39 protein-coding genes (1 of these 39 running past the window's edge) are annotated in these 57,671 nt (G+C 62.1%); 14 read left to right on the top strand and 25 right to left on the bottom strand.

The annotated features are described in order from the left end of the window. Both C8D82_RS16770 and C8D82_RS20805 read right to left on the bottom strand, forming a co-directional pair. On the bottom strand, nucleotides 1–1,510 hold the 5' portion of the coding sequence (locus C8D82_RS16770; protein ID WP_165833151.1) for an SEL1-like repeat protein. It extends 839 nt beyond the left edge of the window; only the first 1,510 of its 2,349 coding nucleotides appear in the window; the start codon lies at nucleotides 1,508–1,510; its stop codon lies beyond the left edge, outside the window. A 41-nt stretch (nucleotides 1,511–1,551) separates the two neighbouring features. Beyond that, entirely contained in the window at nucleotides 1,552–1,773 is a 222-nt protein-coding gene (locus tag C8D82_RS20805; RefSeq protein ID WP_133245249.1) for a hypothetical protein, read from the bottom strand. A 363-nt stretch (nucleotides 1,774–2,136) separates the two neighbouring features. On the opposite strand from C8D82_RS20805, the gene C8D82_RS16765 reads away from it, so the two are divergent. Then, a complete protein-coding gene (locus C8D82_RS16765) occupies nucleotides 2,137–2,934 on the top strand; it encodes an AraC family transcriptional regulator (protein ID WP_165833150.1) in 798 nt (265 codons plus the stop codon). A gap of 9 nt (nucleotides 2,935–2,943) precedes the next feature. Here the strand turns inward: C8D82_RS16765 and C8D82_RS16760 are convergent, their stop codons facing one another. The 7 genes from C8D82_RS16760 to C8D82_RS16735 form a co-directional block, all read right to left on the bottom strand. Further along, nucleotides 2,944–3,996, bottom strand: coding sequence for a uroporphyrinogen decarboxylase/cobalamine-independent methonine synthase family protein (locus tag C8D82_RS16760; protein WP_116885443.1), 1,053 nt, complete (start codon nucleotides 3,994–3,996; stop codon nucleotides 2,944–2,946). Between the two features lie 55 nt (nucleotides 3,997–4,051). Then, entirely contained in the window at nucleotides 4,052–4,195 is a 144-nt protein-coding gene (locus tag C8D82_RS21375) for a hypothetical protein (RefSeq protein WP_165833149.1), read from the bottom strand. Between the two features lie 422 nt (nucleotides 4,196–4,617). Beyond that, nucleotides 4,618–5,334 (bottom strand): DUF1638 domain-containing protein, encoded by a 717-nt coding sequence (locus C8D82_RS16755; RefSeq protein ID WP_116885442.1) that lies wholly within the window; start codon nucleotides 5,332–5,334, stop codon nucleotides 4,618–4,620. Beyond that, the gene (locus C8D82_RS16750) at nucleotides 5,331–6,752 is read right to left on the bottom strand and encodes an ASKHA domain-containing protein (protein ID WP_116885441.1); all 1,422 of its coding nucleotides are present in this window, start codon (nucleotides 6,750–6,752) and stop codon (nucleotides 5,331–5,333) included. The genes C8D82_RS16755 and C8D82_RS16750 overlap by 4 nt, the downstream gene beginning before the upstream one ends. Beyond that, the gene (locus C8D82_RS16745; protein ID WP_116885440.1) at nucleotides 6,752–7,834 is read right to left on the bottom strand and encodes a uroporphyrinogen decarboxylase family protein; all 1,083 of its coding nucleotides are present in this window, start codon (nucleotides 7,832–7,834) and stop codon (nucleotides 6,752–6,754) included. Before C8D82_RS16745 ends, C8D82_RS16750 begins: the two co-directional genes overlap by 1 nt. Before the next feature lie 10 nt (nucleotides 7,835–7,844). Then, nucleotides 7,845–8,468: a corrinoid protein gene (locus tag C8D82_RS16740; protein WP_116885439.1), complete on the bottom strand. Its 624-nt coding sequence runs from the start codon at nucleotides 8,466–8,468 to the stop codon at nucleotides 7,845–7,847. 16 nt (nucleotides 8,469–8,484) lie between these two features. Continuing rightward, nucleotides 8,485–9,498 carry a uroporphyrinogen decarboxylase family protein gene (locus C8D82_RS16735; protein ID WP_116885438.1) on the bottom strand — a complete coding sequence of 338 codons (1,014 nt, stop codon included), beginning with the start codon at nucleotides 9,496–9,498 and terminating at the stop codon, nucleotides 8,485–8,487. Nucleotides 9,499–9,601: 103 nt separating this feature from the next. Here C8D82_RS16735 and C8D82_RS16730 point away from each other — a divergent pair, with 103 nt between their 5' ends. Beyond that, a complete protein-coding gene (locus tag C8D82_RS16730; RefSeq protein WP_165833148.1) occupies nucleotides 9,602–10,531 on the top strand; it encodes a helix-turn-helix domain-containing protein in 930 nt (309 codons plus the stop codon). An 82-nt stretch (nucleotides 10,532–10,613) separates the two neighbouring features. Continuing rightward, complete coding sequence (locus C8D82_RS16725; protein ID WP_116885436.1) at nucleotides 10,614–12,044, top strand: sialate O-acetylesterase; 1,431 nt, start codon at nucleotides 10,614–10,616, stop codon at nucleotides 12,042–12,044. A gap of 278 nt (nucleotides 12,045–12,322) precedes the next feature. Here the strand turns inward: C8D82_RS16725 and C8D82_RS16720 are convergent, their stop codons facing one another. From C8D82_RS16720 to C8D82_RS16700, 6 genes are all read right to left on the bottom strand, one after another. Next, nucleotides 12,323–15,007, bottom strand: a complete 2,685-nt coding sequence (locus tag C8D82_RS16720) for a sugar-binding protein (RefSeq protein ID WP_165833147.1) — start codon at nucleotides 15,005–15,007, stop codon at nucleotides 12,323–12,325. A 1-nt stretch (nucleotide 15,008) separates the two neighbouring features. Beyond that, complete coding sequence (locus C8D82_RS21370; RefSeq protein WP_165833146.1) at nucleotides 15,009–16,649, bottom strand: glycoside hydrolase 5 family protein; 1,641 nt, start codon at nucleotides 16,647–16,649, stop codon at nucleotides 15,009–15,011. 41 nt (nucleotides 16,650–16,690) lie between these two features. Further along, nucleotides 16,691–17,422, bottom strand: coding sequence for a hypothetical protein (locus C8D82_RS16715; RefSeq protein WP_116885434.1), 732 nt, complete (start codon nucleotides 17,420–17,422; stop codon nucleotides 16,691–16,693). A gap of 15 nt (nucleotides 17,423–17,437) precedes the next feature. Then, nucleotides 17,438–18,229 (bottom strand): prepilin-type N-terminal cleavage/methylation domain-containing protein, encoded by a 792-nt coding sequence (locus C8D82_RS16710; RefSeq protein WP_116885433.1) that lies wholly within the window; start codon nucleotides 18,227–18,229, stop codon nucleotides 17,438–17,440. Between the two features lie 47 nt (nucleotides 18,230–18,276). After that, nucleotides 18,277–19,335, bottom strand: a complete 1,059-nt coding sequence (locus C8D82_RS16705) for a GntR family transcriptional regulator (RefSeq protein ID WP_116885432.1) — start codon at nucleotides 19,333–19,335, stop codon at nucleotides 18,277–18,279. A 294-nt stretch (nucleotides 19,336–19,629) separates the two neighbouring features. Further along, complete coding sequence (locus C8D82_RS16700; RefSeq protein WP_116885431.1) at nucleotides 19,630–21,051, bottom strand: amino acid permease; 1,422 nt, start codon at nucleotides 21,049–21,051, stop codon at nucleotides 19,630–19,632. Between the two features lie 291 nt (nucleotides 21,052–21,342). On the opposite strand from C8D82_RS16700, the gene C8D82_RS16695 reads away from it, so the two are divergent. From C8D82_RS16695 to C8D82_RS16680, 4 genes are all read left to right on the top strand, one after another. After that, nucleotides 21,343–22,413, top strand: a complete 1,071-nt coding sequence (locus C8D82_RS16695) for a LacI family DNA-binding transcriptional regulator (RefSeq protein WP_116885430.1) — start codon at nucleotides 21,343–21,345, stop codon at nucleotides 22,411–22,413. Between the two features lie 67 nt (nucleotides 22,414–22,480). Beyond that, on the top strand, nucleotides 22,481–23,215 hold the full coding sequence (locus C8D82_RS21690; protein WP_206212495.1) for a prepilin-type N-terminal cleavage/methylation domain-containing protein: 735 nt from the start codon (nucleotides 22,481–22,483) through the stop codon (nucleotides 23,213–23,215). Between the two features lie 43 nt (nucleotides 23,216–23,258). Then, nucleotides 23,259–27,014: a carbohydrate binding domain-containing protein gene (locus tag C8D82_RS16685; protein ID WP_116885429.1), complete on the top strand. Its 3,756-nt coding sequence runs from the start codon at nucleotides 23,259–23,261 to the stop codon at nucleotides 27,012–27,014. Nucleotides 27,015–27,457: 443 nt separating this feature from the next. Beyond that, nucleotides 27,458–28,102 carry a GDSL-type esterase/lipase family protein gene (locus C8D82_RS16680; RefSeq protein ID WP_165833145.1) on the top strand — a complete coding sequence of 215 codons (645 nt, stop codon included), beginning with the start codon at nucleotides 27,458–27,460 and terminating at the stop codon, nucleotides 28,100–28,102. A 6-nt stretch (nucleotides 28,103–28,108) separates the two neighbouring features. Here the strand turns inward: C8D82_RS16680 and C8D82_RS16675 are convergent, their stop codons facing one another. From C8D82_RS16675 to C8D82_RS21365, 4 genes are all read right to left on the bottom strand, one after another. Further along, nucleotides 28,109–30,334 carry a hypothetical protein gene (locus tag C8D82_RS16675; protein WP_116885427.1) on the bottom strand — a complete coding sequence of 742 codons (2,226 nt, stop codon included), beginning with the start codon at nucleotides 30,332–30,334 and terminating at the stop codon, nucleotides 28,109–28,111. A gap of 13 nt (nucleotides 30,335–30,347) precedes the next feature. After that, nucleotides 30,348–31,037, bottom strand: a complete 690-nt coding sequence (locus C8D82_RS22380) for a type II secretion system protein (RefSeq protein ID WP_207776167.1) — start codon at nucleotides 31,035–31,037, stop codon at nucleotides 30,348–30,350. 564 nt (nucleotides 31,038–31,601) lie between these two features. Further along, nucleotides 31,602–35,171, bottom strand: coding sequence for a hypothetical protein (locus C8D82_RS16665; RefSeq protein ID WP_133245247.1), 3,570 nt, complete (start codon nucleotides 35,169–35,171; stop codon nucleotides 31,602–31,604). After that, nucleotides 35,168–38,908, bottom strand: a complete 3,741-nt coding sequence (locus C8D82_RS21365; RefSeq protein ID WP_165833144.1) for a hypothetical protein — start codon at nucleotides 38,906–38,908, stop codon at nucleotides 35,168–35,170. The genes C8D82_RS16665 and C8D82_RS21365 overlap by 4 nt, the downstream gene beginning before the upstream one ends. Nucleotides 38,909–39,168: 260 nt before the next feature. Here C8D82_RS21365 and C8D82_RS16655 point away from each other — a divergent pair, with 260 nt between their 5' ends. Then, entirely contained in the window at nucleotides 39,169–40,356 is a 1,188-nt protein-coding gene (locus C8D82_RS16655) for a GntR family transcriptional regulator (RefSeq protein WP_116885424.1), read from the top strand. A 3-nt stretch (nucleotides 40,357–40,359) separates the two neighbouring features. Continuing rightward, entirely contained in the window at nucleotides 40,360–41,133 is a 774-nt protein-coding gene (locus tag C8D82_RS16650) for a helix-turn-helix domain-containing protein (RefSeq protein WP_116885423.1), read from the top strand. A 68-nt stretch (nucleotides 41,134–41,201) separates the two neighbouring features. On the opposite strand, the gene C8D82_RS16645 is transcribed toward C8D82_RS16650, so the two are convergent. Further along, nucleotides 41,202–41,864 (bottom strand): YczE/YyaS/YitT family protein, encoded by a 663-nt coding sequence (locus C8D82_RS16645; protein ID WP_116885422.1) that lies wholly within the window; start codon nucleotides 41,862–41,864, stop codon nucleotides 41,202–41,204. Between the two features lie 127 nt (nucleotides 41,865–41,991). Between C8D82_RS16645 and C8D82_RS16640 the strand changes: the two genes are divergently transcribed. The 5 genes from C8D82_RS16640 to C8D82_RS16620 all read left to right on the top strand — a co-directional run bounded on the left by C8D82_RS16640 (nucleotide 41,992) and on the right by C8D82_RS16620 (nucleotide 50,195). Continuing rightward, the gene (locus tag C8D82_RS16640; protein WP_165833143.1) at nucleotides 41,992–42,897 is read left to right on the top strand and encodes a helix-turn-helix domain-containing protein; all 906 of its coding nucleotides are present in this window, start codon (nucleotides 41,992–41,994) and stop codon (nucleotides 42,895–42,897) included. Nucleotides 42,898–43,107: 210 nt separating this feature from the next. Further along, nucleotides 43,108–46,350: a hypothetical protein gene (locus C8D82_RS16635; protein WP_133245246.1), complete on the top strand. Its 3,243-nt coding sequence runs from the start codon at nucleotides 43,108–43,110 to the stop codon at nucleotides 46,348–46,350. Next, nucleotides 46,347–47,153, top strand: coding sequence for a prepilin-type N-terminal cleavage/methylation domain-containing protein (locus C8D82_RS16630; protein ID WP_116885419.1), 807 nt, complete (start codon nucleotides 46,347–46,349; stop codon nucleotides 47,151–47,153). The genes C8D82_RS16635 and C8D82_RS16630 overlap by 4 nt, the downstream gene beginning before the upstream one ends. A gap of 12 nt (nucleotides 47,154–47,165) precedes the next feature. After that, nucleotides 47,166–49,043 (top strand): glycosyl hydrolase family 95 catalytic domain-containing protein, encoded by a 1,878-nt coding sequence (locus tag C8D82_RS16625; protein ID WP_116885418.1) that lies wholly within the window; start codon nucleotides 47,166–47,168, stop codon nucleotides 49,041–49,043. 93 nt (nucleotides 49,044–49,136) lie between these two features. Then, the gene (locus tag C8D82_RS16620) at nucleotides 49,137–50,195 is read left to right on the top strand and encodes a uroporphyrinogen decarboxylase family protein (protein WP_116885417.1); all 1,059 of its coding nucleotides are present in this window, start codon (nucleotides 49,137–49,139) and stop codon (nucleotides 50,193–50,195) included. A 30-nt stretch (nucleotides 50,196–50,225) separates the two neighbouring features. Here the strand turns inward: C8D82_RS16620 and C8D82_RS16615 are convergent, their stop codons facing one another. The 5 genes from C8D82_RS16615 to hisC all read right to left on the bottom strand — a co-directional run bounded on the left by C8D82_RS16615 (nucleotide 50,226) and on the right by hisC (nucleotide 57,253). Further along, nucleotides 50,226–52,844, bottom strand: coding sequence for a carbohydrate-binding protein (locus C8D82_RS16615; RefSeq protein ID WP_116885416.1), 2,619 nt, complete (start codon nucleotides 52,842–52,844; stop codon nucleotides 50,226–50,228). Between the two features lie 8 nt (nucleotides 52,845–52,852). Continuing rightward, a complete protein-coding gene (locus tag C8D82_RS16610) occupies nucleotides 52,853–53,830 on the bottom strand; it encodes a type II secretion system protein (RefSeq protein WP_116885415.1) in 978 nt (325 codons plus the stop codon). 102 nt (nucleotides 53,831–53,932) lie between these two features. Further along, complete coding sequence (locus C8D82_RS16605; RefSeq protein WP_116885414.1) at nucleotides 53,933–54,970, bottom strand: LacI family DNA-binding transcriptional regulator; 1,038 nt, start codon at nucleotides 54,968–54,970, stop codon at nucleotides 53,933–53,935. A 418-nt stretch (nucleotides 54,971–55,388) separates the two neighbouring features. Beyond that, nucleotides 55,389–56,189 carry a substrate-binding domain-containing protein gene (locus C8D82_RS16600; protein ID WP_133245245.1) on the bottom strand — a complete coding sequence of 267 codons (801 nt, stop codon included), beginning with the start codon at nucleotides 56,187–56,189 and terminating at the stop codon, nucleotides 55,389–55,391. Between the two features lie 5 nt (nucleotides 56,190–56,194). Further along, nucleotides 56,195–57,253 (bottom strand): histidinol-phosphate transaminase, encoded by a 1,059-nt coding sequence (hisC, locus tag C8D82_RS16595; protein ID WP_116885412.1) that lies wholly within the window; start codon nucleotides 57,251–57,253, stop codon nucleotides 56,195–56,197. Nucleotides 57,254–57,671: the final 418 nt, after the last annotated feature.

Raw genomic sequence — 57,671 nt, 5'->3', positions numbered from 1 at the left:
TCAGCCAGCCCAGGGCATCCTGATAATTCTGCGGCACCAGCAACCCTTCGGAATAGATCTTCCCCAACAGGAACTGGGCGTTGGAATCATTTTCCTGCGCGGCTTTTTTCAGCCACGAGATTCCCTGATCCGCATCGGCTTTTACTCCGACGCCATTCAGATAATAATCACCGAGCTGCGCCATCGCCGCCAGATTCCCCTGCTTGGCGGCGTTCATCATCCACGAAAACGCCGCTTCCGGATTCTTTTCCGTGCCGATTCCCTCCTGACAGAAGATGCCGTAGAGGTACTGGCCGAAGCTGTTGCCGCTCTCCGCCGACTTGAGCGCATATTCGGCCGCCATCGCCGGATTGGCGGCAACTCCGGCCCCCTTGCTCAGGCAGACCGCCATGAAATACAGGGCTTCGGAATTACCCGCATCCGCAGCCTTGCGGAACAGCTCAACAGCTCGTTTCTCATCCTTCTGCACACCGTTGCCGCCAGTCAGATAAAGACGGCCGAGGCGCACCTGAGCCAATGGGAATCCGGCATCCGCAGAGCGGCGCAGATGAGTGATGGCTTTTCCCCTGGAACCGGCGGCGTTCAGCTCTTCCACCCCCAGCCAGTACTCCGCCTCCGCGTTCCCCTGAGATGCCGCCTTGGTGAAGTATTCGATCGCCTTGGCGCGATCCGCGCTGCCTGCCGGCGACTGCGAATAATAACGGCCGAGCGCCATCAGTGCCTCCGGGTTCTCCTTCGCGGCGGCCTTGCCGAACCATTCCAGCGCCAGCTGCCGATTCTGCGCCACGCCGACCCCGTCGAGGTAACAGGTTCCCAGCTTGATCATGCCAAGCACATTGCCTTTGTCTGCGGCGCGGCGGTAATAGTTGACCGCGTCCTCATTGCTCTGCATCACCCCATGCCCGCGCTGCAGGCAGTCGCCCATCGCGACGTCGCCGTAGGAGTTTCCCGCATCGGCGCTGCGCCGGAACCAGCGGGCCGCTTCATCGAAATTACGGCTCACGCCCAGACCTTCCGAGTAAACCTTGCCGATATAGTACTGTGCGTCGGAGCTGCCGTTCGCCGCGGCGCGGCGCAGGAAAATCAGGCCCCCTTCCGGGTCTTTGGAAACTCCGGCGCCGTCGCAGTACATCCGGCCGAGGTAATATTGGGCTTCGGCCAGATTGTTGTCCGCCGCAAACGTGAGATATTTCAGGGCTTCGGCATCGTTCTGCTTGACGCCGAGTCCCTTCTGGTAACAGATGCCGAGCCACATCTGGGCCGCGGGAAGCTTCTGCTCTGCAGCTTTGGCGAACCAGCGGGCAGCCTCCTGCGGATTGCGCGCCGTGCCGGTTCCGTTCAGAAAGCAGCTGCCGAGATAATACTGAGCCTCGGCGTTTCCCTGTTCGGCCGCTTTCCGGAAATTCTCGAAAGCGGACGCGTAATCAACCTTGCCGTTTTCTCCGTTATAGTAACGCAACGCATTTTTCACCTGCTCGGCCGCGGTCTCTCCGCCGCTCAAGCTGTTCACCAAAATTCCCGAAGCCACTATCTGCAACAATAACTTCGCATTCACATTGCGCATCGCGTCACCCTTTTATTGTTATCTAGAAAACTGCCAGAAATCCACAGACACTTCATCGCGCATTCCCGCGAAAATCCGCTCAAAACCTCACCGCCGCCGACACGGGAAACCGCCTGTACACCATCATTTCCACCCGGAATCCGGGAAAAAACGCCGGCATTCAAACAATTTGCCTTCAGCCCGGAGAGCACATGCAAAACCTGCGCCATCCACCATTCAGTTGGGGCTTTTTTCGAGCTTTTTGACCTCAAAAACAAGCAAAATAAACGTATTTTTCTACATTACTATATTTCGATAATTACGTTATTCAAGTAAAAAAATGCTTTTTATTGGAAAAAACCAACAAGAAAAAACGGAACTTCATGATTTCCATGGCAAAATCCCCTCTTTTCCTCCCGAAACGGTCGCTTTCCTGCGCGGAATTCCGCCTTTCCCCTCCGGCTCCCGCGCCTTATATTATAAGGAATAGAAGAAGCCGCCCCAAAAGCGCAAACCGGCGGCGATTTTTGCACATTTGCTTGCCTCCGGCGCAATCCGGGTGTAGCTTAAAAGCGGAACAGGAAAGTGCGGCCATGAAAACTTTTCCATTGGATACCATTCTGCATGAATACAACTTCGTCCCGCTCGGCGGCCCGGCATACTGGGACTGGAACCAGCACCGGGTACGCGGCGAATACTGGCGGCTCTACTGGAATGACGCCCCCGGCGCCTTCATCCGCCCGGAAGGAGGCGCGGAGACGGAATTGCTCCCGGACCGGCTGATCCTGCTTCCCCCCGGCCTGGTTTACGCCTCGCGGTGCACCGCAGAAGTGCATCATTTTTTCCTGCACTTCACCATGCCGGAACCGTACCGCGAAGCGGAACAGCGCCCCTTTCCGGCCACTGACCCGGAAACCGTCGCCGCCGCCGCCCGGCTGGCCCACTCGTTTCCCGGAACGGACAACCTGCGCCGGTACGCAACCCGGCTGAACCTGCTGATCTGGTCGGCCCTGCTGGAGGTGCCGGATCAGGCGCTCCCGCCGCTGCGGCAGTACGACCCGCGCATCGTGCGGGCCATGGAACGGCTCCGGACCGATCCGGATGCCGACAATTCCCGCCTTGCCCGCGACGCCGGGCTGAGCCGCAACAGTTTCCTGCGCCTCTTCCGCACCGAAGTCGGTGCGCCGCCGCAACAGTTCGCCCGGCGGGAACGGCTGCTGCAGGCCGCCCGGCAGCTTCATTTCAGTGAAAGCTCCATCGAAGAAATTGCACAGCAGGCCGGTTTCTGCGACCGGTATCACTTCTCCCGCGCCTTCCGCAAGGAGTTCAACTGCGGGCCGGCGACCTACCGGAAACTGGCGATCCGCCGCCACGACGGCTCCCGACGTTGATTTCTGAATTCAATAGCAGTGTACCCGGCCGTGAAGCTCACGGCCGGCGGCGAGCGCAGGCTCCACGCCCCGCTCCACCGACAGCGCCAGCAGCGGAATCCCCCGGTCGACGGTGTGTTGAAAGACCTTTTCCATATCGTTGTATTCCGGCTGGGAGAGCTGGATTCCGGTCAGTTGCGGCACCTCGGCCAGCAGATCGATGTAGTGGTCGCCGCGACCGCAGAAATGGACCACGCCGCCGCCGAACTCCTCCAGCAGCTGCCGGTCGAACGGCAGCGCGAACTCCCGGTACATCTCCGGAGAGAGGTTCATCGCGGAATCGTCCCGCAGCACAATCTTTCCCCGGTGTCCCCATCCCCAGTGGGCGGGGAAGCGGTCGTTCAGCGGCGGCGCCAGCTCATTCCAGCGGCGCATGAACCGCCGGTAGGTTTCCGTCAGCAGCGCCAGGAACGATTTGACCAATTCCGGGTTGTCGTAGAACTCCATGAAAATACCGCTGCCCCAGATCATTTCGGCGAGGTCCAGCGGCCCCTGCAGGTCGGGATGGTAGAGCCGGATGTATTCGCTCAGTTTCGGGTAGGGCTTCAGCTTCTCCCGGTAATAAGCCGCCGTTTCGAACACCCGCGGCCCCCAGCCGCGATTGAAATCCGGCACGCCCGCCTCCACCAGAGCCCGGATGCCGTCGGCGCCGCCCGGCAATGCGTGCGAAGCGGGAAGCGTATCGTGTTCGTCATCCATGTAGAAAATCCCGACGCCGAACAGCGACGGCAGGATCGTAGTGCCGTAGTTGCAACGGATGTTCAGAATCTGCCCGTTCCCCTCCGCAACGTTGGCGGAAACCGCCGCAAGCTCGCGCAGCAGCATCAACTCCAAATCCTTCAGGGCCGGATTGATTCGGATTTTCGGCCATTCGATCCGGGCCGGAGCCGGTTGCCGCCGCCGCGGACGAAAATAAGGCCCCGGACAGCATCCGTCCAGAAAGAGACGCCATTCCGCTTCGAGCTCCTCCTCCACTGCCGCATCGAGACGATTCTCCAGGTCTTCCAGATATTGCTCCAGCATAAATTCTCCTCCCCTTTTTACATCAACTCGCAAACCGAAAAATCCGAACAGCGCATCACCGAACGTGCCGTCTGCCGGAATCCCGAAGAGCCGTTCCCCGCGGCTCCGACAGCCTGAAATCCACTTCAACCAGCATCTGTTCCGCCTGCGGGGCCAATCCCGCCATCAGCGTTCCCAAAAATGAAAACAGCTTTGCCATCCGTAAATTCAACTCCATGACCTGCAACGGTCAATCAATTATTTTCGCCCGGTCACAGCCGTGCCGCATTCGCGCCCCCATGATTACTCCCCGGTCGGCAACGCCACCTTGCCAGCGAGGGACGGGAAGAAGCCATGCCGCATTCGCGGCAGGCGGGTCTGCCCGCCCTGACGGGCAGCAGACCTTGTGCGCTGCTGAGCGCTTTAGCGCACAGATGTCTTCGACGACAAGGGCGCTTCGCTCCTTGACCCAGACCGGGTAGCACCCGGAGGCAGGTACTGCCGCTAGAGCCAATAAACTGATAGATAATACCCCCTGGTTTTGTAATTTTTACGCAGTAAAAATTACAAAACCGTACCCGGCGCCGGCACCTTGCCGGTCGGGGGGACCGGGGGGCGAAGCGCCCCCGGCCGCCGGAGGCATCACGCGAGGCGGATGATTTCATTCCAGTCGCCGACCTGACGGACCGAGCGGCCCGGCGGCACGATCAGGAATTCGCTTTCGTCCCAGTTGCCCGCCAGCAGCCCGCGAATCAGGCGCAGGCTTCCCGTTTCCACCTGAAACGCGCGGCCCTCTTCGTCGGCTCTGGCCCGGCAGCGCGCCATCGCTTCCTCACAGGGAATTTCCGGAATCGCGATGAAGGTGATCGGTTGAAGCCGCCCGTCGAGCTTCGGGTGCATCGCGTCCCAGATATAGCGGGCGTCGTCCTCGCCGTACTGTTCGACCAGCGCGGCATAGCCGTCGCCGAACAGCATCTCACCGTCGGAAAAATAGTAGTCGCCATGCTCCACGAAGCCGACCGAACCGAACGGCGAACTGGGCATGTCGGCGAACAGCTCTTCGAACCGCTTCCGGCTGCCCAGCAGGATTCCGCAGCAGTCATGGCTGCGCGGCAGGACCAGCGGCACTTTTCCGGCGGCCAGCCCGTCGGTGGCGGTCCCGCAGAGGCCGTAGCCGAGCAGCACCGCGTCGAAGCCGTCGATCGCATCGATCCGCTCCTGAAGTTTGCGGCGCAGTTCACGGGGCCGGGCGTGTTCGCCGAGTTCCAGGAACTCGATTTCGAGCGAATACGGCGAACGGGCGGCCGCATATTCGATTTCACGCTTGAACACGTTGCAGGAGATGACCTTGTACTTCATGGCAGCAGCAATCCGTCGATGTAGTTGTCCTCAAATTCGTCCAGAAGATTCAGCGGAATATCTTTCGGCAGGTCGATCAGCCGCTCCAGCTCCGCCGCCAGTCCGGGCTGAACCGCCAGCCGCGCGGCGCCGCCGAGGCTGGTGTTGCCGACCGCCTCCAGTTCGCAATCGGGGAGCATCCCGCACGCGACCGCGTTGCCGAAGTCAAGATACCGGGCGAAACCGCCGGCGAGGAAGAGCTTCTTCACCGGAGTTCTGCAGTAAGCGGCCAGCGTCGCGATCCCGGCCCGGACGGCGGCCTTGGCCTTCAGCAGCTGCTCGATCTCCCACTCGTAAATCGTAACGCCGGGCGCGGCTTCAAAACAATCGGCGGGCGGCTGGATGCGCCCGAATTCATTCAGGTGCCCCAACCGGCGTTCGACCGCCAGAAAATCGATCATCGCCGAACCGCACAACCCGGCCGGAGCCGCGCCGCCGATCACCGAACAGGAGTTCCGCCCGAAATAGTGGTCGATCGCGCCGGGAACCGCCCGGCTGCCGCAGTGGATTCCGGCCCCCTCGAACGCGGGACCGGCGGCAGCGGCGGTACAGAACATCCCCTGCTCCGTCTGCAGGATGATTTCGCAGTTGGTCCCGATATCCACCAGCAGTTCGCCGGGACGCAGCGGCGTCTCCAGCAGCCCCGCCGTCAGGTCGCCGCCGACATATCCGGCGATCGCCGGAACCGTCAGCACCGGGATATCCCCGGCCCGCAATCCCAGCTCCGCCGCGCCGCGCACCGGAAAAATCCGACAGGGAGGCGTGAACGGCATCACGCCGATCGGCGACGGATCGATCCCGTGGAACAGGCAGCTCATCACGGTGTTTCCGGCCAGCGCGATCCGGGCCGCCCCATCCGGTTCCAGCCGGTCAAGCAGCTCGTTCACGGATTCCACCGCCGCCATGCGCAACTCCTCAAGCGCACCAGAAGAAGTTCCGACATGGTTGATCCGGGTAATCACATTGTCGCCGAACCGGCTCTGCCGGTTGAAACAGGTCGCTTCCCGCACGATTTCGCCGTTGCAGAGCTTCACGGCGGCCACGGTGGTGGTGCCGAGGTCAACCGCGATCACGCTCTCCCGGCTCTCCGGCAGCGGGCGGCTGCGCCATGCGGCGGCCACCTTGCCCTGCCGGACCGCCAGCGAACGCTCCGGGATTTCCACTTCCCCCTCCGGCCCGGTCAGGCGGGTCCGGCAGGCGTTGACTTCGGCGGGGACGGACACGGGTTTGCCGTCCGTCTCCCACTCTCCCGAACGGAGGCGCACCCGGCAGCGGCCGCAGGTGCCGTTGCCGCCGCAGCGCAGATCCAGCGGATAACCCGCCGCGGCGAGCTGCTCCGCCAGATTCTTCCTGCCGTCCGCCTTGAGGGTCAGCTGCATCAATACCTCCCCAGTTCCAGCCCGGTTTCGAGGAAATACCGGTAGCTTTCGTACTCGGCGGATTCCGGGATCGAGTGGTCTGAGTGCAGGATGAAGCCGTTGCGCCCTTTCACGACCGGAATCCTGGTCTCCAGCTCGCGCCGGATGCCGGGCAGGTCGTTGTTCGCAACCGGACGCACGTCCAGCCCGCCCATCAGCGCGATCTTCTCCCCGAAATCCCGGTAGATGCGCAGCAGGTCCATCCCGGCCTTCACCTCCATCGCCTGCAGACAGTCGATCCCCGCTTCGACCATGTAGGGAAGCAGCGGCTCGACGAAGCCGCACGAATGCATCACCACCGGCAATCCGAGCGAATGCGCGAAATCGATGGTCTTTCTGTGCGCGGGCATGATCAGTTCCCGATACATCTCCGGGGACATGAAAGGCCGTCCTTTGAATCCCATGTCCTCGTAGAACCAGATTCCGTCCGGCTTGCCCTCGGCGGCGAACAGCGTCTCCCACAGATGGATGATCAGGTCGGAATAGACCTCCGCCATTTCGGAAACCCACTCCGGGTCGAGCGCCATGCCCATCAGCAGATTTTCATGGCCGCAGATCGGGTGCATCGACTCAAATACATTCACCCCGCTCCACAGGAAAAAACGGCCCGCGTCGGCACAGGCGCGCCGCACGGCGCGGTAGCCTTCAAAGTCGATCCGGTTTGCGGTCGGAGTCAGGAACGGCTTCGCCTTCTCCTCCCAGTCGTTCCGGTCCACAACCGAAAAGTTGATATGTTCCGGGGTGGAGGCGTGCGACCGGTAGCGGCGCAACGTCGCCCCGTTGCCGTCGACGAAAGTCTGAGTCTCCTCATCCTCGGCGACCAGCCGGTCCGCCATCTCCGGGTCGATCCGGAGGTTGAACGCCCAGCATTTGTCGAGGTCCAGCTTGAAATGCTCCACCGCATCCGTGCCGGGCGGCAGCTTGCCCTGCTCCTCCCAGTGGCGGATCGTGTAGCTCCAGAACTCCTCGCTGACCGCGATGCGGTCGACCGGCAGGTGTTTCAGCTGCCGACCGACCCGTTCTCTCCCGCACAGGGGTTCCATCAGAAAAGCCTCACGCCGTTTTCAGCAGCGAATCGATCAGCTTCACCGCACCGTTGGCGTCTTCGCTGTAGCCGTCCGCGCCGATCTCATCCGCATAGGCCTGCGTGACCGGCGCGCCGCCGATCACCACCTTGACCCCCTTGTCCTTGAAGTAGGCGACCACCTCCTTCATATACGGCATCGTGGTGGTCAGCAGCGAACTGCACCCGATGATGGTCGCCCCCTGCTTCACGCCTTCCTCGTATTTGGTGATGTCGCAGTTCACGCCGAGGTCGATCACATCGTATCCGGCCCCCTTGAGCATGATCGCGACCAGATTCTTGCCGATGTCGTGCAGGTCGCCCTTCACGGTGCCGATCGCGACCTTGCCCATCGACTTGCGGCCGGAAGCGGCGATCAGCGGCTCCAGCAGCGCCAGCCCGGCCTGCATCGCGCGCGCGGCGATCAGCAGTTCCGGCACATAAGCCTCGTTGCGGGAGAACTTGTCGCCGATCTCCCGCATCGCCGGAATCATTCCCCGGTCCAGAATCAGGTTGATGTCCTCGCCCCCGTCGATCGCGGCCTGCACGATCGCGGCGACGTCGTTGCGTTTGCCCTTGATCACGGCGGCGCGCAAGGCTTCGAAGTCAGTCATAGTCCGATACTCCCTGTTATTTTACGGTTTGGTTGTAATCGTCCAACGCGCGGAAAAACGCGCGGATATTCTCCAGACTCACGCCCGGCGGCACGTCGCAGCCGGAGGAAAGCACATAGTTCGGCCACGCCGCGGTTTCGCGCAGCAATCCGGCGGTTTTCGCGTAAACCTCCTCCGGCGTGCCGTTCTTCAGCACGCCGACCGGGTCGATGTTGCCCATCAGCAGCACCTCCGGCGGTATCTGCGGCAGCAGTTCCGGCAGCGAAACCGCATTGCCGAGGTGGAGCGCGGCGGCCCCGGTCGAAACCAGCGCCGAGATCTGCCGGTTTGCGGCGTTGCCGCAGTTGTGCAGCACCACCATGAAATCATCGTCCTGTACCGCCGCGATGATCTTTTTCAGATAGTCGGCGGCGAACTCCCGACACATATCGGGCGAAAGCAGCCCGGCGGCGGGTTCGGCGATCACCAGCCCGTTCACGCCGGTCGAACGGATCGCCTTCGCGTATCCGGTCAGAAACGCGGTGGTCTTGCCGAGCAGCCGCGCCGCCGCCTCCGGCTCCATCGCGGCGAGGATCATGATCTCGGTCATGTCGGCCAGCCGCCCGGCCAGCGAAAACGGCCCGATCATGCCGCCCAGCACGGGACGGTCGAAGTTGGCCGCGCACAGCTCGGCGCAGCGCAGCACTTCGGCGGTCCGTTTCGCTCCGACTTCGGGGACGGCCAGCGCGTCGATCGCCTCCGGCGTCGAAGCGATGCTGCCGGAGACGGTCGGATTCTCGTGTTCCGAATACCGCACCGGCGAACCGAACGCCTCCGCCTCCACCGACAAATCCATGAACGTGACCAGCGCATCCGCATGCACCGCCCCGGCCAACGCCTGAATGCAGCGGAACTGCAGCGCGCCGTCGCGGAACACCTCGACCGGCTTCGCGCCGATCAGGTCGATCCCCGGACTGGTCATGATCGGGATCGCACGGCGGCGCGGAGACTTCAGAATCTCCCGGACAAAACGCTTCATATCGTGGTGCATCGGCAAATCTCCTACTCGTTTGTAGTACTTTTCTTATATTTTACCCGATTTTTTCCGGAATATCTTCTTTTCTTTTGCAATGTTTTGCTCTATATTAATCTACATGGGAACAATCACACTGGAATTGGACAATTTCATCAATCCCGCGGTCGGCGCGGAGGTGTCGTTTCACGCAATCAGCTGGAACGCAGGGCGTAAGCAGTCCTTCATCCCCAGCGGCGGCAATCTGCACTACCATTCGCTGCCCTCCGGCGGGACCGTTGAACACTCCCACGAGTTCGGGGAGCTGATCTTCCTGCTCTCCGGCTCGATCATCCACCGCGTCAACGGGGAAAAACAGCTGCTGGAGCCGAACAGCGTGGTCTTCGTGCGCCCCGACGACCGCCACGGTTTCCTGCCCGCACCCGGAGCGCCCGACTGCGAACTGCTGTTGCTCTCCTTTCACCTGGAACTCTTCGTGACGATCAGCCGCTACCTTGAGGACGACGCCTTCCTGCACCGCTATACCGAAAGCGTGCTCCCCGCCGTATTCCGGGTGCCGGAAAGCCGGATGAACGAGCTTTCCCTGGAGCTGCTGAGCCTGAATGCGCAGGGAATCACTCCGGCGATCCGCAAAATCCGTTTCAAGGTACTGCTGGCGGAGCTTTTCACCCGGTTCTTCCTGCCGCAGGAGGCCGCGCCGGGCTCCTCCGACGCGCCGGAGTGGCTGGAAAGTTTGTGCGAAAAGATGAAAACCCCGGAGAATTTCATTCCCGGCCTCAAACGGATGCAGCAGCTCTCCGGCTACACCCCGGAATATTTGTGCAAAGTGTTCCGCAAGCACCTCGACCGCTCCCCGACCGAATTCATCAACGAACTGCGGATCAACCACGCCGCCCGGCTGCTGGCCGACTCCGGCGAATCGATCGCCGAACTGGCCTACCGGCTGAACTTCCAGAGCCTGAGCCGCTTTTACCACCTGTTCCGGAAACAATACAGCTGCACCCCGGCGGAATACCGCAAACGCGCCCTCGCCGCCCGCCGTCTGCTCTGATTTTACCGCAAAGCATTTGCATATTGGCGTACCCGGAGTTATTCTAAAAAGGATTCAACAACCCTGAAAGGAGCATTTACGGATGAAATACAATTGGCTCTCCCTTCTGGCAGCCGGAACGATGCTGCCGCTGGCGGCGGTGGAACTGCCGTCGATCTTCACCGACAACATGGTTCTGCAGCGTGACCGCGCGGTGCCGGTCTGGGGAACCGGACGCGCCGGAGAAGCGGTTTCGGTGCAGTTCGCCGGGCAGACCGTTTCCACCACCGCCGGCAAGGACGGCAGGTGGCAGGTGAAGCTCGCACCGCTCGCGGCCTCCTCCGACGGAGCGACGCTGACCGTCAAGGGCGACAACACCCTGACCCGCAGCAACGTGCTGGTCGGCGACGTCTGGCTCTGCGCGGGGCAGTCCAATATGCAGTACGGGTTGCAGAGCATCACCGGCAGCCGCAAGCTGATCGAGGCGTTTCCGAATCCCGACATCCGGCTCTTCCAGGTGCCGAACGTGTGGAGCCGGACACCGCAGGCCGACGTGAAAGCCCAGTGGAACCTCTGTTCGCCGCAGACGCTTCCGCGCTTCTCCGCTGTCGGCTATCTGGTCGGACGGGACCTCCAGAGCAAGCTGAACGTTCCGATCGGCCTGATCAATATCTCGTGGGGCGGCTGCCGGATCGAATCGATGACCGCGCCGGAATCCTTCGCCGCCGTCTCCGTGACCCAGGGGGTCGCCGATGAGGTTGCAAAGCAGATCGCCGACCTGAAAAGCAAAAAGGACGCCGATTTGCGCAAGGACAAGCAGCGGCTGCCCAACGTGCTGTTCAACGCGATGGTTCATCCGCTGACCCCCTTTGCGGTGCGCGGCATGCTCTGGTATCAGGGCGAGGACAACCACTCCGAAGGGATGCGCTACGCCGAAAAGCTCCGCGCTCTCGCCCATACCTGGCGCACCTACTTCGCCAATCCGGATATGCCGATCTTCATCGTGCAGCTGCCGCCGTGGCAGTACGGGCGGGAAAAGTCGACCCTGATCCCGAACTTCTGGGCCGCCCAGCAGCACTTCGCCGAACACGATTCCAACGCCGGCTTCATCACCACCACCGACTGCGGCGATCCCAAGGATATCCATCCGCGCGACAAGATGCCGCTCGCCCGCCGTCTCGCAAATCTGGTGCTCTACAAGGCCTACGGCATCGGCAGTGACGCCGCGCTGGCGCCGACCTTCCGCAGCGCCAGAGCGGAGGGTTCGACCTTCGTCGTCGAATTCAACCAGCCCAACGACCTGCGCACCCGCGACAATGAACCGGTTTCGCACCTGATGCTGGCCGGAGAGGACGGGCTTTTCCATCCCGCCACCGGCGTGGTCCGCGACAACAAACTCTTCGTGACCTCTCCCGAAGTGAGCGCCCCCGTGCGGCTCCGCTTCGGCTGGGACAAGCTGGCCAATCCCAATCTGGTCAACCGCGCCGGCGTCCCGGTCGCTCCTTTCGACACCGGCTTCGGCACCGATAAATAAACCTCCCCGCCGCAAGCAGCGGGGGATCCGGGATTTCGCCTTTGGCGACCAGGGCATTTCGTCCCTGGTCCCCGACCGGCAAGGTGCCGGTGCCGTCTACGAAATTGTTTTTCGCGATGCGAAAAACAATTTCGGGACTTGTAAAAGTCGCCCCAAGAGGCGAGGCATTGAACCCAATTGGAATAAATCGTCCCCCCCGGAGCACCGGCCGGTAAACTCGGGCCTGCTTTCCATGACAGGGAGAGCAGGCCCGCGTTTTGATATAGATGCCGGGAAAGTTATTTCCCGAGTTTGAGATTGCCCAGGGCAGCCGGGCTGTTCCAGTAATTCGGGGACTTGTAATAAGTCATGCCGACATGTTGGCGGAAGTTGCCGTCGCAGTCGTCGGCCATCACATTGAGTCCGAGAACGGTCCCTTCCGCCGGTTTCGCGTTGAAAAGGGAGAACGGGATCGCCGCCTCCAGCACGTAACCGTTCTTCCAGACCCGGCTTTTCATCTCCACCTGCGACTCCATGCCGGAACGGACCAGCCCGCCGAGCGAGGCGATGTTGAGCATCGGCCCCTCGGTCCGGGCGACGCCGGTCGGAGTCATGATCAGCAGCAGGTCGTCGCCGGTGATCGTTTTGGCCCGTTTGGCCGGATCAGCCACGGAACTCAGGAAAAGGCGCATATTGTCGCTGTCGCGCCAGTCGCGGCTCAGAAAATCCCCGAAAAAGAGTTCGTCGTCACGCACCAGCACCGCGGCGTACAGCTTCTTTTCATCCCAGCGGAACGCGATCCAGCCGCTCCAATCCTCCGCCGACGGGATGCCCGAGTCGCGCAGGATCCACTGGAACTTCTGGTCGATCGGGAAGAACTCCTCCGGCTTCCACTCCGCAAGGTCGCCGTCGATTTTCGCCGAACCGCGGCGCGCGGTCAGTTCGGGATTGCCGGTGCCCGCTTTTGACTCATCCATCGGATTCCACATCGGGCAGCTGCCGGATGCCGTCTGCTGAATCGCCCGGTAAGGGAACTCCCCCTCCGCCGCCACCCGCACGGTATAGGGCAGAGTCCGCTGCAGGCCATCGATATTGGCGGCAAAGGTGAACTCATATTCGACGCCCGGAACCGCGTCGGTCGGAGCGGTCAGGAGAATCTTTCCGTTGTGCTGCTTTCCCGGTTCGACCGCGATATTGCCCGGCAGCCCGATCTTCCAGCCGGGCAGCCGCCGCAGTACCGCCGGAGCGGCTTCAACCGGCGCGGCCGAGCCGTTCCAGACGCTCCACGGGATTTGCACCGTGCCGCCGGGCCTGACCGTGAAACGGCTCATCGGGCGGTTGAAATTGCGTTCGTCCAGCGTTCCGGCGATCACCTTGCGGGCCGTGAACTCCGGCAGCTTCAGGCCGGTGACATAGAGCACGCCGTCGCCGAGAACCGGCACCCGGTCCGGCGGCAGGGCGACCGGCCTGCCGAGGTCGTCGGTCGCCTCCGCATTCGCGGGAAGCCGGAAATCCGCCCGGACTCCTCCGGCCAGCGCCCATGCCGCCATCACGGTTGTTCCGTCGGCACGCCTGAAGTAGTGGCGCTGGATCAGTTCGTGCGGAGCGGTCCCGCCCAGCGGCCGGGCGCCTTTGAGCTGCCGGGCGCACTCGGCCAGCGCATGATAGGAGTCCCGGAGGGTCAGGTCCGGATTGACCAGATAGAAGGTCTCCGGGTCCTTGAGTCCGTAAAAGTCGTACCAGTAGATCCGCTCGATGCCGTGGCTCAGCGCCAGAACGAACAGCCGCGCCAGCAGTTGCCGCTGGTGCAGCATCGTAAAGCCGGAGACGCCGGTCAGATTGCCGGTCAGCTCGTTGCGTTTGCCCGCTTCGTCGGTATGGAAGCCGACTTCGGTCGCCCAGATCTGCTGGTTGCCGCCATGTTTGCGGATCACTCCGCGGGCGGCGAGCAGCTTGGCGACCGACGCCTCCGGCGTGCCGCCGTAAGGATGCAGGCAGATCGCGTCGAGCCGGTCGCCCGCCCCCGCTCCCAGAAACCGGTCGAGATAGGCGATATCGCCCTCGGCGATGCCGAATGAACCGCGCCGCGCCCCCGGGTCGCCCGCCTCCGTGCCGATCGCCATCGCGTTATTGAGCTGCGCCATATCCGCCGCCGCCCCGAACGCCCCCCAGCCGGAGTTGGTTTCGTTGCCGTAGTGGAAGGAAGCGCGCCCCTTGAGTTCGCGCGCCAGCAGTTCCATCCATTCGCGGGCGGTGACCAGCTTTTCGGCGCTCCGGTGGAATCCCGGTGGGAAATAGCCGACCAGCACCATCGATTCAAAGCCGAACGCCTCCTGTCCGAGGATCGCCTCCTTGAGCCGCAGCAGGGTCTCTCTGGCCTCCTCGCGGGTCTTGAAATTGCGGAAAGAGCTGTCGGTGCGCACCGTCGAAACACCGGCTTTCTTCAGCAGCGGATAGAGTTTCCAGCGCTGGTCGGCGTCGTACCGCCCGAAGTGGACGTTCATGCCGAACACATCCGCTTTCTCCGGCCCCACCGGCGCGGCTTCCCCGAAAATCCCGGAAATCCGAGTCGTCCTGCCCGCCGCATCCGCGATTTCCGCCGTGAACAATGCGACCTGATTGTTCAGCCTCTGACGGGTGCCCTCAAAAGGATCGGCCTTGCTCCGGCCTCCGGCGGGGACTGCGAGCTTGCTCTCCTGCCGCGCGAAAACCCGGCCGTTGATGTCGGTCAGGGTCGCGTCGATGGTGTATTCGGCGGCGCTTTTGCCGCGGGAGTTGTCGGCGATCAGGTTCGGCAGGATCGTGAAGTCGCCCGCATCCCGTTCGAGGATGAACTGCGTATCGCCGAGAACCGGCTTGACGCCCCAGCCGTTGACGATCATGCTGTCGCAGACCATGCCGGAATTTTCCGGCATCGGCGCGGCGGCGGCGGATAATGCGGCGGCGGCGAAAAGCGCGCCGAGCAGTTGACGGTGTGAAACCATTTTATTTCCCTTTGTTGACGATATACTGTACTTTGAAATCCACCGGCAGTTTGATCCGGTTGCCGTCGAGTTTTCCAGGCAGCACGCCCCGCCGCCCCTGCCAGTCGAAGGCGATCGCCTGCTCATACGGGAACGGCAATTGGAATTCCACTTCATAACGCCGGTTGTCCCCGGCCCACAGGGCGACGACGGCGTCGCCGCCCCGCCCGTACTGATAGATTTTCAGCTTGCCGTCGGCAAGGGCCTTCCGGTCGGCGTTCCACGGCCCGGTGATCACCGCTCCCTTATGGAGATCGCCGGCAAAAGCGCGGTTGCGCAGCGCCCAGGCGCAGAAAGCCGCCGCCTGATAGGAGGGTTTCGGCGAATAATCGGTGCGGATCAGGCCGAAATTGTGTTCCTTGTTCTTCGGGTCGATGCCGTCATCCTGAAAATCGTACCAGAACACCTTCGTCCCGCTGCCGGTCGAGCGGAACAGCAGCATGGTGCGGGCGAAATAGACCGCCTGTTTCATCTCGGTGACCGGATCGGGCCGGGCGGCGGGATGCTCCAGCGGCCAGCCGATTTCCGTGACCCAGCAGGAGATCTGCGAACCGTCCGCCTTGCGGTTGTTCGCGGTGACGCCCGTCAGATAACGGGTGACGCCGCGGACCTCGACCCGCGGGATCGGGCTTTTGTACCCCGCATACCCGAAGTCCGGATCGCTGGGCGACATATAGGGGTGGATGCTGAACCCGTCCATGAACTCGCGCCCTCCTGCCTTCAGGATCGGCACGATCATGCCGCCGCCCGGACCGCCGCCCGCGCCGCCGCCGCCGCAGGAGATCACGGTGATGCCGGGATTGGCCGCCCTGGCTTTGGGATAGACCTCTTTGAGCAATGGCAGATAGTCGTTCACCGGGTGCATCGCATTGGGTTCGTTCCAGATCTCCCACTCGGTCACGCGGTTGCCGAAGTGCTTCACCGCGAACGCCACCGCGTCGGCGAAGGCCGCGCGCTGCTCCCCGGTGGTCGGAAACGATCTGGCAAACTTGTAGGCGGGCGTGTTGTATCCGGTCACCAGCAGCGGCCGGATGCCGTAGTTCGGAGCGATGTCGACCATTTTCTCGATCCGTTCCGATATGGTGTAGACCTTCGGCTTGCGTTCCAGCCCGCTCCACGGCAGATCGTCGCGCAGCCGGGTGAAACCGGCGAGCTTCATATATTCAAAGGTCCTGCGGTAATCCCCCTTGCCCTGCGCGAAGTGGGTGCAGGCGCCGAAATCATCCGGCCTCGGATAGTCCGGCGCCGGCGTGACCGCGTAGTTGGTGTACGTGCGGGCCACCTCCCGGCCGTCGCGCCGCGCGATCAGGCAAAGATCGTAGATGCCGACGCTCGGCAGCCTGAACCTGAGTTCGGTTTCGGCCTTTGCCGGCACTTTCAGCACTTTGGCGACCGGATTGCGTTCGCCGTAGACGCAAGCCAGCAGGTCGAGCGTCAGACCGTCCGGATTCGCCGCCTCGACTTTGACGCGGATCGTCTTTTCGCCGGAACGGGCGGAAATCAGCGGCCGGTCCACGCCGCCCGGCGTGATTCTGACCGCTTCCGCGGATACGGTCAGCGCAGCGGCACAGCCGAGTGCCGCAAACAGGGATTTCCAGAGCATATTCATTCTCCTTTTCAGGTTGCTTCCGAAACAATATCGAATTACAGGGCGCCGGCGACGTTTTCCAGCGTGATCAGCCGGTAGCGGAGCGCGAAAGCCTCTTCAGGATTCCGCGGGGCGAGCCGGTCGGAGTCGATCTGTTCCGTCCGCAGCGTAATGGCCCCTGCCACCCTGCCGGAACGGATCGCCTCCGCCAGCTGGCGGCGCGGCACTTCGCCGAGTCCGATCAGCAGCAGCGCAGGCTTTTTGCCGGGACCGCCTTGACGGATCATCTTCATGCGCATCGCATCCGACGGCAGACCCACCAGCGACACGAACACATCGGCCTCCGGGAACTTCTGCTGCAGCCGGTCGAAGTCGTCGCTTTTCATGGTTTCGTACAGCGGCAGCTCCGGATTCGAGGTCTCCAGCGGAGCGAGTTCCACGTTGTCATGCCCGACGGCGCGGCAGAACGCCTCCCGGAAGCCGGGCAGCCGCAGGTCGTCCCGATAGCCGGGATCGGCGATCAGTACGATATCGGTTCCCGCCAGTTTTTCCCGGATGAATCTCCCGGCGGCATCCGCCTGGGACGCATAATAGAACGTTTCACTGTCCTGCAGCGCCGAGATTTCGCTGTTCAACGCCAGCCGGAGATAACCGGCTGCGCCGACGGCCAGCAGCAGAGACAGCGCCGCCGCGCCGAGTTTGCGCTTCAACGGCCCGAATCCCTTGCGGGAAAGCAGCCAGAGGCCGAGGACCGCGGCCAGCATGGCCAGCCCGAACAAAATTCTCATTATGAAACTCCCGGCTTATTTGAAATCGTGCTTGATAAACGCCTGGTCGTAGTAGAACAGTTTGCCGCTTGTCAGTTCGCCGCCGCTCATACCCCGCACGGAACCATCGAAACGGGCGGTGTTGGCGCGGCCGTTGTGGCGCGTGAAAATATTGTAATCGCTGTCGCCCTGGGCGAAGATCGCCCCCGCGTTGTTGTCCTTTTTCCCTCTGGCGCCGGAGGTGTCCGCCAGCAGCACGAGATTCGACGGGCCGGGCAGCCGCGCCAGCAGTACGAAAACATTGTCGCCAGCATAGGTCGGCGCTCCGCTCTCCCGCACCGTCCACTTGCCGTTGGCATAGCGTATAATTCCCGGCATCGGATTGTCCGCGGCGTCTCTGGTGTCGGCGGCGCGCCCCATCGAACCGTGAATCCCGTACCCGGTATGCTTGTCGGCCACCAGGCTTTCGATGGTATAGGGAGAACCCTTGCCGAAATGCGCCGAAGGACAGGTCATCTGCTGCTGCTTGATGTACTTGCCGCCGAGGTTGGCGATCACTCCGCCGTACCACTGGGGCCATTTGTCCTGCGAGGAACTCCACTGGATAAAGGCGTATCCGCGATGATCTCCGGCATACAGCTGGATGCCGAGCGTACATTGTTTGAGGTTGTTCAGGCACTGGCTCGTTTTAGCGGCGGCCCGCGCCTTGTTCAGCGACGGCATCAGCATCGCCGCCAGAATCGCGATGATGGCAATAACGACTAGAAGCTCGATAAGGGTGAATTTTATCCATTTCCTTTTCATCTGATCCCCCGTTTTGTTCAGCATGGCGTCTTCCTCCGATCTATTGATAAGGGTTGAGAGTTAAAAGCAAATTACACAACCTGAAAAACCGGCAGCGTGCGCACCGAGCGGCGTTCGACCATCACCGGCAGCACATTCACCTGCGTCTTGAAATTCCGGCGGTGGTTCAGCAGGTTTCCGGCCATCGCCATCACCTCCTCCGCGATGCGGTCGCGCGGGGTGTTCACCGTAGTCAGCCGCTCGTTGCCCGGCATCGCCACATTGCCGTACCCGAGTATGCTCAACGTGTCCGGAACCGCGATCCCCGACGCCTCGAACTCCCGGATCGCCAGCAATGCGCCGTTGTCCGAAATCGCGAACATCGCGCTGAAATCGTATTCCCCCGCCGCATACCGCTTCGCAAATTCCCGGATCGGGAGTTCCGGCCGGTCTCCCGGCTGCATTCCGCAGTCCAGCAGCGTCACTTCGCAGCCGCAGGTCGCCGCCACGAAGTCAAAGCTGTTCGCCACCGCTTCGGAAGTCAGCACATGCGGTTCGCAGTACAGCAGGCCGATTTTGCTGTGTCCGTGCTGTGCCAGATAGCGCGCGGCCAGCGCGCCGCCGGAACCGTTGTCGCCGCACACATACCGGATTCCCTCGATCTGCACCGCATAGCTGCACAGGATCACCGGAACCGCCGACTGCGTCAGCGCCGTGACCTGCCGCGAAGTGAGCTGATCGTTGGTCAGAGAATCCAGAATGATCAGGTCGGCGGTATAGTCGTTCAGCCGTTCGCAGATATCGCTGTGATAGTCGAACCGGACCGTTTCAAGTTCGAATCCGTGCCGGACGGCGGCCTGTTCGAGCTCATACCGCACATGCGTGATGTTCCAGCTCTCCCAGTTCTGCTGCAACAGCAGGAGGTGGGGTTTCGCCTTGCTCTCCTTGCGCACGAATGAGCCGCGCCCGACAAACGCCTCGATCAGCCCTTTTTCCTTCAGCCGCTTTACTGCCGCCGTCACCGTCGCCTGACTCAGGTCGTACTCCGCGATCAGCTCCCGGACCGTCGGAAACGCCTCCCCGTCACGCATCAACGCGATCCGGCGGCGCAATTCCCGGTAAAGCCAGTCAGTTTTATTTCCGTTTTCCATAATTGTTTCAGTTCCGAATTTATGTGTCTATCATAAACACATTACATTCAAATAAAAAAGAACGCTTTCCCAAATATCAACGCACAAATCCGACAAAAGCCGAAGATCAGGTAAAATATTGTGTCTATTGTCGACACATTTTAATTATACCACAAACCGATTTCAAAAGCAAGAGGGAATTTCAGAAATTTTCATTTTTATTCCCGTTCCACAGTACAACCATCTATGGTTTTCGGGAATTTCGCCTCCAGCGACCGAAGGCGAAACCTCCGAAGCTGAATGGGAGAAAGGACTTTACTCGCCGGATTCCGCCGCTGGTCTGCCGACCTGACGGCGGCAGAGAATAATTGCCAACCCGATGAACAGCAATGTGCCCAGCGACAGGAACGCCATATAGCCGACCGAATGCCGGATTCCCTGCGACCGGATGCTCTCCGGCGGCACGAAACCGGCCAGCAATGCCAACAGTGCTGTTGCGAATCCCAGTCCCGCAGCCACACACATACCCGCCTTTCCGCCGGGAATCCGGTAGGGACGCGGCACGTCGGGTTTCGAGAAGCGCAGCCGGATCGCGGCGGCGAACATGAACAGATACATCATCATGTAAAGCTGTGCCGACAGCGCCATCATCACCCAGAACGCCCCGCCGATCGTCGGCATGAAAAAGATCACCAGCGAAATAAGCGACGGCACGATCGCCTGCACTACCAGAATCCGCACCGGAATCCCGTAACGGTTGCGCTGCTGCCAGTAAGCGGGCAGAAACCCCTCCTTCGCCACTTCCAGCAGTCCCTTCGACGGGCCGAGCGTCCAGGTCAGCACCGTGGTCAGCGCGCCGCAGATCAGCAGGATGCACATCACCGGAGTCAGCCAGCGCAGCCCCAGCGCGGTCAGCATTTTGTCGAATGCCTCCGGAGCCCCGGAAGCCATGCTCAGCTGGTCGGGCGGTACGATCATGGAAATGGACAGCGAGCCGAAGATACTCAGCAGAATGATCAGGATCGAGGAGAGGAGAATTGCGCGCGGAAAGTTTTTCTGCGGATTCTCCACATCCGTCACATGAACCGCCGGCATATCGATTCCGGCGATTGCGACCATCATACCCGCCAGCAGCATCCACTGCTTCAGGCTGTCGAGTTCAGGCACCATTGCGCGAAGCGAAAACGGGATTGCCGGGGCGTTTCCCATCCCCAGGTAGACCGCCGCGAATACCACGATCGCGGCGGCGGGAATCACCGTTCCGATCAGGGCGCCCACACTGCTCAGCAGCGCATAGAGCCGGATGCCCCGGAAGTTCAGCACCGTGCAGAACCACATCGTGCCGACCACCACGCAATAGACGAACCAGCGGTTTTTCGCCAGCTCCGGTTCCCAGACATACGCCAGCGCGGTCGCCACGAAGGTCAGCACGGTTGCGAACCACGGCAGGCTGTTCAGCCACTGCATGAACACGGTCACGAATCCCCACCGCGGGCCGAATGCCTCACGTACCCACAGATAGACGCCGCCGTCCTTCGGCCATGCCGAAGCCAGTTCCGCCGACACCAGCGCGGTCGGCATGAAGAAACACAGCGCGGAGGCGGTGATGTAAAAAACGATACGGTAGCCGTATTCGGCCTGTTCCGGGAAATTCACGATCGACAGTACGGCGGCGATATTCAGCATCGACAGCGTGAAAATCCCCATCGCCGCTTTTTTTCCAGATCCGGCGGGCATAATAATCCTCCTGTTGTGACAATGACTCTCCTCTGGTTGGAATAGTGTAACGCAAAATCGGGAAAATTCAAACACCGGAATTCGAAGGCCTTCTTTCAACTACTTGAAATATTCTGTCCTCGATTTTCTGCTGAAAAAGTTCTGAAAATGCATAAAATCATATTTTTGTGCTTACCGTTAACCATACAACGCATAAAAATATTTTTCAATAAAATAATTTCAAGTACTTGACAAACGCATTCTTTTTTGGTATAATTAAAAGCGACAGGATATCACAGGAGAAACCGAAAAATGATTTCGATGAAAGAAATAGGCCGGATCTGCGGAGTGGCGGAATCCACCGTCTCCAAGGCGCTTCGCGGCCATGCCGGAATCAAACTCGCCACCCGCGAACGGATTCAGGAAGTCGCGCGTCAGTACGGCTACCAGCCCAACGCGATGGTCGAGTGCATGCAGACCGGCAAAAGCCGCAGCATCGGGATCGCCTGCAACAATTTCCAGTGCCAGTTCTCCGGCGCGATCATGGACGGCATCCATCAGGCGCTGCACGAGTACGGCTACGATTCCTACGTGATCAGTTGGGACCGGCTGGTGAAGGACGGCGTCGACCTGCTGAGCCGTTTCAGCCGGCGCCGGGTCGACGGGCTGCTGCTGCTGCCGATGGGCGAACCGCCGACGCCGTCGCATATCGCCCAGCTGCACAGCTTCCACAATCCGGTGGTGCTGATCGACCAGGTGTGGGGAAGCTGCGATTTCGATTACGTCGGCACCGACAATCGCGCGGCGATGGCAGCGCTGGTCGGGGAGCTTTTTGAGCGCGGTTACCGGAAGATCGGGGCCGTGCTGTTTTCGCGGGTCAGTTCCGGCGAAGAGCGGCGGGCCGGGTTTCTCGATGCGATGTTCAGCCGGAGTTTGCCGGTGGACGGCCGTTTTCTGTGCGAAGTCACCAACTCCCGTTATGGCAACTACGAGCAGATCCGCAATCTGCTGAAAATGCCTGACCGGCCCGAAGCTCTGGTCTGTTTTAACGATTATCTTGCGAATGACGCGTTGAATGTGGCTTACGACCTCGGCATCCGGGTGCCGGAGGAGCTGGCGATCACCGGTTTCGGCAATCTGCCGCTCTGCGAAAAGCTCCGGCCGCAGCTCACCACCGCCGACCAGCAGGCCGAAACCATCGGGCGGACCGCTGCCCGGCTGCTGCTCGAACGGATCACCGGCGGCGAAACCGGCCCCCGCCGGGAGATCCGGCTTCCCGCACAGCCGGTTCTGCGCGGCTCCACCGGCAGCCGGACCGTTTCTTTGCTGCATAAGCCGGAGACGGCGGGCGAACGTAAAAACATACTTAGGGCAAGCTGTTGAACGGTTCCAATATAAATCATCACCACACAACGGAATATTGAATTTCAACCAGGGAAGGATCGGAAAAATGGAAAGCAAGCGCAGCAATTCACATGTCAGTCACTTACCCGGAACAGCCTATTTCACCCTGATTGAGCTGTTGATCGTGATTGCGATCATCGCCATTCTGGCGGCGATGCTGCTTCCGGCTCTCAACAAGGCGCGCGAAAAGAGCAAGATGACCAAATGCCTCAGCAACCTCAAGCAGATCTCCGCCGCCTGCATCATGTATGCCAACGATTACAAAGGGATTCTGATCAAACCCCAGCCGCGCGCCAACTACTACTGGTCCAACGCGCTGGCGGACGGCGCCTACCTGCCGGCAAGCAATGTCTTCGTCTGCCCGAACCAGACCTACAATCCCAAATTCGTGAACAACTCCAGCACCCGTTACAACACCTACGGGCTGAACCGGGATATGGAACGCGGCACTTCAAAAGGCTCCCTTGAAGATGCCGGCGGTTTCTACAATAATTTATTCAAGATCCGCCGTTATGCTCCCTCGCAGACCTGGATGGTCGGCGACAGTGTGCGCCTCAAGGACATCATCGTCAATTATACGCCTGTCAGGGGATGCGCGATCCTCAGTTGGAACAACGGAGCGGAGGGCGTACCTTCGCTGTGCCACTCCGGCAACCGCGGCGGCTTCGGTTTTGTCGACGGCAGCGCCCGCGCGCTCGGAGGCAATCAGATGCACGATGTCTACCCGGCGTTTCAGGAGTGGGTTCTGCCCGGCAATGTCCGGGTTGTAAGTCTCAATTGAACATCATCACTTTAATCAGACTGTATAAAAATCGGGAAGAAATATGACCTACAGAAATCTCATCATCGCCCTGCTCGGCATGGGCGCATACGCGGTGGGAGCCGCCGAAACCGGCTTCCAGAACGGCTCATTTGAACAGGGAACCGGCGGCTACTGGATCAACCGCCAGGCCGCGGTCCGGGTCGACACCACCGATTCGACCGACGGCAAGCAGTGCATATCGGTCGATACTTCGGCGGGCGGCACGGTCAGTGTCGTGCAGGGAGTCAAGCTGATCCCGGATCAGGTGTACGTGATCACTTACGACGCCCGCGCCAGCGTTCCGTCCGACGGACCGAAGCTCACCATGCGGGCGATGCTGCAGGGCCCCAAGGGACCGATCATGTTCTTCGACGGCGTCGGCGAACAGCGCAAGGCGCTCAAGACTCCGGCGGCAGTGACCGACAAGTGGCAGACCTTCACCCAGAAGATCGGCCCGATTCCGGCGCAGGCGCTGGGCAAGGAGGTCACCAAAGCGATGCTGTACTGGAATGTGAAGCCCGGCGCGGAAGGCGCGAAGCTCTACCTCGACAATATCAGAATCACCACCGAAGACGCTCCGGTGCAGGCGGCGGCCCCGAAAGCGGCGGCAACCTCCGGCAACAGCGGGCTGCTCAGCAACGGTTCTTTCGAGCGCGGCACCGCCGGATTCTGGATCAACCGTACCGCCGCCGTCAAAGTCGATTCCGGCGAAGCGAGCGACGGCAGCCGCTGCCTTGCGGTCGACGCGCCCGCCGGAGCTTCGGTCGATATCGCGCAGGGCACCGGATTCCAGCCCGACAAGGTATATGTGATCACCTTTGACGCCAAGGCCTCCGTCGCGGAGGGCGGCCCGCAGCTGACGATGAAGGCGATGCTGCAGGGCAGCCGCCCGATCGGCTTCTTTCCGGGAGTCGGCGAACAGAAGAGCGAACTGAAAACTCCGGTCGCGGTCACCGGCGAGTGGCAGACCTTCACCCGCAAGATCGGTCCGGTTCCGGCCCAGTTCATGGGAAAGGAGGTCAGGAACATCCTGTTCTACTGGAATGTGAAGCAGGGCGCCACTCCGGCCAAGCTCTACCTCGACAACATCAAGGTCACCGTCGAAGCCGCTCCGGCCGGCACGGAGAACATCTCCGAATCCAACACCGGAGCGTTCCGGTTCAATCTGCCCGACCCGGTGCGGGTTTTTGAATCCGTGCCGGAGTTTTCGGTGGAAGCCGAAGTCGGCAAAGGTCTCCTGCGGGTCGTCGGCACCGACGCCTTCGACCGGCAGGTTTTTACGGCGGAGGGCAAGCCCGGGGTTCCGAAACTCGCGGTCACGCTCCCCGGCCCCGACTACTACCGCATCCGGGCCGAGGTGGTCGACGGCGGCAAGGCGGTGAAATCCGCCGAAACCTCGCTGCTGGTCACCACGCCGCTGCCGCAGGACTATTACTCCACGCCCCAGCCGGCCTTCGGAGTCTGGGGCGGGCTGACGCCGGAGCTCCGACGGGTTGCCGGTGCCAAATGGGACCGGCAACTTTTTTTTACCTTTTTTCAGAAGCCGGACGCCTCCGCCGAGCCGCCGACTGCTGAAAAAATCGCCGCGCGCGAGCCGATCAAAATCATCCGCTGCATGAATATCCTGCACCCCTTCAAAAAGATGGTTCCCTACTCCGCCGCCGAGCTTGAGGTCCAGCGTGAAAAGCTCTCAAAGGAGGTCGCCTCCAAACGCGGCCTCGTGGACGTGTGGGAGACCCAGAACGAGCCGATGGTCGGCGAAAACTTCCACGGCACCATGAACGACGTGATGGACATCATCCGCATGGAGAGCGAAGTCGTCCGCAAGCACGATCCCGGCCGCACCATCGCGGGCATCTGCATCAACCCGATGAACGCCAACCAGTACAACCAGTATGTCGGCTACTACCGCAACCACGGCATCGCGTCGCATATCGACGCGCTGATGCTGCATCCGTACATCCCGGGCGCGCAAAGCCCCGACGGTTCCGGCTACGTGGACATCCTGAACCGGCTTGACCGGGAGATCACCGCCCTTGCGGGGCAGCGGGTTCCGATGTACATCAGTGAAATCGGCTACTCCACCAAGCCCGGCGGCGAAGTCACCGAGCTGCAGCAGGCCGCCTACCTCGCGCGGGTCGTGCTGCTGAACCGCCAGATCCCCGGCCTCGCCGCCTGTGTCTGGCACAACGGCCTCTGGAACGAGGCGACCAGCCGCCGCGAGCTGGATTTCGGCCTGCTGCGCGGCCATCCGAAAGGCTCCAAACTGCGCGAACCAAAACCCGCTTTTGCCGCCTGGGCGACCGTTTCGCGCCAGACCTACGACGCCGAATATAAACACGAGCTGGAGTTGAGCCGCCAGGTGCGGGTGCTGCTTTTCGAGAAACGAGGCGAACCGCTGCTGGCCGTCTATTCGCTGACCCCGGAACCGGCCCGCATCCAGCTCCCGCTGAACGTCCCTGAAGTCACCGTGACCGAGGTGTGCGGCAAATCCTACCGCATGCCGCTCAAGAACGGCATCCTGTCGCTCGAAGTCACCGAGGCTCCCGTCTACATTCAGGGCGGTACCAAAGCGCTGTTTGAAGCAGGCAAATTCGCGGCGGACTTCCGGCCGGAAGCGCTGAAAACCTCCGCCGGCGCTCCGCTGACCGTCTCGGTCACGCTGCCCGAGGAGCTGGCCAAAGGCGCCGAACTGCGGGTCCCCTCCGGCGAATACGGCTCCGCGCAGGTCACCGGCTCCGGCAATACCCGGCAGGTGGTCATCACCCCGAAAGCCGGGCTTAAGCCGGGCCATTACGACCTCTTCTTCCGCCTCGAATCCGACGGTTCGAGCCGCTACATCTGGCAGAAGAGCCTTGAAATCCTGCAGCCGCTGGAACTGGCCGACATCCGGCCGGAATCCACGCCGGAAGGCCCGGCGGTCAGCTTCGACGTGCTCCGCCACGGCGACGTCACCGAAGCGGTCGTCGAAATCCTTGAAAACAAGGAGCGCGTGCTCGGCATCGCCAGAGCCCGCGCCGGCGAGCGGCAGACGCTGCCGCTCTACCTGACCCGCCACGGCCGCCACAGCAATTATCAGGCCCGCTTCACCGCCGCCGACGGCCAGAACTGGCTTCAGCCGCTTCCCGCCGGAATCGTGCCGGTCACGGTGCCGTTCCTCGCCGGCGCGATCGACCGCCCCGCCGCCGAATGGCCCGCCGCCGGAACCTATTCGATCGGCGACGGCACCGCCAGCCGCCACGCGGTACGCGGCGACTTCGACCGCCCGTCCGGCACCATCCGCCTCGCCTATGACGACCGGAATCTCTACTTTTCGATCGACCAGCAGGACAAGACCTTCGTGACCCGTCCCGCCGCGTCGCTGTGGGACGGCGACTCGCTGCAGATCGGCGTCAGCGTCCCGCAGAAGTTCATGATCCGTCCCAACAACGACGGCATTCAGGAGACCGCCTACGCCGAATTCGGCGTCAAGGCCGACAGTGCGAAGCCGGATTCGTGGGTATGGGCCAGCATGAATCTCAACCTGATGCCGCTGAACCAGCCCATTCCGAACATCGTCACGAAAAACCGCCGCGACGGCGACCGCACCCTCTACCGGTTCGCGATTCCGTGGGAAACGCTGAACATCCGGCCTTCCGCCGGAATGCCGCTCGGCATCAGCATTCTCTTCAACGACCGCGACGCGGGCCGCGACCGCCACTGGGTCGAATGGTACGGCGGCATCGCCGACGGCAAGGACCCCTCCCGCTACGGCTCCGCCGTATTGTCGGGGAAATAATAGCCTCCGGCGGCCGGGGGCGCTTCGCCCCCCGTCCCCGCAGCCGACGGTCGGCCCAGACCGGCAAGGTGCCGGCGCCGGGTGCGGTTTTGAATTTTTACGTAGTAAAAATTCAAAACCGGGGTTAGTATCTATCAGTTTATTTGGTCTATCGGCGGAACTCGCCTCCGGGTGCTGCCCGGTCGTGATCCAACGGCGAAACCGTTGGCAGTCGGAGACACTTGTGCGCTACAGCGCCCAGCTACGGTGCCTGATTGAAAATCAGGCACCGTAGCGCACAAGGTCTGCTGCCCGCAGGGCAAGCAGACCCGCCTGCCTTCAAAACGGCAGGCTTCCCCTGCGACTGGCCTTCGGTAGCCGGGGGCGCTTCGCGTCAAAAAACACTGGACAAATGCTCCAATGCGCAGTATACTATGCCATCAACGCAAAAAGGAATTGACTCCATGAAAGAGAACTTCGATTCGCTGTTCGATCCCGCGATCATCCGGGATACCATCGCCTTTTACGAAACGCGGGACCGCTGGCAGGAAATTCTGAACTACCGCAAACTGACCGCTGAAACCGGACACGTCGACAACCTTTTCTACGGCGACTCGATCACCGACATCTGGCCGCTGCACGAGTTCTTCCCGAACCACAGTTTGCTGAACCGCGGCATCGGCGGCGACAATGTCCACGGCCTCTACTACCGGCTTCACGACGACGTCTATCCCTATACGCCCAAACGGGTTTTCATCCTGATCGGCATCAACGGCATCGAACAGGAGAAGCAGCTGATCATCGACCGCACCCGCGCGGTGGCGCAGCTGATCAAAGAGCGCGGCAGCGAGGTGTGGCTCGGCAGCATCCTGCCGCTGCGCCACCCGGATGCGTGGGACCGTTTCCAATACCAGTCCAAGATCGTCGAGATCAACGCCGAACAGGCCGAATGGAGCCGGGCCAACCTCGACGGCTATCTCGACTACCACTCGCTGCTGAAGGATGCGGAGGGCCAGCTCGCCGCCGAATACGCCCGGCCCGACGGCACCCACCTGACGTTTGAAGCCTACCGGAAGATGTCGGCGCTGGTCCGGCCGCTGCTGGCCTGACGGTTTTCAGGATAACACCGGCTGCGCCGCGCCGGAATGCCGCAGCGCGGCCGCCAGCTCTCCGGGCTGCTCCGCCGTGAGCCGCAGGACGCTCCGCGCGGAGCAGTCGAGCCGGTCGCCTTCACGGCGCGCCCCGCCCGCCAGCTCCGCAATCTGAACCCCGCCGGGAAGCCCGGCCCGGAACTCGCGGAAACACCACAGGATGCACTCCTTTCCCTGCCGGTACAGCACGCCCCGGTCGCCGCTCAACAGCTCCCGGCTGCCCCGCATAGCCGTCTCCGCTTCATTGAACGCCCGCAGCAGCTTTAAATGGTATTCCTGCGGCGGACGCGCCTGCGTTCCCCGGTTGCCGGAGATGCGGAAGCTCAGGCAGTCGAACTCCATATCCCAGTAGAGAATCCACATCATCCGGAAGGCCAGCCCCCGGAAGAAGATTTCGTCCGGGTCATAACCGGCGGCGGCGATGCCGTCCGCGTCGAAGGAACAGAGACACTCCGACCACAGCGGCAATGAATCGATCCGGGCCGCCGCCGCCGGGCCGTGGCGGTGGATGCCGAATACGCCGAGATCCTCCGTGCAGTAGTCATATCCGAGCCGCTGCATCTCGCGCATCAGCGTCAGGTGGGCGAAGTACTCCGACTGAATCCGCCCTTCCGGCTCCCGCTCCGGCCGGAACCGTCCCAGCAGCCCGGTTTCATCCGCGGTCGCCCCGGTGCGCCCCGCCTCCGGATTCTGGCACCAGTGGAATTTGTCGCTGGAGAGATTGAAACTGCTGTCGAGGAAAATCCCGCGCAGCCCCAGCTCCTTCGCCGCGTATCCCCACCGCTTCAGCCAGTAGGCGCGCACCGCCGGGTCGCGCAGGTTCAGCACCGCGAACACCGGAGCGTAGTGGTCCGCCTCCAATGCGTTCGACGGAGTCCGCACGAAAGGCTCCTTCGCCTGTTCCAGCGCCGCCATGATCGAATCCTCCTCCGGCAGGAAGCGGATGCCCCCCTCGCGGCCGCTGCGCTGACGGAAAAGCCAGGTCAGCGTGGAGAGGGCGGTATTGCCCCACATCTCCACTTTCACGCCCCGGCGCCGCGCTTCGGAGCAGAGCAGTTTGAATTTATCCTCCCCGACGCTTTCGGCGATCCGGTAGTCGACCGTGCAGCACATGTTCGAGACGCCCCACACGTTCATATTGTTCTGGAAATGGTTGGCCAGTCCGATCTTCTTCACTCCCGCCGCCGCCAGCTTCGGCACGCCGGCGCGGGCGTAGCGTTCCATATCGGGATTGCCCCACTCCTCGATCATGCCGTAGGCGGAAACGCGCTCCCGCCGGAAATCCAGTTCGGCATGCAGCGTTTCGTGGACGACCTCCTTCACCGCCTCATAGCGATTGCAGACCTCGTACGGCTCCAGCGCGTCCGGGAAGTGGAGAACCTCAAGCTCCGGGGTGTCGAAGCGGCGCGACAGGTCGCCGCACAGTTCATGGCGGTGGCGGATCGCTTCGGAATGCCGCTCCTTTTCAAACAGCGAGCGGATATGTCCCACCCGGTTCGCCCAGGTCACGACCGTTCCCGCCGGACCGGTCGTGAAAGTGAAGCCCTGCAACTCCGTCTGCAAAGGCAGGAACTGGAAGGCGCGGGTGTTTTCGCATTCAGGCAGATACCACTCCGAGGAGTAGAAATCCGACGGCTCCCGGAAGCGGGTGATCGACGGCACAAAGCAGCTGCGCATCAGGAACATGTTCCCGGAAGCCCGGCCGCCCGGCTCCCAGCTGGAGCAGTCGGTCAATTTGTAGATCGCGTCGGAATCGCTTCGGAACCGGTAGCGGTAACTGAAACCGGCAGCGCGGCAGCCGCCGAATTCGCGCTCCACCGGCTTCAGTTCCAGAATCAGGCGCGTATCCGCCGCCGGTGCGGGGCGGGCGCGGTCCGGATTCAGGTTGCGGCGGGGACGCACCGCGTGGGTCATCCACTCCATCAGGTCGGTTTCGCGCCGCTCCATTCCGAACCCCAGCCGGAAGCCGCCGTCCTCCGGCCGTACTTCCTCCAATCGGAAGTTGGTGAATTCCACGCCGGAGGGAGTGCGGATCACGAAATACATCGGTTCATCCGGGTTCCGCAATTCGACGCCGCAGCTGCACACCCGTCCGATTCCGGCGAAAACGCCGCCGGCTTCGCGCAGTTCGAGCGTGACGCCGTTGGCAAGGGTCAGCACCCGGCGCTTTTCCAATACTGTTTCGTCCATAGTGTTCAACCGCTTATTTCAGGATCGCATTGGTCTCATAATAGAAACCGGGCTTGATCGTCTCTTCGTTGATAAAGGCCGCCTCGTTGGAACTGAACACCGAGAAATCCGGCCGCAGCGCGTTCCGGGAGTTGTCGGGATGGCCCATGTACGCACCGGAGTTCATCAGCCCCCAGTAGTCGCAGGCGCTCGCGTCATAGGTGCCGACCGCGCCCTCGGTATTCGTACGCTTCATCCCGTCCACGATGATGCCGGGAGCGCCGGAGCCGTTGGAGTCCTTGCGGTCCAGCTTCGTCAGATCCACATAGATGCACTGGTTGCCGTCGGATGAAGCAAGCCCTTTTCCCTGGTTGAAAACATAGCTCCGGCGCGCCGAAATTTCCCCGAAACCGCCGAAGCCGACCGCCAGTTCCGGGATCGGGTCCAGCGGGCAGTGGTACAGCTTGCCGCTCTTCGGCGAAACCACCCCGTCCTCCCGTTTCGGCACCACATACGGCAGCAGCGTCCCTCCCCAGCCCCGCATCCAGTAGTCGGTCGGACTGCTGTACACCGGGAAGAACGGACCGTAATCGGTGATGTACAGTCCCAGTCCGGTGCCGAGCTGTTTCAGGTTGTTGGTGCAGGAAATCTTCTGCGCCCGCGCCCGCGCCTGGTTCAGAGCGGGCAGCAGCATACTCGCCAGAATTGCGATGATCGCTATCACTACGAGCAGCTCAATAAGGGTGAATCTTACGGTGGTCGGCCTTACGCGACGGTATGCGGGGGGCGTGTCCGCCGCCCCCCGCGCCCCCTGCGTCCGGCAAGGTGCCGGTGCCGGGTACGAGGCGGTGCAGTGCGGAAGGGCGGTCGGTCGGCAGCGGGAAGAAGATCCGCAATAACGTGAAGTTGTCTTCCCGCTTTTTTGCGGAAAGGCAACTTCACGTTTTTGCTCCGACTTGCCGCTTGCAGAGCATTGGCAGAGGCGTGAGAACTTGCCGGGAGTATGTGAAAGGTTAGGGATATTCGGTACGGGAAGAGACGCGGCGCAAGTCGCCGCTTTCTCTCCCCCGAGCCCCTCTCTTTCACGCAGAGCGGCATAAAGGGCCAACTGTAATCTTGTTTGTCTCCGCCAGCCGCGCGCCCCCCGAAGGGGCATTGGCGCGCGCCCCCGGCAGCGGCACCTTGCCGCCCGGTCGGGGTGCAAGAGCGAAGCGCCTTGGTCGCCAAAGGCGAAATCCCGGATATCCCACAGAGAACGATCGTGTGACTTTTTCATCTTTCCATCCCCCTATTTGTTTTCACTCAGCGTGACGGTTTTCAACAATGCTTCCATGATTTTGCGGTCGCTCTTTTCAGGAACTTCCACGATCCAGCTGCCGTTGCTGCCCGGCAGGATCAGGTAACTGAATGCGTGATTTTTCCGGTCGGGGTGCATGGTCGGATCCAGATCGTACACCACCAGCCAGGCCGGAATGCCGCCGAATTCGACCATCGCGGCGTTCCGGCGGTCGGAACGGGCGATCACCGGCAGCAGCGCGGCGGTCTCCTCCGCTCCCCCGGGCACCCGGTACAGCCGGGCGCCGCCGCGCCGGAATCCCTCCCCGTCCCGCTCCCACGAGCCGTCCGGCTTTACCGCGGCGATCCGGCGGGCCTCCGGGGCGAAGTCGGGCAGGAACGCGGTCCGTTCCGGTTTGGCGATATTGCCGCCGGTCTGGCGGAATTCCAATACTCCGGCCACATCGTGGTCCCACTGCGGCCAGACGGCGGCCAGCTTCCCGGCACGGAGCGCAATCCGCACGCCGTATTCCGGCCGGAACCCGTTCAGCCCCACCGTCCGCCGCCGCCCTGCCTCGGCCGATACCGTCACGGAACCGCCGCCGCGGCGTTCCGGGAATGCCCCCCAGCTGATCTCGGCCTGCCCGGAGACGTTCGGCGTAAAGGCGAGTTCCGCGGAGTCGGGACCGGTGCGCTTCAGTTCCGGCGCCCCCACCAGCGGCCCGGCCTCCTTTTCGCGCACGATCAGGAAGCGCGGATAGTCCACGGTCGGCAGCGGCACGGTCAGCGTGTCGCCGGAGGCGGCCAGCGGTCGGACCGGGAAAGTGCGGTCGAGGATCGGGTCGTAAATTTCCAGCTTCGCGCCAGTGCCGTTCAGGTTGCCGAGCGTCAGGTCGAACCGCTGTTCCGGCATTTCGTAGCGGCGCGGATCGAGCAGGTCAAGCTGCGGATTCCAGCCGTGCAGCAGGTCGCGGGTCACTACGTAATATCCTACCGCATAACTCGATGCGTCGAGCTGGAACGGCAGGCAGGCGAAATCGTCGCGGTGGAAGCGGTCCGGCGCGGCGGCGGTGCCGTCTCCCCGGAACACCAGGCGGGGGCGGTGTTCGACCAGTTTCCGCACGGTCAGGCGGCGGGTGCTCACCAGCGGTTCCGCGCCGCCCAGCAGACGGTTCAGGTTGGAGGCGGCCGCGATCTGCGGCCCGGCGGCCCGGCGCACCTCGTCGTTCAACTGATAGCGGTTGCGGGCCAGCGCACGGAAATAGGCCTCCGGCAAAATGCTGAACTCATCCTCGCCGTTGCGCACCGCAAAGACGAACAAGGTGTCGATCCCCTTGTGGCAGTAGAACACGAAGCTGCGAACCAGCGCCTTGGCCGCCACCGCCTGCAAGACGGGCTGGAGCCGGGGATCGCCCCGCTTCACGCCGTAGGCTTTTTCCAGAAATTCAGCGAAGGGACGCCGATAGGTGTTGAACTCCGTCTCCCACAACAGCGCCGGTCTGCCGGTGCCGGGGTGACTGAAGCGGTGGTGGTGCGCCCACGGTCCGGGGAAGGGCTGCATATCGCGGATCATGAATTCGGTCTTGATCCCGAAACACGGGGATTCGGGCAGGGAAAAACGCAGCTCCGGCACGAACCCCTTGCCCGGTTTGCCCTGCGCATCGAGCGGCGGCCGGCGCAGCCGGTCGGGATTTTCGGTGGCGGCGCTCAGATAACCGGTGCTGTCGTGCCAGGTGTCGGAGCAGTCGAGATTGGTGTAGTAATGGCGGCTGAAACCGGCCTGCTCCGGCCACATCTCCGAGCCGTTGTCCCACGGCCGCTGGTTCGAGAAGCCGCTGACCACCCGCACACCCGGCAGCCGCATGGCGGGATCGTTCACCAGTTCGATCGTCAGCGGCAGCACGATCTCCGCCTGCACCTCGGCATCGGCGGTGGTCTTTCCGGCGATCGCGTAAGCCGGGTAGCTGCGGAACTTCCGGGCGGGCCGGTAGTAGTTGCGTTCCCACACGAACTGGCTGCCGAAGGAGTATTCGTTCCACACCTCCACATCGAATCCCGCGTCCTCCGGGTCGCCGGAGTCGAGGATATCCCGCACCGCGCAAGTCACATGCTTCACATAGCGGCACCAGCCGTCCACCGTTTCGCGCGCTTCGGGATTCGGCGTGCCGTCCTCCAGCACGTCGCCGGAAAACGGCGCATATTTAAGCTCGGTCAGCTCCGCCTTGCCCGCCGGAACCGCCCTGTTCAGCGGAGCGGAGAGCTGCGCGAGCACCGTGCCGTCCGGCTGCGGAACCAGTCCGGTGATCAGCGGGAAAGCCACCCATTGCTCCTGATTGTTCAGGCCGGTGCGCCCGGTGCGGAACGGTGCAAAACCGCCCTTCAGCCGCAGTTCGCGCGCTCCCGCCGGGGCGGCGGCGGCCAGTTCGACCGGCACGGTCCGGCGCGGACACGGCCCGCCGGAGTGCGCATTCAGCAGGATCATCGGGCGCAACTTGTACTTCTTCGCCAGCGGCAGCACCAGCTTCAGCCGCTCGACCTCGCGCGCCGAAAGCTGCGATTCGTCGTCGAAGCCGAAATGCCCCCAGCCGATCTCCAGCCGGAAGCTGCGGAATCCCGTCTCGGCGAGCAGCCGCATCGTCGCCTCGCTCTCCGGCGCGGAGAGATCACTCCAGTTCACCGCCTGAATCCTGCCGAAACGCGACGCCGGGTGCGTGTCCATGTAGGCCCGCCACGGCGTCAGGTAATAGGAGGTGCAGCCGAACGGTATCTGCTGCTGGAGGCGGTCCTCATAGGGGCCTTTCAGCTCCGCCTGCAGCGTCCTGCCGTCCCACTCCCCGATGCCGGAAGGCGTTTTCGGGCCGGCGGTCACCTTCGGCAGCGCCGCTTTTCCGCCTTTCGCCGCGTCGCGGACCGCGACCTTGCCCACCCGGACCGTCGCCGCTCCGTCGCGCCCGCCGACCGCCCAGCCGGAGCCGATGCGGAACTGCCGGAACGGCAATGCCCCCGCTCCCGCGCTCCGCGCCGTTTTTCCGCCCTGCCGCGTGACTTCGACAGCGCCGGAAGCCGGATCGTAATTGATTTGAAATGAATAGGTTTCCCCGACCCGGCAGGCGCCGAAGCGCTCCGGAGCGCCGGAGGCGGGATTCCACTGGATGATCCCCTTTTCCGGCCCTTCGCTGACGAAGGTCAACATGCCGATATTCCGCCCCTGATCGCCGAGCAACTGGGCGGAAAGCACCGTTTCCGGGCGACCGTCGGACGGCGCGCGGTAAGCCGCCACCGTCAGGTCGAAAGAGATCCCGACCCTGCCGGAACTCTCCAGGTTCCACGCACCGAACCACGCGGACACCGCATCCGACGAACTGGCCGGAAACGCCAGCTCCAGAGCGCCCGAAACGATCCGCGCCCCCTGCTCCGGCAATCCGGTCGGCAGATCGATCACTTCACCCGGCACATAACCGGTGCTGCGCGGCGGCTGCGCCGCATCCTCACGGCTGAAATCCACCCGGACCAGTTCAGCCGCCGGCAGCGCCAGCGCGCCCGCCAGGACGGCCCCGGAGAGCACTTGTCTGTACTTCATCATCGTTCCTCCTTCGGCTCGAATGCAAATTCGATCTCATTGGCATAACAGGGTTTCCAGTCGGGGTGGAAGCTCATTCCGCCCCGGTACGACGCCGAACGGCCCCGGGCGAACTCCACCGGCGCGCCTCCGGCCCGGTTGGCGCGGAATGAAAATTTCACCGGCTTGCCCGCATCCATCAGCGCCTTGACCTCCGGCATCTCCGTCCACGGGATCGCCGCCTCGACGATGCGCACACCGTTTTCACTGCGGATCGCCAGTCTGCCGTCTTTGACCGCCCCCTCCCACGCCGCCTTCGGCTGGCGCGGATAGAAGTGCTTGCGCGGCGCATCCGGCACCTCTAGCCGCCAGATTTCGGTGCCGCCGCCGAAGCGGTCCGCCACCTTGTTCAACGCGAACTCCCGGTCGGAGGTGCGGCGGTTGATGAATCCGGCGGGGACGCCGGGACGCCGGTCCAGCATCACCGGGTCGCGGTCCGCCGGAATCGAATTGAAAGCGATCTGGATATTGGAAAAGCCGCCGTCGCTGCCGTCCGGCAGCACCGCCCATTTGCGGTAACTGAAACGGCGCACCCCCTCCGGCCAGCGGTGAGTCAGGCGCACCCGGTCGTGCCGCTGCACCGCCCCGATGCCGTCGGAGAGCCGCCGCCGGTTTTCGCCGGGCAGAATCCAGCCGGAACTGCCGTAGCGGCCGCGCCACAACCCGGGGTGCTCCTCATCCACGCCGAGAAAACGCGCGGAGTTGCCGGAGGCCGCCTCCGCCGCGGGGTCGAAAAAGATGCCCGCCAGCCGTCCCGACCCCGGCTCCCAGCGGTGGAAGTTCTGCACCTCCAGCGACACCTTGCCGGAGGCGAGGAAGCGGAAGAAACCACCCTCCCGGAGCCGCCGCACCGGATGCGCCGCCAGCACCCGGCCGGTCGCGCTGTCCAGCATGCGCACCTCCGCATTCCGGTCCGCCCGGAAGTCGCCGTAGGGGAAGTAGGCGGTCACGAGCGTGCCGCGGTCCGCCGGGAGCGTGAAGTCGAAGCGCATCCGGTCCGACTCCGGCCGGATCGCCGAGGAGAGCCGCCATCCCCCTTCCGGGGCCTCCACGCCTGCCGCCGCCGTCACCGCGCCATTCTCCTGTTCGACGGTCACGGTATAAGTGCGGTCGCGGTCGAGCGAATAGCTGACTTCCGGGTAGAAAAACTGATCGGGGTCGAGGGTCTCGAAGCGGAAGGTGCCGGCATCAGGCTGCGGATCGTTCACCCGGCAGCAGAAATAGAAGTACCGGTCATCCGCCGCCAGCTTCGCCTCCGCCTGCCCGTCGGCGTTCTGTCTGGAAAGTTTTTCAAACGGAAGCCACGCCGCCTCCATTTCGGAACGCTCCGGGCCTTCCGCGCCGCTCACTTTCTGCGGCAGCACGCCCGTCCAGTCGGAGAGGTTCCCGTCCACCGCAATGGTTTTACGCGCGATCCGGTTCACCCGCATCGTGTCGCGAAGCTCCGCCGCGCCGTCTTTGCCCGCGTCGAAAACGAAACTGCCCGGATACAGGTTGTCCGGGTCGGCGGCTCCCGCCGTGACCTTCACCGCCACCTCGCGGGTTTCAAAGGGCTTCAGCGTCAGTTGCTCCGGGCAGTCGAGCTTCAGCCGGCCGACCGAAGCCTTCAGCGTTCCCGTCAGCTCGCGGTTCAGCAGATTGTGTATCTGCAGCCGCAGCACCGCGCCGGGCGTCACCGGGTCGAGGAAGTCATACGCTTTGAGTTCCACCGGAGTCATTCCCTCCAGCTGTCCCTGCCGGAGCGCGTTGTCCATCTCGGCGGCTCCTCCGGCGCGCAGCGGCCGCACGAAGTGGCTGACATTGCCGAGGTCGAGCACATAGCCGCCGCCCTGCGGCGCAATCTCGTTGCCGTACCGGTCGTACACGGCGTAAGCGCCGGGCGAAGCCGGAAAGCGGAAGGTCACGCCTTCAAAGCCCCACGGCTGTTTCAGCAGCCCTTTCCACTCCGCGATCAGGTTGTCGTCACCGATCCGGAAGAACGGCAGCCGCCGGGCGGCCTCCCGCTTCGCCTCCTCCCACTGCGGCGTGCCGGGTTTGAGCGCGTCAAGCTCTGCGGCACGGCGCGCCTTGCCCCGGACCTCACTCAGGGGCCGGACCGCCGCATACCGACTGTAGTCCGCAAACGAGGAGCCGAGGTCTCCCGCAATCACCACCGTCGCGTCGTCGGCGTTGCCGTCCAGGCCGTGGAACCGGAACGCATAGGGCAGCCCCTCCGGGTACACCAGCCGGTCGAACTCCCGTTCACCGATGAACTTCTGCGCCGCGCCCAGCGCCGCCGCCATCGGGAAGGAGTAGAGCGGCAGCTCGGCCTGCCGCGGACCGGCGGCGGTCATGACTTCGGCCTGCGCCTTGTGGTTCGGCGCGTGGTGTTCGTAGTTGCCGAACGCATAGCCGCAGTAGAACCCCATCGACCGGTCGTAGCCCGCCGCCCGGTTCGCGGCGATCACCATCGCGAGGGTGTCGTCGGCATTGGCGGTCCAGCTCTCGGTATCCCAGATCAGCACCCGGTCGCGGCCGGGGCGGTCGATCCACTGCCGGTACAGCGACGGAGCGGTCAGCCCCTGGTAGTGGATGCTGCAAAAATCGAAGTACGGGGTGAATTCCCCGCTTCCATCCGGAAACAGCTTGTCGAAGGTGTTGCTCGACGAGTCGCAGCCGCCGACCAGCACCCGGTTGCCGGAAGCCTGTTCGGCGGCGCGGGTCGCTTCGCCCATGATCCGGTACAGCTCCCGGTAGCGCACCATATCCGCGCCCCATCCGGCGATCGACAGTCCTTCCCACGGCTCGTTCCACAGCTTGATCCCGTTCACCGGACCGCGCGGCCAGCCGTACTCCCGCACGATCGCTCCGACGAACCGGCGGAAATCTTCGTCATATTTCGGATGCCACGCATAATCCGCCTTGCCCTCCGGCACCATCTCATCGTTCTCCAGCAGGTGGGGCCGGACCACTCCCATCGGAAAACCGGTCGTGCCCGCGCCGATCTCCAGCACACCGACGATATGGTGTTTTTTCATCTTCGCGCACAGCTCGCGCAGTTCCCGCTCCTGCTGTTCGCGCTGCGGCGTGCCTTCGGGGTTGTACGGCACGCCGAAGCGGACCGCGCTCAAGCCGAGCCGCTCCATCACCTCGGGGTCGAACAGTTCCACCGCCTGCCGCGGGAACCGTCCCGGCCTTGCTTCGTTGCGTACCGAGCGGGCGAAGGAGCACACCAGACGCCGCCCGTGCTCCTTCCCGAGATCGAGCAGCAGCGCATAGCCGCCGAACCTCTCCGGCAGCGGCAGCGCCGGCTTCAGGTCCGCAAAGCCGCCGGCGGGCAGTTCCAGCCTGACCGGAATCCGCCGTTCCTCCCCGAGCCGCTCCGCTGTGGAGTGCCAGCAACTTCCCGGATACTGCCGGTTCCCCCACGGAACCAGCACCCACTCCCCGGTGAGATTCAGCGCTTTCGCGCCGGTATTGCGCACCTGCACCGTAATCTCCGGCTGTTCTCCCGGAAAAAACAGATTGCCGGGCCGGTTGGTCGCCAGCAGGGTCGCGCTGAAATCGAAGTCGCGGCGCTCCCGGTCCAGCCCCAGCACCTGATAGTATCCGGCGGCGGAGGCTTCGACCGTCAGCGGGCCGCCGGGCAGCTCGCCGGCGCCAAGCATCGCACAGGCCGCGACAACTCCCGCCGCCGCCGGAATCTTCCCTTTTCGCTTCATGAAACACCCTTTCCTTTTGGAGTCGGCATTTTGATTCCCTGCTATAATTATACTCCATACCGGAATCCGAACCAATATCCGAATGTATATTTTTCATATCCGATCGTAATATGACAGTATCTATATGGAGCCGACCTTTCCCGAAATATCCGAAATTTGTCGTTTTCGGTATCTTTTTTATATGGATTGTATGATTGCGGTATTGAAATTCCGAAAAAAGACGGTATCTTCCGTTACAGGACAATCATTCTGGAGAGATCATGAAAACCGGAGAACAGACCATTTCCCTCCCGCCCCGGGCCCGGGTGATCCACTATCTGCGGCAGGCGCTGGCGGCGGGCGTTTTCGCGCCGGGCGACCAGCTTCCCTCCGAGCAGGAGCTGTGCCGTCAGGTGAGGGTTTCGCGCACCACGGTGCGGGCCGCGCTGCAGACGCTCGAAGCGGAACATTTCCTGAACTGCGAGGGTCGGCGGCGCTTCATCAGCGCCGCCCATGCCGGCTCTCCCCGGAAATCGACGCTCTTCACTGAAACCGTAGCGGTCCTCGACGACGAGGTCTACCCGGAGGACGAGGCGAGCTGCTGGGGCGAGTGGGAGGTGTTCTACCACCTGAACCGCGAGGCGGTCCGCCGGAACTGCCACACTTTCAGCTTCAAAACCGGCGACTTCACCCCTGCCAAAGCGGAGCATCTGGTGCGCGAGCATCCGCTCGGGTTGATCCTGCTCCACCAGAACCGGACTCCCTCCGAAGCGATCCGGCGGCTGCTCGACGGCTGCCGTTCCGCCGGGATTCCGCTGGTCCGGTATGAGTCCGATACGCCGGAGTGCCCGGGTGCGGACGTGATCGCCTCCGACCACCGGCAGGGATGTGCGGAGTTGACCCGCTGGCTGATCGGGCAGGGCAAAAGGCGCATCCTGCGTTACTGGCGGCTGAACTCCCTTGATCCGGCCCGTCCCAACTGGCTGGTCCAGCGCGACCTGGGATATGAGGACGCGATGCGCGAGGCCGGGCTGGAGCCGCTGCCCGCAGTGGAATACACCTACTACGATCAGGACCGGACGCCGACCCGGCGGGACTTCGACTGCCGGGTCTACGAGGCGACGGGGCGGCTTTATGAGTATCAGGCGCTTCACGGCAGGGTCGACGCGGTCGTCTGCGCTTCCGACGGCGTCACCTTTTCCGTCGCCGCCGCCTGCCGGAAGCTCGGGCTGAAGCCCAACCGCGACCTCTGGATCGCCGGCTACGACAACAACTATTACAACTGCCCCGACCGCATGTTCGAGGAAACGCTGCCGCTTGTGACGGCGGACAAAAACAACCGCCGGCTCGGCCTCGCCCTCTTCGAGCAGCTGCTGCGCCGTCGCGAGCGCGGCGGCGACGGCAGGGCGGAGCGGCTGCTGCTGCCCCAGGAACTGGTCTTTCCCCGCTCCCTTCAACAGGAAGTTTAGCCGATGGAAGTTCTCTTTGCCCAGACCGTCGCGATTCCGGAATTCACGGCTATCGCGGTGCGCCGGCTGCGGCAGCCCGGCACTCCGCAGCGCATCGTCGCCCAGCCGGGCACATTCCGTTTCTTCCTGACCGGCGGCGAAATCGAATTCTTCCTGCCGGAAAGCCGCGATCCGGTGCCGCTCACCCGCCGGATGATCCTGATGCTCCGCCCGGAAGAGGAGGCGCTCTATTCTTCATCCTCCCCCCGCCCCGTGCCGTATTTGCGGCTCGAACTGACCGTGAAGCAGCCGGACCGGACGGAACCTCCGCCGCGTCTGGCGGTGTTCCGGTACGCCCATCCCGTTTTCGGCGTCGCGGACCGGCTCGACGAGGCCCTGGCCAATCCGGGCCCCTGTTCCGCCGCGCTCGCCCGGCTGCTGGCGCAGGAGTTCTGGCTCTATCTGCACGAGCAGCGCACCGGAACCGGCGGCGCCGATCCCCGGCTCGACCGCATGCTCCGCTATCTGGAGGAACGGCTGCTCGAACACCCGACCCGGCAGCAGCTGGCCCGGGAATTCAACCTCTCGCCCCAGCAGGTGAATTTACTCTTCCGCCGGAATCTCGGCATCTCGCCCGGCGAATACGTTCAGCGGCAATTGATCCGCTCCGCCCGCCAGTTGTTGCGCACCGGGAAGCTCAGCGTCAAGGAGACCTCCGCCCGTCTCGGCTTCGCGAATCCCTTCTATTTCTCCCGCATCTTCAAAAAGATCACCGGCCACGCCCCCTCCGAAAACTGATCCATGCGCAACCGGGATTTCGCCTTCGGCGGGCAAGGGGTGGAATCCCAGCTGCCTATGGCGACCGCTCAGGCCTGTTCGAGACGGGAAGCGCGGCACCACTCGCGCACCGGCTGCAACCGATGGATAAAGAAGCGAACGATGGAGCCGACGATCAATGCGGCGATGATCGTCCCCTCCCGGAAGCCGACTACAGCCTGACAACAGGCCAGCGACAAAATCACCGCCATCGTGACCATGCCGGAGTCGAATACGGTTTTGATGATGCCGAACTCCTTTTTGAGCTTCGCCGCGATGGCGCGCACCAGGCCTTCGCCGGGGATGTAGATCGCCTCCGCCACCACCTGCAGCGCGATGCCGAAGCCGAGCGTGACACATCCGGCCAGCAGCAGCGCGATCCGGGCGGGATACGCTTCGACCGTAAGCCCGGAGAGCAGGAACATCACCAGGTCGATCACGCAGCTGAACAGCAGCGTGACCGGAATCTGGAGGTACTGCGCCGGTGTGAACTCTTTTTTCAGCAGCAGCAGCTGGCCGAAGATCAGCGCCAGGTTGAATACGAAAGTGAAAGTGCCGAAGGAAAACGAAAAGATTTCGCACAACACATAGGGCAGACTGGAAATCGGCGGCGTGCCGAGTCCCGCCTTGGTGATCAGGCTGATGCTGAAGCCGGTCGTGGCCACCCCGCACAGAAATACCGCATAACGCCGTACAATCGAATTGCTGAACATGAGAAATACCGTTGGTTACCGTGACAAATCCTGTTAATATACCATGAATCGGCCCGGTTATCAAGGAATACGCCGCTTGAAACCGGCGGGAAACGGGGATAAAGTATCCGCAGGGAGGATTTTTCACATGCCGCGCAGAAAAGACCGGCCCGTCCGGCACAGCTATCACTACGAGGGAAATTATCCGGAAGCCTCGATCCGGCGCACCGACTGCCGGAACCTGCTGGAAGCCGGGCCGCTCCCCTTCTATCCGTTCACGGTGGAGGAGACGAGGCGGAGCAACCGGTTTCTGTTCCGGGAAGAGTTCTGCCGCTATATGATCATTTCGCTGGTGCTGGACGGGAAATTGCTCTATAAGCACGATGGCCGCAATTTCCTGCTGGCTCCGGGAATGGTGCTGGTGATTCCGGCCGGAACCAGCTATTCATTCGATACGTTCACCACCGGCGGTTACCGGAAGCTGGTGGTGGAACTGGCCGGACCGCACCTGGATTCGATCTGCACCACACTGGGGTTCGACCGCATGATGATGTTCTGCCCGGAGGACACCGCGCCGCTGCTTGCGACGATCCGGCAATTGGAAGAACTGCTCGGACAGCAGGCCAGAGCGACCATGCCGGACCTGCTGGCGGCGGGCTACAAACTGCTGCTTCAACTGGCCGGGGAACTGCGCGGCAGCCGGAAAAACTCCCCGCTGCTTGCCCAGGCGCAGCAGAAGCTGGAGAGCGCGCTGGACCGGCCGCTGGCGATGGAACAGGTCGCGGCGGAGCTGGGGATGAGCCTGACCAATCTCAACCGGATTTTCCGGCAGGAACTCCACACCTCCCCGCTGAAATACCGCAACACCTGCCGCATCGAGCTGGCCCGCGAACTGCTCCAGCACAGCACGCTCTCGATCAAGGAAATCGCCGCGAAAGCAGGTTACTGCAACCAGTTTTATTTCACGCAGGAGTTCCGGCGCTGCACCGCCCAGACTCCGACCGAATTCCGGCGCGAATACCGGGCCGCCGTCCCGCAATCCATTCACCAATAACGAGTTAATCCGTGCAGGAGCTTGCCGGAGCGTTTATCTGTATGATTTATGGTCGATTTCCATATATCTTTTTTCATGGAACTGTTGTATTTTCGTCGCTTTTCCATCATAATAAAAGAGAAAGCGAAGTGGTCCGCGGCGTTGATGCTGAAGCGCGGCCAGCCGCATGGTACAAGCGTTTTCCATATACGGGAAGAAAGGAAGGTTATTGTGAAGCAATGGAGCATCGTTGCGGCCGTACTGGCTGCGGCCGAACTGTTCGGGGCGGGCGGCGTCCTGTCCATGAACGGAACCGGCAACCTGCTGCGCCGGGAAGGGCTAGGAAAATTTGAATGGGTCTTTGTGCGCAAAGGCTGGAGCGGCACTTTCCGGATGAATGTGAAAAATTTCATCGCCCGGACCGCTTCCGCAACGGAGGTCGCCGGAGAATGGCGGGTCGCCGGCGGAGTGCTCGACAGCCGGCTCACCCTGAAGCCGGAGGGGGAGGGCAAATTCCGTTTCAGCAGCTCTTTCACGGCGGCGAAACCGGTGGAGGCCGCGATGCTGGCGCTGACGCTGGCGCTGCCCGCCTCGGCCGGAGGCGGAGAAGTGGAGGTAGACGGCAGACAAGTGGCGCTTCCGCCGGAATTCAAGTCGCTGGTGGTATTTGAGAGCCGTGCGGTCACACCGCGCACCTTCCGTTTTCAGGATGGCGACAGCCAGATCACGGTGAGCGGGGAGTTCGGCATCCGTATTCAGGATGACCGCAAATACAAGCAGAATTCCTATTCCATCCGCTTCTATCCGGCCGTCTCCGAGGGGGCGATCACCCATTCGGAACTGACGCTGGATTTCGAGGTGCGCAAGCCGGTATCCGAACCGGTCGATCTCCGGGCGGCGGCCAATATGGGATTCCGGGACGGACAGGCCGACGACGGCAAAGGCGGCTGGACCGACCAGGGACCGCGGAACGATCTCGCCGCCATGACGACCGGGATGCAGACGCTGGCGGGCATCCGGTATGACGTGATCGATCCGGCGGAGAACTCGGGACGCAGCTGCATTGTGCTGGCCGACCCGAAATTCCGCCGCTATCCGGCCTCCGCGCCGGTGCAACTGAGGGGAAAGGCGCCGGGAGAGTGGCTCTATTTGCTGCACGCATCGGCGTGGACGCCGAAATTTTCCGAACCGGTCGGCGAGATTGCGGTGGAGTACGCCGACGGGACGGTCCAGAGGATTCCGGTGCTTTCAGGGCGGGACTGCGGCAACTGGTGGCGTCCCGCCGCGTTGGAGAACGGAGCGGTCGCATTCAGCGCCGACAGCAACGGCGAACGGGTGGGACTGTATTCGTCCGGTTTCCGGCTGGCCGGCCGCGAACCGCGCCGGATCACCTTCACGCCCGCTCCCCATACCGTCTGGATGATCGCCGGAGTATCGTTCGCCGACCGGCGTGTGCTGCAGACCCAGCCGGCGCCCTGCATCATCCGGCCCGGAGAGCGCTGGACGGAGCTGAAAACCGGCAGCACCATCCGCAAGGGATCGCCGCTGGACCTCTCCGGCCGGCTCGACGCTCCGGCGGGCAAATACGGGCGGGTGGTGAACCGGAACGGGAAGTTCGCTTTTGAACGCAAGCCCGGCGAGCGCGTCCGCTTTCTCGGCGTGAACATCTGCCACCAGCACTGTTTCGTGCCGCATGAGACGGCGGACGCGATCGTGGAACGGATCACCCGGCTCGGCTATAATTCGGTGCGTTTCCACCATATCGACCGGCGCATTCTGGACACGAAGGCGAACGACACCTTCACCTTTGATCCGGAAAGACTCGATCAGTTTTTCTACCTCTACGCCAAATGCAGAGCGGCGGGCCTTTACATCTGCATCGACCTCTATTCGATGCGGCCGGTCAAGCCGGGCGACGGCATCGCGGAACTTCCGGCCAGCCACGGCGGCTCCGAAATCAAGACATTGATTCCGCTGAGCGCCGGAGCGATGGATTCGTGGAAACGCTACGCGCAAAAGCTGATGACGCTGCGCAATCCCTACACCGGCCTGACCATGACCGAGGACCCGGCGCTCTATTCGCTGAATCTGGTGAACGAGGCCGCACTGCCGGCAAGCTGGAACCGCTATCCGGCGCTGATCCCCGTCGTGGAGTCGTGCTATGCGGAACATCTCCGGGAAAACGGCGCTTACACGCCGGAGCGGGCGGCGGAGCGCGGGCCGGAGTTCTTCCGGTTCCTGGTGGAAAAGGAGGCGGCGGCACTGGAGGAAATGCTTCGGTTCGTGAAAAAAGAGATCGGTTACCGCGGGCTGGTCACCAATTACAATTTCAACGAGTGGAGCTATCTGCTGCCGCTGCGCGACAAGCTGGATTTCGTGGACAACCACTCCTATCAGGACCACCCGACCTATCCGCAGAACCAGTGGCGGCTGCCCGCCGTATTCCGGCAGGTATCTTCGCTGGAGGAGTGGGGACGCACTCCCGGCTTTCTCGCGCCGAGCCGTGAATTCGGGAAACCCTACACGATCACCGAGATGCAGTTCTGCAACCCGAACATCTACCGCGCCGAAGCCGGAACCGTGTTCGCCGCCGTCGCCGGCCTGCAGGATTACGATGGTTATTACCGGTTCAGTTACGCCGATTCCTTCGACTGGCGGCCGCCGCAATACTTCGCGCTGGACAACGAACCGGTGTCGCAACTGACCGAGAAGATGCTCTACTTCCTGTTCGGCCGGGGGGATGTCGCTCCGGCGCGAGAGGCGGTCGCGCTGGGCTGGGACGATTCGGTACTCACCGGCCTGCGCAATCTCTCCTCCGGTTTTCCCGCCGATCTGTACAAGCTCGCCCTGTACGGCCGGATCGGCAACCTCAAAACCGGGAAAGCCGTCCCGGGCGTGACCGTTCTTCCCGGCGGGACGGAGTGGGAACGGGGATTGCCCGCCGGATTCCGGAAAGCGTTGGCGGCCATCCGTTCCGGCGGCAGGCTGGTCAGCTCCACCGGCGAGGTCGAAGTCGAACCGGCAAAACGGCGCATCCGGATCGTGACTCCGAAATCCGAGGCTTTCACGCTCGAACAGGGGGATATCGCCGGAAACGCGGCGGCGGTCAACGGTGCGGACCGTTTCCAGACCATTTCACTGCACGCGCTGGACGACCGGCCATTGACGGAAAGCTCCAGCATCCTGCTGCTGCACGTCACGAATACCGCCGCGACCGGCATGCGTTTCCACGATGAATCGCGCCGGATGCTCGAAGACTGGGGCCAACTGCCGCTGCTGGTCGAAACCGGCCGCGCCGGAATCACGCTGCGCCACCGACACAGCGGCGACCTGAAAATCGAAATGCTCGCATGGGACGGCGCCGTGACCGGGGAACTTCCCGCGACCGCTGCGGACGGAACACTCCGGTTCACCGTGAACACCGCCGCCGGTGTGATGGCCTATCACATCAGCCTCAGGGAGGACGGGAAATGAAATTCTTCGCAGCGAACCATCGAAATTCCGGGATTTCATTTTCTGTCCCAAGCGCAAAATCCCGGTATTGCAGCCGTTTCACCCTTATTGAGCTGCTCATTGTGATTGCAATCATAGCGATCCTGGCGGCGATGCTGCTGCCGGCGCTGAACAAAGCGCGGGAAAAGGCGCAGGCGATCCGGTGCGTTTCCAACCTGAAGCAGTGCGGTTTCCTGATGAACCTCTATGCGGATTCAAACACCGATTACCTGCCCAGCCCGGGGCGGGCGACCGTCGACGGCAGCAGTTCTGGAACTCCGGCGGTCGCTTACAATAACTGGGCGAACGCGCTTGAAGCACCGGAGGAAGCCCTGAACGAAAAGGAGAACACGCGCTTTTACGCCGTGCTGCGCTGTCCGTCGCTGCCGTACACCGGGCGGCAGCACGGCATCTACCAGTTCAGCCAGGTCTACGCGATGAATCCGAATCTGACCGGCACCTGGAGCACCCGGCTGGCCCCCAGACGCGGGCGGGTCTGGAAAAACACGTATCAGGGAATTCCGTCCAGCCGCGCCGTGTCGGATTACCTGGTCCTCGGCGACAGTCTGAAAATGGACAAGGATTCCAAAAAGGCGCTGGAACCGTGGATTCAATATTACTACTTCAGCAGCGAAGGCATCCTGCAACTGCGCCATGCGGAGCGGGCCAACGGCCTGATGCTCGACGGCAGCGTCCGGTCGGAGAACCGCGGCGGCTGGCGGCTGCGCAGCAACTGGACTCCGGGGCTGGGCATGGCTTCCGGCAACGGCGTCTATCTGGATTAATGGAATCTTATCATGAAAATCACCACCAACCATCTGGAAGCGGCTTCGCGCCGTTATGCGCCCGCCGCCCTCGGCAACGGGGACCTCTCGATCCTGCTGGATTACGAAGGCATCCAGCGCCAGACTGAAAGCGGCTACGGCAAACTGCTCGCCGGCATCCGCCGGGCCGGCTTCCGCTACGACACCCAGCGCGGCGAACTGATCAGTTTCGGCTACCTGCTGCACGAGATGGCCGGACTCGGGGAACCGGTCGAATGGGAGCAGTCGCTCGACAATTCCGACGGCGTGGTCACTTCGAACTGCCGTTACAGCGACGGCACCGTGATCGAAAGTACCGCCTTCTGCCATCTGGAACGCAACATTCTGGCTGTCCGCCGCCGGATTGCCACTGCGCTGCCGGGGCCGTACCGGCTGCGTTACCGGTTTGCCCCTGCCCGCGCCCGCCTCGATGCGGACGGCTCCGGCCTGATCCGCTACGAGATCGACGGACTGCGCCGCTACCGGGGCACGGTTTCGCTGACCGCCGACGCGCCCTCCCGCTTCTATGCCGAGGACGGCGGTTTCGTGCTGGAAATTCCGGCCCGGGAATTTACCTTCTGCCTGAAGTTCGACGACGAGGCAACGGCGGAGTTCGACGAACTGCTCGGCTCAAATCGCCGGGCATGGGAATCCTATCGGCAGGAGTCGTACATCCGGATTCCATCCGCTCCGATCCGGCGGATGTATGAAACCAGCCAGTACCATCTGCGCATTTCGTCGACCCGCTGGTCGATTCCGACCGGTATCTACGATTCGCACTGGCACGGGCGTTATCACGCATTCGACGAATATTTCACCTTCATGGGACTGGTGACCAGCGGGCACTTCGCCGCCGCCGCGAAGATTCCGCATTTCCGGCACTCGCTGCTGCCGCAGGCGCGCCGCCGGATCGAAGGGGACCGGCCGCGCAATCCGGTCGGCGTCGCGGTCTACCCGTGGGAGACCAACGAGCTTTGCGAGGAAAATTCCCCGCGCGGCTTCTGGTACGACCATATCTTCCACGCCTCCCACGTGGCGTTGACGGCATGGGAATGCTACCGGTATTCAGGGGACCGCGAACTGCTTCGGTCCGAGCTTTTCCCGCTGATCGGCGCGAGCTGCGAGTGGCTGCGGCTTTTCCATGTACAGTACGACCGGGAAGGGCGGACCGTGATCGGCTGCTGCACCGACCTCGAACGGCTCGGCCCGCTCCGGCCGAATCCCTTTATGACCTCCTGTTCGGTGATCGCCGCCTTTGAAGCGGCGGCGACGGCCGCCGGTCTGCTCGGCCTCCACCCGGAATCCGCCGCCGAATGGCGCCGCCTCGCCGCCGGACTGCGCGCGTCGCTGCCGCACGGCGACGGCCGCTACCTGCCCTATCCGGGCTGTACCGAACACAGCATCGGCCAGCTCGCCGGAATCTATCCGTACGGCGTGCTGGCCGCGGATGACCCGTTGCAGCATGAAGCCTTCCGGGACTATGTGGATTTCAAGAGCGCCTGCGGCAATATGTATCAGCTCGGCAGCGGCGTCTGTTCGTGGTATCTGTGCTGGGAGGCGGTCGCCCAGGCGCGGCGCGGCGACGGCGAAGCCGCCGTCCGGCTGCTGGAGGAGGTAGCGGCCCAGTCCGGCTGTTTCGGTGAAATGTTTGAAATCTACGAATGCGGCATCCGGCCGTGGTTCACCACCGCCGAAGGGATCTTCATTCAGGCGGTCAACGAGCTGCTGCTGCAGTTCGATTCGGACGGCACACCGAAGTTTGCCCCGGCGGTCCCGGCCGCGTGGCGGGAATTCTCCTTCCGCCTCGGGAAACCGGGCGGCGGAAGACTCGAAGCTGATTTTCGGGAAGGGCGTCCCGCTATGATTTCCTGAAAAAATTCCCGGGCCGGCTTGCTTTTTCCGGCTGCACCGGCTAAACTGAATGTGTGCATTCCCGAATGAAACTCCATAATCAGAAGGTGCATCATGTCATACGAACACGGCTGGGCGGCCATCTGCAATCAGGCATCGGACCGGATTCCACGCACCGAATACGGCGTGGAAGGCAACCTCGAACTGCTCACCGCCGTCACCGGCGTCGAGATCACCGGCGAGGAGAGCCGGGAGGAGGCGGTCCGCCGCTTCGTGCAACAGTGGGATTACAGCCTGAACTGGCATGTCACAGTCTCCCGGGAGACCATCCTCGCCGCCGGCGGACGCGTCACTGATATGGGACATGCGGTGTTCGCCTCCGACGGCAGCGATTTCACCGCCGAAACCAGCGTCGCCTATCCCGACATCGAGGAGGCGATCCGGCTCCGCCCCAGCGAAGAATACACGTTCTTTCCGCGCCGGGAGCTGGTGGAGCGTTTCGAGCGTGACTATGCGGAGGTTCAGCGGCGCTATCCCGGCGTCCTGAGTACCGCCGGAGTCTACACCACCCTCTTTTCCGGGCTGATCGAAATCTACGGGATCGAACAGCTGCTGTTGCTGATGGGGCTGTACGAACAGGAGTTCAAGGAGGTGGTGGAGAGCTATTTCCACTGGGTGAAGCAGTTCTTCGACGCATTCGCCGAAACCTCCGTCCCGGTGATGATGGTGCATGACGACCTCTGCTGGACCGAAGGCCCCGTCACCCATCCGCGCTGGTATCGCGAAACCATTTTCCCCTACCTGAAGCGGCTGATCGAACCGGTCAAATCCGCCGGAAAAAAGGTGATCTTCACTTCCGACGGCACCATCGACGAATTTTTCGGCGATTTCGTGGAACTCGGTATCGACATGCTGGTCATGGAGCCGACTTCGGATCTGCGCCGCTTCGGCGAGCTTTACGGCGACCGCTGCGGCATGGCCGGAGGCATCGACTGCCGCTTCCTGACTTCCGCCGGCCATGTCGAAATCGAACAGTACATGGCCGACCTGCTCGCCTGGGGCAAAAAGCGCAACAACTTCATTCTGGCCAGCGGCAACCATCTGCCCGCCAGCGTTCCAGTCGAAAAAGCACTCTTCTATCAGCAGATGTACCGGAAATACTCCGGCCGCTGATTCCTCCTGAACCATCCCCGACAGCGGGTTTTACTGCCCCGGAAGATTGGCCTCGGAGGTGTTGACGCCGACTGCGTGACGGGTCTTTTGCCACTCTTCCGGAGTAACCGGAGTCCACTCCGGCAACCTGTCGCAGTAGACGATCAATGGCTGTGCGCCGATTTCAAAAACGGGAGCCGCCGGGGTGAAAGCGGGTTCATCCAGCTTCCAGTCCACCGCTTTGACAATGGTTCCGGCGGGGAAGGCGACTTGAACCGGCGCGGGGGCGGCGGTGCGGGTGAAGCGGCTGCCGTGGGCTTCATCGCCGCCGTTTTTCCACAGGACCACCGCACAGTCGGCAGGATTTTCCGGGTTGCGGAGCAGATAGGCTTCGACGCCGGGAGCCGGTTCGGCCATCGCGGCAAGTTCGCGGGTTTTCATCGCATCCACTGCCGCGGCGAAGCTGAGCAGCCGCAGCTTGGGCCGCCAGTCGATATCGAACAAACCGGAATAGATCGGATTCCCCGCCTCGATCCAGTCCCGCGACACATAATAGTAGACGCTTTCCATGCCGTAGAGGTAGAAGTCGCGGGCGAAGAGCTTGATCACATCCGACGGGTGGGTGTAACCGGCCTCCTCGCTGTTGACCAGCAGGCGGCTTGCGCCACCGGGCGTCAGGTCGCGGAAAAATTCGACGAAAGGCTGCTGCTTCAGCGGCCAGGTGTAGTGCAGCGAATAGCCGTCGAGCACGTCGGCCATTCCCGCGGCCGCGGCGGTGCGGGTAAAGGCGCGTCCCTCCCCTTTCGGGTCGTGCCTGTCGGTGCGCGAATAGGTCGCGGAAACGCCGAGCAGCGGAGTTCTGATGCCGAGCTTTTTCATCTCGTCCCGGACGATCCGGCAGTCACGGGCGTATTCCCGGGCCGTCGCCTTGCGCCACCACACCTGCGGCGCATCGACTTCGTTGCAGTACTCCCAGTACTGCGCATAGCGGTCATATTTCGGCAGAATGATCCGCAGATACTCCCGGAAGAGCTTTTCATGTTCGGGGCGGAAGGTGGAGAGGTGGTGGCCGCCGAAGTTGAATTTTCCCGGCGGATAGCCGATGGTGAACATGAAGTTCATGCCGTACTTCTGCGCGAACCTGACCTGATAGTCGATTTCAGTGAAGTCGAACTTCGGCGGCGCGTCGTTGCCGAGCCGGTGCCAGCAGAGCTCGGCGGTGCGCAGCGTATCCACTCCGGCGCGGGCGAGCAGCTCGAAAGCGCGTTCGGTCTCTTTCGGCATCACGCCCGCCAGCACGAACGGCTTCTCCATGCCGTGCACCCCGAAGCGGTGCGTCCGCTTCCGTCCGGCCGGATCGGGCAGCGGACGGGCCATCAGCCGCTTTTCGGCCAGTTCGGCGTTGGCGTCGCTGATCTGTTCCGTCGGCGCAAGCGTATCGACCACCGCTTTGAACTGCTGTTTTTCAAGCTCGTAGAGATGCAGCCGGAATGAACCGACCCGTTCCAGCACCTCCTTCCACTCCGGCTGGAGGTTCGGAGCGATCCGGCAGTTGTCCGGCAGGGTCGGGAACTCCCCGGTACAGAGATAGAATCCGTCGAAAAAGCAGATATACTGTTTGCTCATCCTGCGCATATCGGTGACGCGGACCGTCACCTGATGTTCCCCCTTGGTCAGCTTCACTTTGCCCGGCGTGACCCAGCCGAGCTGGCCGTTGCCGTAAGGACGGCTCTTCCAGCGCATTCCGGCGGTATCCAGCTCCGGCTGACCGTCGAACCGGATTCTGACCGGCGAAGCCCACGCGGAGCCGGGATCGGAGATGGAGAGCCACACATGGTACTCGCCGTCCTCCGGTACTGTGATACGGTATTCCGCGAAATAGCCGTCCGTTCCCTCCGGCGCCTTACCGGTGTAGACGCGCAGGATCTGCGAACCGGAAGCGCCCTTGCCGTCCTCGCGGGCGAGCAGAACCTTGCCGCCCCAGTTGGTGCGCACATAGTCCTCCGCCTCCCGCCAGACCTCGGAACCGTATTTGAGGCTGTCGGCCAGCTGTTTATAGGAACCGGCCCGTTTCACCACGTCCCGCCAGGCGGGCTGAAGATTCGGAGCGATGCGGTAACTTGCGGGAGGACGGACGTTGTCGGCGGTGGTCAGGTAGAAGCCGTCGAAATAGCTGATGAATTTCCGGTCCGACCTGCGCGGTTCGGAAACCCGGAAAACCACTTTATGCCTGCCTTTGGTCAGCTTGACCGAACCGGGATTGATCCAGCCCAGCACCCGGTTGGGATGCGGCAGCCCGTAAGCGCCGGATTTCCAGCGGCATCCCGACGTATCGATCTGCGGCAGGCCGTCGAACTGGATTTTGACCGGCGAAGCCCAGTTGGAAGCCGGATCGGAGAGCGAAGCCCACACGTGGTATTCGCCATCCTCCGGCACTTCGATCTCATATTCGGCGAAATAGCCGTCGGAATCCGCCGGCGCCTTGCCGTTGTATAGCTTCAATACGCGGTGGTTCGAAGCTCCTTTGCCGTCCGGCTGCAGGAACAGTGCGACGCCATCCCAGTTGGTGCGGGCATAGTGTTCCGCCTCCTGCCAGAGTTCGGCTCCGGGAAGCAATCCGGCCAATCCCAGCAGAGCGCCGGCCAGCAGTGTTTTCGCAGAAAGTGTCATGGCGATCCTCAGAAGTTATCGGTGGTTTTCCAGTTGATGCCGAAGTTCTTGATCCGGTTGTCGGAACTCAGGACCGCGACATCGATCTGGTTTCTGGTGATTTTTCCGACGTGTCCGTCCAGCAGCATCAGATTGACGCCGCCGCCGTGGCCGTAATCCTGTCCGTAGAAGTGGGAGGCATTGGTCAAGGAGTAGTAACCGGCGCAGCTTTCAAACGGACACTTGTTCATATAGGCGTCGAAGCCGATTCCGGTGATGCTCGGCTTTTTGAATTCGCCGCGCTTGTGGTATTTCAGCTGCTGAACGCCCGCGTTGTTGGCAAGCTGGGAGATATCCACGCTCTGCGCATAACTGATCTGACACTCTTCCGGGAACTTCGGGGAAATGCCGACATACCACTTCATCGATTTGCTGCTCGCGGGAGTCGAACCGGGACAGCGGAAAATCTTCTCCGCCCCCGAACGGCCGATATAAGGAGTCAGAAAGACCGGCCACGCGATCTTGGTCTTTGCCTGAAACCCCGCCGCGATATAGTCGCGGCTGTCGTCGGAGTAGAGGCCGTGCGCGAGATTGATCTGTTTTAAATTATTGACGCAACCGATACTTTTCGCACTCTCGCGCGCCTTATTCAGCGCAGGCAGCAGCATCGCCGCCAGAATCGCGATCATCGCTATGACGATGAGCAGCTCAATAAGGGTAAAACAGCGCTTTTTCCGGGGGGCGAAGTCCACCAGCGTGCGGCAAGGTGCCGCCGCCAGGTAACGCGCGCCAATGCCCCTGCGGGGGGCGCGCGGGTCATTTCCTGATTTTTTCCGGGGTGCCGGGGGGGCGAAGCCCACCAGCGGCATAAATAGGAACGAAGTGACGCACATGCCGTTATACGGCTTTTCTTTGCCTACTTTCTTTTCACCGGGAAAAGAAAGTATGGCGATGATCGCTATCACAATCAGCACTTCGATCAATGTAAACATCTTTTGCACTTTCATCTCCACTCTCCTGCTGGTTTGATTGTCGCTTTATTCATCTGGGCCATTTTTAATCGTTAAACCATATTTTCCTGTCAGCAAAGCAGGTCGCGTCCATACCGCTTACGAACAACGGGCGGTGCTGTCGCGGAGCGTCAGCACGGGTTCCACTTCGATCACCTTTTCCGCCGGAATGCGCCCTTCCATCAGGCTGCGGAGCAGGTGGTACGCCTTGTAAATCGCTTCGTGAGCGTTCCAGCGGATCGACGACAGCGCCGGATAGACCTGCTCCGTTTCATATTCATTGCCGCAGGTGAAGATGCTCAGGTCGCGGGGGACATCGATGCCGTGCTTCAGGGCGGTATAGAGGGCGGCTTTGGCGAGGCGCGCATCCGAAATCACCAGCGCGGTCGGCCGAACTGTCCGCGCGAACAGCTTTTCACAATATTCCACGCCTTCGCGCATGGTGTCGGCGTCATTTTCGAGGCGGAAGGCGTATTCCCGATCCCAGCAGGCGGCGTCGAGCCGGAAATCCGCAACCGCGCGGGTAAATCCTTCGCGCATCCCCTGCTGCAGTTCATAGCGGGGCAGACCGGCCAGCAGGGCGACATGGCGATGGCCGAGGGCGGCGAGGTGCTGCACCATGCGGTAGGCGGCCAGATCGTAACGGGAGTGAATCGTGTACTCGAAGTCGCGATCCTCGAAGGTTACGATCGGAAACGAGGGATTCTCCTTGATCCACCGGCGCGTGGCGGTGCCGACCGCGCCTCCGTACAGCACGCCGCCGGTGAAGCCGCCGGTCATCAGCGCGGGAACCTGTCCATCCTTCACATCCGGATCGTGATACTCAATCTGGCAGCGGATGCCCTGTTCATCGCAGAGCTGGATAAAGTGGTAGATCATCGGCTGGAAGAAGCCGGAACCGGCGATGCGGCGCGGCGGATCGCTGATCACCAGGCCGATGTCGTTACAATGCTTCTGCTTGAGCAGCCTGGCGGCGAGATTGGGTTCATAGTTCATCTGCCGGGCCACTTCCATGATCCGGGAACGGAGCTCGTCGCCGATCCGGCCGGTCCCGTTGAGCGCGGCGGAAACCGTCGCCACCGAAACCTCCGCCTGAATCGCGATATCCTTGAGTTTGACGCTCTTTTTCTTCATCATCGGTTTATTTGCCTGATCGTTTGCTGAATCGTTCTTTCATATTTAATTATACTCGATTTCACTGTCGATGTCAAGAGGGGAAGTAAAAAAAGTACGAAGAATTTCCGAAAATCCGGAAATGGAAAAGGCCGGGATGCGTTCTTGCGTCCCGGCCTCACAGGCTGCCGTCAGTGAAAGAAAAAAACTAATTCCAATCCTTACGTTTTATAGTTTCGGGGAAAGAAAAAACCTTGTTTCAATCCTTACGTTATAGTTGTTAAGAATAGAGAAAAAATCTGATTTCAATCCTGTGTTATGGTTAATGGTTTCAGCGGAACTCCAACCTGTGACTTTCATTATAAAATGTTTTCCCAAAAAATCAAGGGGTTCCGAATAATTTTTTATCCGGGTCCGGACAGAACCGGAAACGGAAACCGGTTCAGGGCAGCAAAGACAACCGGCCGGATTCCTCAAGATACCTGCGGAAATCCGCGCCGTGCATCAATTCCACGAAAGCGGCTACAGCCGGGGACGGCGCCGCCGGAACCAACAGGATATACCGCTCACAGAACGGATAGCTGCCGTCTTTGACGGTCTTGAGCAGCGGAGCGACTCCATTGATCTTCAATGTTTTCACCGTATCCGGCATCACCGCGGAAAAGATTCCCGCACCGAGCGCCTCGGCACTGCCGGCGGTCAGCAGCTGCAATTCCGCATTGGAACCGACCCGGAACATATCCTTGTCAAACTCCCCGGGCTTCACCTTCAGCATCCGTTCCGGCAGGCCGTAGCCGGCAGCGTTGCGGCGCAGCCCCAGCCGATAGAGCCGGGTTTTCTCGCCCGTTACCCTGGCCCAGTCGGGAGCGGGACCGCTCAACAGCTGGATCAGGTGCTCCGGAGTCACATCATCCAGCGGATTGGCCGGATTCACATAGAATACCGCCGCCCCCACGGCATAAGGATGCAGGATGCCGTTCCTCTGCCCCTCCGGCAGCTTGACTTCCCGAATCAGGACCAGATCGGCCCGGCCGGAATTGAATTTCGCCAACGCCTTCTCCGCGGAGAGCCGCTCAATGGAAATATCGTATTTTCCCGGCTTCTCCAGCGAGAGCTGCAGCGCAAGACTGCTGACCGCCGAATCTCCGGCCGGCGTCGCATCGGCAATGCGCACCGGTTCCACCGCGCTCAACAGCAGCGAAACGGTCATGAAAAGGAGAAAAAATCCGACAGCTTTCCGCATTCCGCTCATTTCCCGTAAATGGCCCGGGTCACATCAAGCAGATGATCCATCTCCTCCGGGGTGCCAATGGTGATCCGGACATACCTGCCGGTGACTTCCCCCGGGAAATAACGCACAATGATCGCCTGCTCGCGCAATCTGCGGAAATAGTTCCCGCCATCTTCGTCCGGCGGAGCCGCGAACAGGAAATTGGTCTGCGACGGCACCACCCGGAAACCGATCTTCTTCAGCTCCGCGTCGAGATAGGCGCGGGTCGCCTTCACCTGTTCGCAGCACTCCCGGAGATAATCGCGGTCCGCAAACGCGGCGCGTCCGATCTCCTGCGTCAGCATGTCGAGATTATAGGAATCCTTGAGCTTGAAAAGTCCCTCGATCACCTTCGGATTGCCGACCGCATACCCGAGCCGCAGCCCGGCCAGCGAATAGCTTTTGGAGAACGTGCGGGATACGATCACATTGTCGAATTCCGTCGCGAACTCCATGCAGTTGTCTTCCGCAAAATCCGCATAAGCCTCATCGAAAAACACGATGCCGTCGAATTTCCGGCAGATATCGCGCATCCGCTCACGGTCGAAAGAGTTTCCTGTCGGCGCATTGGGCCGGGTAATGATCAGCAGATTGGCGTCAGCCGCCTGTTCAAGCAGATTTTCCGGCATCGAAAAATCTTCGGGATCAAGTCCGATCCGAATCACCGGAGCCCCCTGCATCTTCGCCAATTCAAAATAAAGCGAATAGGTCGGATCGAGGCAAGCCAACGGCCGGTCCGGCGCAGTAAATGCCCGGAACGTCATAGTCAGAATATCATCCGAACCGTTGCCTGCAATAATATTCTCCCGTTTCACTCCGAGTACGCCGGCAATTTCATCGCGCAGCGTATCGGCCATCGGTTCAGGATAACGCCGGAGCTTCGCATGGTCGAAACCGGCGATCACCTCCCGCACACGCGGCGAAGCCGGATAGGGGTTTTCATTGGTGTTCAGCTTGACGAGATTGGCCATCTTCGGCTGTTCGCCGGGCACGTATCCCGCCATTGCATCGATTTCCGGTCTGAAATAAGACTTCATTACAACGCTCCAGTATGATATCGATCTTGTCGGAACTATAATATACCGCCGCACTCCAGAAAATACAATTCCTTTGCCGCTCCGTGCCCTTCCGTGGAAGTCGGTGTGTCAGTGCCCATGCCTCAAGCCCAGGCCAGCAGCCCGGAGGGGGTGACAACTTTTGAGTACAGGAACAAGCGGAGCTGCCCGGAGGGTAGTGAGCACGGGGCCGCGTAAATGGCTTTGCCGACCGACCAATGCCTGCCTGTACCGGCCGCCCGCACGCCCCCCGTAGGGGCATTGGCGTGCGCACCCGGCAGCGGCACCTTGCCGCCGCACGGGCAAAAAAAAACCTCAAGTTGTGTGCGAAGCAACTTGAGGTAAAAAAATTTCCGGCACCGTGCTACTCTCCCATAGTCAATTATACAGTACCATCGCC

It is taken from the genome of Victivallis vadensis, assembly GCF_003096415.1.
In the GTDB taxonomy this organism is placed as follows: domain Bacteria; phylum Verrucomicrobiota; class Lentisphaeria; order Victivallales; family Victivallaceae; genus Victivallis; species Victivallis vadensis.
This window is presented reverse-complemented; position numbering and strand designations above follow the sequence as displayed.

What these genes read in the sequence shown, in the direction of transcription:
- C8D82_RS20805 (WP_133245249.1), bottom strand. Translation starts at nt 1,773, where the DNA reads ATGGCGCAGGTTTTGCATGTGCTCTCCGGGCTGAAGGCAAATTGTTTG.
- C8D82_RS16765 (WP_165833150.1), top strand. Translation starts at nt 2,137, where the DNA reads ATGAAAACTTTTCCATTGGATACCATTCTGCATGAATACAACTTCGTC.
- C8D82_RS16760 (WP_116885443.1), bottom strand. Translation starts at nt 3,996, where the DNA reads ATGCTGGAGCAATATCTGGAAGACCTGGAGAATCGTCTCGATGCGGCA.
- C8D82_RS21375 (WP_165833149.1), bottom strand. Translation starts at nt 4,195, where the DNA reads ATGGCAAAGCTGTTTTCATTTTTGGGAACGCTGATGGCGGGATTGGCC.
- C8D82_RS16755 (WP_116885442.1), bottom strand. Translation starts at nt 5,334, where the DNA reads ATGAAGTACAAGGTCATCTCCTGCAACGTGTTCAAGCGTGAAATCGAA.
- C8D82_RS16750 (WP_116885441.1), bottom strand. Translation starts at nt 6,752, where the DNA reads ATGCAGCTGACCCTCAAGGCGGACGGCAGGAAGAATCTGGCGGAGCAG.
- C8D82_RS16745 (WP_116885440.1), bottom strand. Translation starts at nt 7,834, where the DNA reads ATGGAACCCCTGTGCGGGAGAGAACGGGTCGGTCGGCAGCTGAAACAC.
- C8D82_RS16740 (WP_116885439.1), bottom strand. Translation starts at nt 8,468, where the DNA reads ATGACTGACTTCGAAGCCTTGCGCGCCGCCGTGATCAAGGGCAAACGC.
- C8D82_RS16735 (WP_116885438.1), bottom strand. Translation starts at nt 9,498, where the DNA reads ATGCACCACGATATGAAGCGTTTTGTCCGGGAGATTCTGAAGTCTCCG.
- C8D82_RS16730 (WP_165833148.1), top strand. Translation starts at nt 9,602, where the DNA reads ATGGGAACAATCACACTGGAATTGGACAATTTCATCAATCCCGCGGTC.
- C8D82_RS16725 (WP_116885436.1), top strand. Translation starts at nt 10,614, where the DNA reads ATGAAATACAATTGGCTCTCCCTTCTGGCAGCCGGAACGATGCTGCCG.
- C8D82_RS16720 (WP_165833147.1), bottom strand. Translation starts at nt 15,007, where the DNA reads ATGGTTTCACACCGTCAACTGCTCGGCGCGCTTTTCGCCGCCGCCGCA.
- C8D82_RS21370 (WP_165833146.1), bottom strand. Translation starts at nt 16,649, where the DNA reads ATGCTCTGGAAATCCCTGTTTGCGGCACTCGGCTGTGCCGCTGCGCTG.
- C8D82_RS16715 (WP_116885434.1), bottom strand. Translation starts at nt 17,422, where the DNA reads ATGAGAATTTTGTTCGGGCTGGCCATGCTGGCCGCGGTCCTCGGCCTC.
- C8D82_RS16710 (WP_116885433.1), bottom strand. Translation starts at nt 18,229, where the DNA reads ATGCTGAACAAAACGGGGGATCAGATGAAAAGGAAATGGATAAAATTC.
- C8D82_RS16705 (WP_116885432.1), bottom strand. Translation starts at nt 19,335, where the DNA reads ATGGAAAACGGAAATAAAACTGACTGGCTTTACCGGGAATTGCGCCGC.
- C8D82_RS16700 (WP_116885431.1), bottom strand. Translation starts at nt 21,051, where the DNA reads ATGCCCGCCGGATCTGGAAAAAAAGCGGCGATGGGGATTTTCACGCTG.
- C8D82_RS16695 (WP_116885430.1), top strand. Translation starts at nt 21,343, where the DNA reads ATGATTTCGATGAAAGAAATAGGCCGGATCTGCGGAGTGGCGGAATCC.
- C8D82_RS21690 (WP_206212495.1), top strand. Translation starts at nt 22,481, where the DNA reads ATGGAAAGCAAGCGCAGCAATTCACATGTCAGTCACTTACCCGGAACA.
- C8D82_RS16685 (WP_116885429.1), top strand. Translation starts at nt 23,259, where the DNA reads ATGACCTACAGAAATCTCATCATCGCCCTGCTCGGCATGGGCGCATAC.
- C8D82_RS16680 (WP_165833145.1), top strand. Translation starts at nt 27,458, where the DNA reads ATGAAAGAGAACTTCGATTCGCTGTTCGATCCCGCGATCATCCGGGAT.
- C8D82_RS16675 (WP_116885427.1), bottom strand. Translation starts at nt 30,334, where the DNA reads ATGGACGAAACAGTATTGGAAAAGCGCCGGGTGCTGACCCTTGCCAAC.
- C8D82_RS16665 (WP_133245247.1), bottom strand. Translation starts at nt 35,171, where the DNA reads ATGATGAAGTACAGACAAGTGCTCTCCGGGGCCGTCCTGGCGGGCGCG.
- C8D82_RS21365 (WP_165833144.1), bottom strand. Translation starts at nt 38,908, where the DNA reads ATGAAGCGAAAAGGGAAGATTCCGGCGGCGGCGGGAGTTGTCGCGGCC.
- C8D82_RS16655 (WP_116885424.1), top strand. Translation starts at nt 39,169, where the DNA reads ATGAAAACCGGAGAACAGACCATTTCCCTCCCGCCCCGGGCCCGGGTG.
- C8D82_RS16650 (WP_116885423.1), top strand. Translation starts at nt 40,360, where the DNA reads ATGGAAGTTCTCTTTGCCCAGACCGTCGCGATTCCGGAATTCACGGCT.
- C8D82_RS16645 (WP_116885422.1), bottom strand. Translation starts at nt 41,864, where the DNA reads ATGTTCAGCAATTCGATTGTACGGCGTTATGCGGTATTTCTGTGCGGG.
- C8D82_RS16640 (WP_165833143.1), top strand. Translation starts at nt 41,992, where the DNA reads ATGCCGCGCAGAAAAGACCGGCCCGTCCGGCACAGCTATCACTACGAG.
- C8D82_RS16630 (WP_116885419.1), top strand. Translation starts at nt 46,347, where the DNA reads ATGAAATTCTTCGCAGCGAACCATCGAAATTCCGGGATTTCATTTTCT.
- C8D82_RS16625 (WP_116885418.1), top strand. Translation starts at nt 47,166, where the DNA reads ATGAAAATCACCACCAACCATCTGGAAGCGGCTTCGCGCCGTTATGCG.
- C8D82_RS16620 (WP_116885417.1), top strand. Translation starts at nt 49,137, where the DNA reads ATGTCATACGAACACGGCTGGGCGGCCATCTGCAATCAGGCATCGGAC.
- C8D82_RS16615 (WP_116885416.1), bottom strand. Translation starts at nt 52,844, where the DNA reads ATGACACTTTCTGCGAAAACACTGCTGGCCGGCGCTCTGCTGGGATTG.
- C8D82_RS16610 (WP_116885415.1), bottom strand. Translation starts at nt 53,830, where the DNA reads ATGAAAGTGCAAAAGATGTTTACATTGATCGAAGTGCTGATTGTGATA.
- C8D82_RS16605 (WP_116885414.1), bottom strand. Translation starts at nt 54,970, where the DNA reads ATGATGAAGAAAAAGAGCGTCAAACTCAAGGATATCGCGATTCAGGCG.
- C8D82_RS16600 (WP_133245245.1), bottom strand. Translation starts at nt 56,189, where the DNA reads ATGCGGAAAGCTGTCGGATTTTTTCTCCTTTTCATGACCGTTTCGCTG.
- hisC (WP_116885412.1), bottom strand. Translation starts at nt 57,253, where the DNA reads ATGAAGTCTTATTTCAGACCGGAAATCGATGCAATGGCGGGATACGTG.